This window comes from Streptomyces sp. NRRL F-5122, from assembly GCF_001507435.1.
In the GTDB taxonomy this organism is placed as follows: Bacteria; Actinomycetota; Actinomycetes; order Streptomycetales; family Streptomycetaceae; genus Streptomyces; species Streptomyces lannensis.
Genome location: NZ_LMWH01000254.1, coordinates 230,687 through 288,357, shown reverse-complemented (window position 1 = coordinate 288,357; position 57,671 = coordinate 230,687). Strand labels below are relative to the sequence as shown.

Below are 57,671 nucleotides of genomic sequence, written 5' to 3'. Positions count from 1 at the left end.
GTGCATGGGTCGTGAGCTACACGTGGTGCTCCTGTGACATTTGTCACCGCCAGGGGAACGGAGGCGGTATTGCATGTGCACATCAGGTAAAGAAATGATCCGTTGACCTTTGAATTCCCTTTAACCACGGGGTGTTTGTGTCAAGGATGGGGAAAGTGTGGCGGGGAGGTGCCTCCGCCGTCATGGCAGCGGCCCTACTGGCTTGGGGGGTCGGAACCGGGGGAACCCCCGCTGCGGCCGCCGTGGCCTGTCCCTCGGGGACCGAGTCGGACTTCAACGGCGACGGGATCAGGGACACGGCGATCGCCGACCCGGAGGCGAGCGACGACGGTGTGCCGAAGGCGGGTGCGGTGCACGTCGTCTACGGCGGGGGCAAAGGCACCGTCACCCTCTCGCAGGCACTCGACACCATTCCGGGAGTTCCTGAGCCGGGTGACCAGTACGGCTACTCGTTGGCCGTCTACGACGCCGACCTCGACGGCTGCAGCGACCTGGTGGTCGGCTCGCCCTACGAGGACATCGGCACATGGGCCGACTCCGGGTCCGTGCACGTGATCTACGGCTCCCCGAGCGGGCTCAACGCAGGCGGCAGGGCCGTCAAGGAGTTCTACCAGGGCACCGACAAGCCGCTGGGCGGCGGAGCGGAGGCCGACGACTGGGTCGGCTACTCGGTCGCGGCCGGTAAGACCTCGGGCGGTACGCCGTTCTTGCTGATCGGCAGCCCTGGCGAGTCGATCGGCACCGTCGAGGACGCGGGCGGCTTCTATTACGTGAGCGGCACCGCCCAGACGGTCACCTTCAACCACCAGGACACAGAGACGGGCGGTGCCGTGCCCGGTGTGGTGGAGCAGGACGACCGCTTCGGTTCCACACTCGCCGCGACCTCGACCCATTTCGCGGTCGGAGCGCCCGGCGAGGCGCTCGGCACGACGACCTTCGCGGGCGGCGTCGCCGTCTTCAACCACACGCTCACCTCCGGCTACCCGAAGCCGCTGGCCGGTCTCGGCCAGGACCAGGACGTGATCAGCGGGGCCGAGGAGGTCGGCGACCAGTTCGGCGCCGCGCTCGCCATGGTTCCGTACCGTCCCTCGGGCGCCACCTCCACCACGGAGTCGCTGCTGGCAGTCGGTGTCCCGGGTGAGGACCTGTCGACGACCGTCGACGCGGGCGCCGTCCAGGTGTTCCGTCTCACGGCGAGCGGCACCTTCACCGAGACCACCTGGATCGACCAGAACACCGCGGACGTCGATCAGGAGTCCGAGGCCGGGGACTTCTTCGGCAAGCGGCTCGCCGCCGTGAACACCTCCCCGAACACGACCTCCACGGCCACGACGACAAGGCTCGCCATCGGTGTGCCCGGTGAGGAGTCGTCCGAGGAGCACGCGGACAAGGGAGGCGTCCAGATCGTGCCGCTCGTCGGTGCGCCCGGTGCCTCCGACGCCTGGATCGACCCCGGATACGGCGTTCCGTCCGGACCCGCATCGCGCATGCTCACGGGTCTGTCCCTGGGTGCCACTCCGTCGCTGCTCTACGTGGGCGTGCCCTACGGCCCTGCCGAGGGACGGGCGGTCTACGGGTTCCCATGGGGTGTGACCGCCGGTGGGGCGCCGACCCAGACGTTCAAACCGGGCGAGGGCGGTCTTCCGGCGACGGGTGTCGCCTTCGGTACCACCGTTCGCTGACCACGCATCCACGCCCGCCGGTATGCGCTCGTGCGACGACCAGGTCGGCACGGGCCGCCGGAAGGCGGCGTCCGTCGCCGCCTTCCGGCCGATAGTCCGGCGACGACACGCCCACCGTGTGACACAGGGCACCGCACCGGCCTTCCGGCGACCGGAACTTCGACACACACATGATTCGACTGGGGAGTGGACGCGTGTCCGCAGACAGACACAGACCGATACGGCGCGGCCCGGTGCTGCGCGGTGCCGTGGCGGCCGCCGTCGCCGGTGCCGTGGTGGCAGGTGCCCTGGCGGTCCTTCCGGGCGGCGCTCCGGCGCGGGACCAGGCACCCGTCGCGGCCGACAAGCCCGTGCAGACCGAGCAGGAGGCCTTGGCCGCCGCCAAGGAGAGCGGCAGGAAGACCGAAGTCGTCGGGCTGCGAACCGAGCGCCGGGAGATCTTCGCCGAGCCCGACGGTACGTTCACCGCCCGCGAGTACACCGAGCCCGTCCGCACGGTCCAGGCCGGCAAGTGGGTGGACATCGACGAGACACTGGTGAAGCGGACCGACGGTAGCTGGGGGCCGAAAGCCGCCACCGTCGACCTGTCGTTCTCGGGCGGACAGGCGGGCAAGCCCTTTGTGACGATGCAGCGGGCGGGCCGGGAACTTGCTCTGACCTGGCCGTACGGGAAGCTGCCGGCACCCGAGGTCGACGGTGACACCGCCACCTACGTCGATGCCCTGCCGGGCGTCGACCTGACGGTGCGCGCCGAGGCGGACGGCTTCGGTCATCTGCTGGTCGTCAAGACACCCGAGGCGGCGGCCGACCCGAAGCTGGCCCGGCTCGACCTCGGCCTGACCACCGGCGGTCTGAAGGTCAAGGAGGATGCCTCCGGCGCCATCACCGCCGAGGACGCGGAGGTGGGCGGCACTGTCTTCCAGGCGGGCAAACCCGCCATGTGGGACTCCGCCGCAGTCCAGGAGGCCGCCGCCAGGAAGCAGGGTCCCAAGGCCGTCGCGAAGGCGCTGAAGGCCGCCGCGGCCGGTGCGGACGCGACCAGCACCGCCGGGCCCCGGGCGGAGAAGGCCCCCGCCGCCGCCCTGGAGGGTCCGGGCGGCGGTGGACGCGTTGCGCCGCTCGGCGTCGAGGTGGGCAAGGGCAAGTTGAGCCTCGTCCCCGACCAGAAGCTCCTCAGGAGCGCGGACACCGTCTTCCCCGTCGTCATCGACCCGATCCAGCGCACCACCTCGCGCACCTCCTGGACCGGCGTCATGTCGGGCATGCCGAGCGAGCAGGACTGGAAGTACTCGGGCAGCGCAGGCGTCGGCAAGTGCCCCACCGACTACAGCCCGGTGTCGTGCAACGGCGTCGGCGTGCGCCGCGTGCTGTTCACGATGCCGCTCTCCTTCTACAAGGGGAAGCAGATCCTGGGCGCGACCTTCTCCGCGCGGGTGGAGCACATCTACAGCGCCTCCCCCACGGCCGAGCCCGTCCAGCTGTACCGGATCGGCGGCCAGAACTACGCGCTCAGCTCGTCCAGCAACTGGTCCAACACCTCGGACGACTGGGACGACTACCTGCAGACCGTCGACAAGGCGATCTCCCCGACCTCCTGCTCCAGCCAGGCCAACCTGCACTTCGAGAGCGGTGCCACGGGCGAGCTGACCAGCGAGATCAAGACGGCGGCCGCCGGCGGCTGGAACTCGATGACGCTGGGCCTCCGGGCCGCCGACGAGTCCCGTTTCGCGGAGTGGAAGCGGATCTGCGGCAACGCCTACCTGTCGATCAAGTACAACAATCTGCCGCGGCAGATCAAGGCGTCGGACATGTATACGGACCCGGGTGGCCTGTGCAAGTGGGGCTCGACACGTGAGTACACAGATGTCCCGCCGAAGCTCCAGGCCATCGCGAGCGACCCGGACCACGGCAACGGCCAGACCGACAAGGTCAAGGTCGAGTTCAAGGTGGAGTGGACCGACCCCACCACCAAGGAGGCCAAGTCCTACAGCTATCTGACACCGGACTGGCTCTCACCGACGACCAGCACCAAGTTCACGCACACCGTCAAATCGACGATCCCGCAGAACACCGTCATCTACTGGAGCGCGCGGGCCTATGACGGTGACGGCTACGGTCCCTGGAGCTACGACGGCGATCCCGCACAGCGCTGCGAGTTCATCTACGACAAGACGTTCCCCGGCAAGCCGAACGTGCTGTCCAAGCAGTACCCGTCGGACACCGTCTACCACGACGGGGTGGGCACCTATGGCACCTTCACCTTCGCGCCCAACCCGAACGACTCCATCCCGGACACGGACGTCGTCAAGTACCTGTACGCCTTCGACAGCGACGCCTCCCCGGCGACCTCGGCCACCCCGTCCGCAGCGGGCGGCTCCGTCTCCGTGTCCTGGATGCCGACCCGGGCCGGACGGCACTGGGTCGACGTGATCGCCGTGGACAAGGCCGCGCACCCGAGCAGCAAGGCGCACTACGAGTTCCTGGTGAGCGAGGGCACTCCCGTCGTCGCCCAGTGGAACCTCGCCGACCAGGCCGGTGATGTCGAGGCCCACGACGAGAGCGGTGAATTCTCGGCGACCGCGGGCACGGCTGTCACCTTCGGCGTGGACGGACCCGGCGGCAAGGTCGACAGGGCCGCCCGTTTCGACGGCACCGGTGAGTCGTATCTCGATGCCAGTGAGACCGTCCTCGACACGGCCGGCAGCTTCAGTGTCAGCGCCTGGGTACGCCCCACGGGGCTGGACAAGGACATGACGGTCGTCAGCCAGGACGGCACCGGCGAACCCGGTTTCACTCTCGGCTACGACGCGTCCGCGCAGACGTGGAAGTTCGCCGTCCCGGTCAACGACGTGGACACGCTCGGCGAGTGGAAGGCCGTCTCCACAGGGGTGGCCCCGGTCAAGGACCAGTGGGTGCTGCTGACCGGCGTGTACGACGCGCAGAAGAGCGGCGGTCCTCAGCTCCAGCTCTACGTCAACAAGGATCTGAAGGGCTCTGCCACGCGACGCTCCACCTGGAGGTCGTACGGACCGCTGCAGATCGGCCGCGCCACGGCGAAGAGCGGCTACCGCGACCACTTCGTCGGTGACCTCGCCGAGGTCCGTGTCTTCGACCGCGTCCTGCCGGCGACCCAGGTGGCCGAACTGATCACGATCAAGCCCGAGCGCAAGGGCTACTGGCAGCTCGACGCCGCGACCGGCGCTGCCTCCGCGGAGACCGGTGGGGGCCAGGCGCTGACCCTTGCGGGCAACGCCTCCATCTACCGCCCGGCCGACATCTTCGACAACGCCGCACTGGTCGGCGAGGGCAACCTGCTCCTGGACGGCGACGGGGACTATGCGTCCACCGCCACCGCCCCGGTCACCGGCAACAGCAGCTTCACCGTGACCGCCCGCGCCCAGCTCACCTCGCTGGACCCGGAGAAGTCGCAGACGGTGCTGTCCCTGCCGGGTGCCAACGCCAACCGCGTCCAGGTCCGCTACCAGTCGGCCAACCAGCAGTGGGAGCTGGCCGTGGCCAGGACCGACGCGGCCGCGCCCGAAGTCGTCACCTTCACCGACGACCAGGAACTGCCCGACACCGGAGGCTCCGGTCAGCATCTGGCGGTCGTCTACGACGCCTTCGCCAACTCGATCCGGTTGTACGTCGAGGGCCAGCTGGTCGCAGGCGCCTACGGCACGGACGACACCCTGTGGTCCGCCACCGGCGGTCTGCAGGTCGGCCGTTCGCTGCGCGGGGCGAGCGAGTACTTCGCCGGCGCCATCGACGAGATCCGCGTCTACAGCGGTGCAGCCGACCAGATCGCAGTGCAGCAGATGGCAGCGCTGACGGCCGTACCCGACATGTGACGGGCCGTCATCTCCGAGGTGTGCCGGGCCGGTGGCGGCCCGGCACACCCCTCCGACCCATGGCTTTCTCCTCCGACCAGGGAGTTGTCCCCATGCTCTTCCGTGGCCGCTCACTGAGCCGCCGCCTGCCCAGACAGACGGTCGTCGCGACGGTACTCGGGCTCTCGCTCGCGCTGTCCGCGTCGTCGGTCCAGGCGGTGGCGTTCGACGACGGCATCCGGGGCCGCACCAGCCGCCCCGGTGTCCAGGACGACGGTGATCCCGCCAGGGGAACCGACGCGAAAGCGAAGTCCCGCCCCACCGACCCGGCGCGCAAGGCCGCGGTCAAGGGACTCGACAAGGCGGTGTGGCCCAAGCTGGGCGGCGCCGAAGTGAAGGTCGGCGCCACCGCCGAGGCCGGCGGTCTGCCGGTCAGGGTCGGCAAGGCCAGGACCAAGGCCGCGAAGGCCGCCGACAAGGTCCGCGTCGACGTCCTCGACCCGGCGCGTGCCGCGAAGCTCGGTGCCGGCGTCCTGCTCGGCGTCCAGCGCGCGGACGGTGAGGAGAAGGCCGCCAAGGTTCGCCTTACCGTGGACTACTCCGACTTCGCTGAGGGGTTCGGCGGCTCCTACGCCTCCCGTCTCCGGCTGGTCCAGCTCCCCGCCTGCGCCACCGTCGCCGTACCCGGCAGCAAGGCCTGCCCCGGGCAGCCCAAGGCGCTGCCCACGGTCAACGACGTGAAGACGGGCACCGTGTCCGCCGACGTGACCGCCGCCCCGGCCCCCGCCGAGGGCGTCTCCGGCATGGCGGCCACCGCGACCTCCCTCGTGGCCGTGGCCGCGGGCCCGTCGAGCGCACAGGGCACGTACAAGGCGACCGCGCTGTCTCCGTCGGCCAGTTGGAGCGTCGCCACCTCCTCCGGCGGCTTCAACTGGAACTACCCGCTGCGCACGGTGCCGACCCCGGGCGGCCTGGTGCCCACGGTGGGGCTCGGCTACTCCTCCCAGTCGGCGGACGGCCGCACCTCGGCCACCAACAACCAGGGTTCCTGGATCGGCGAGGGCTTCTCCTACGACCCCGGTTACATCGAGCGCCGCTACAAGCCGTGCGCCGACGACGGCCACACCGGCTCCGCCGAGCAGTGCTGGGCGTTCGACAACGCCACGATCATGCTCAACGGCTCCTCCGGGGAACTGGTCAAGGACGACACCACCGGCGAGTGGCACATGTCGGCCGACGACGGCACCAAGGTCGAGAAGCTGACCGGTGCCACCAACGGCGATGACGGCGGTTCGGGCGACAAGGGCGAGCACTGGAAGGTCACCACGCCCGAGGGCACGGAGTACTACTTCGGTCTGAACCGGCTGCCGGGCTGGGCCGCCGGCAACGAGGAGACCAATTCCGCCTGGACCGCGCCCGTCTTCGGCGACGACTCCGGTGAGCCGTGCTACAACACCACCTTCACCAGCGCCTATTGCCAGCAGGCCTGGCGCTGGAGCCTCGACTACGTCAAGGACACCCACGGCAACGTGATGTCCTACTTCTACGAGCGCGAGACCAACTACTACGCGCTCAACGGCAAGACGGACGTCAACGGCACCGCCTACCACCGCGGCGGCTACCTCGAGCGCGTCGACTACGGCCAGCAGGACGGCAAGGTCTACGCGGCGAAGGCCCCGGCCCGGGTCGTGTTCAACACCGCCGAACGCTGCCTGCCCGATGCGGACTTCGACTGCGCGGAGAGCAAGCGGATCAAGGCGAACGCCTCCCACTGGCCGGACGTACCGGTCGACCAGGAGTGCAAGTCCGGCACCAAGTGCACCTCGCCGGTCGCGACCTTCTTCACCACCAAGCGGCTGACGTCGGTCGTCACGCAGATGCGCAAGGACGCCACGAACTACCAGGACGTGGACGCCTGGACGTTCACGCACCTGTTCACCGACAACGGCGACGACTCCAAGACGCTGTGGCTGTCGAAGATCGAGAACGAGGGCAGGGTCGGCACGGCGGTCAAACTGCCGTCCGTCGATCTCTTCGGCGAGCAGCTCGCCAATCGCGTCGACGCGATCGGCGACAACATCGCGCCGTTCTACCGCTTCCGTCTGTCGATGGTGCTCAGCGAGACCGGCGCCCAGCTGGACGTCAACTACGCATCCACCGACTGTGCCAAGGCCACGCTGCCCAAGCCGGGCGAGTCGACCAAGCGCTGCTACCCGGTGAAGTGGGCCCCGCCGGGCTACACGGACCCGATCACGGACTGGTTCCACAAGTACGTGGTGTCGGCGATCATCGAGACCGACCGCACCGGCGGCAGCGACGCGATGGTCACCCGCTACGACTACCAGGGCGACGCGGCCTGGCGTAAGGCCAAGCCGGACGGCATCACCGACGACAAGTACCTGACCTGGGGCGGCTGGCAGGGTTACGGCAAGGTCAGGGTCACCAGCGGCACCGCCGACAAGCAGACCACCCGTGTCGATTACACGTTCCTGCAGGGCATGGACGGTGACAAGGACTCGGCCGGCAACACCCGCTCGGTCGCGGTCAAGGACTCCACGGGCACCTCGTACACCGACGAGGAGGAGTTCACCGGCCAGCAGCTGGAGGTCGCCACCTACGACGGCGACAAGTTGGTCGGCAAGACGATCAACACGCCGTGGAAGCACTACACCGCCACCCAGACCCGCAGCTGGGGCACCACCCGCGCGGCGATCGTGCGCACCCAGACCGGCCGCGGCTTCAGCCTGAAGTCCGACGGCACCTGGAGCGAGACGAAGTCCACGACGACGTACGACACCTCCAACGGCACCGGCCGGGTGCTGAACGTCGACGACCAGGGCGACGTCTCCACCGTCAAGGACGACACCTGCACCCGTACCACGTATGCGGACAACACGGCGAAGAACATCCTGTCGTTGCCCGCGCGCAGCGAGGTCGTCTCGGTCAGGTGCGCCACCACGCCCGACCGCAAGACGCAGGTCCTGGCGGACGAGCGCACCTCGTACGACAGTGGCGCGTTCGGCGTGGCGCCCACCAAGGGCGACGCGACCAAGACCGAGCGGCTGACCGCGCACGACGGCACCGCCGCGACCTACCAGGTCACGGGCGTCACGACCTACGACACGTACGGCCGCCCGCTGACCCAGAAGGACGCCAAGCAGTACGGCACCTCGGATCAGACGAAGACCGTCTACACCGAGACCAACGGCCTGCTGACGAAGACGACCGTCACCAATGCCCTCGGCCACGTCACCAGTACCGACTACGCCCCGGCCTGGGGCATGTCGACAGGGCAGACGGACCCGAACGGGAAGCGGACGGACCTCGCCTACGACGCGCTGGGCCGGCTGGCCTCCGTATGGCTGGCGGACCGGGCCTCGACGCAGACGCCGAGCATCAAGTACTCCTACAACGTCCGCAAGGACAAGGTCACCTCGATCAAGACCGAGAAGATCGGGAACGACGGCTCCTACGGAGCCGAGTACCAGCTCTACGACAGTATGCTGCGCCCCCGCCAGATCCAGACCGAGGGCCCCGGCGGCACCCACATGGCCGCCGACACCTGGTACGACGGCACGGGCAACGTCAGGAAGACCAACGCCACCTACAACGCGACCGGCGCCGCCTCGGACGAGCTGCAGCTCGTGAGCAACGGTCAGGTCGGCCAGCAGAGCCTGTTCGAGTACGACGGCCTGGGCCGCCCCACCGCCCAGATCTTCGCGGTCAGCGGCGCCGAGCAGTGGCGCACCACCACGGCCTACGACGGCGAGATCACCCGCGTCGACCCGCCGGCCGGTGGCGTGCCCACCACGACGATCACCGACAACCAGGGCAACGTCTCCGAGATCCGACACCACCGCGGCGCCTCGCCGAACGCAGGCGTGCCCTACGACTCGACGAAGTACACGTACAACACGGCCGGTCTGCTGGAGACGGTCACCGACGCCAAGAACAACGTGTGGCGGTACGAGTACGACCAGCTGGGCCGCAAGACGAAGTCGGTGGATCCGGACGCGGGGACCTCGCGCACGGAGTACGACGAGCTGGACCGCCCGGTCGTCTCGTACGACGGACGCGACAAGAAGACCTCGACGGTCTACGACAAGCTCGGCCGCGTCACCACGACCTGGCTGGGTGACGCCAACACCGGCACCAAGCTGACGGAGACGAGGTACGACAAGGCGGGCTGGCTGGGACAGGCGTACGGAACACTCAGCTACATCTCGCCGACGGAGTACTTCGCCACGGCCGTCCAGTCCATGGACGAGTTCTACCGTCCGTTGAAGACGGGGTACCAGGTCCCTGCTTCGCAGGGTGCCCTCGCCGGCACCTACGTCTACACCTCCACATACAACCGGGACGGCACACTCCAGAGTTCCGGCCTGCCCGCCCTCGGTGATCTGCCGGCGGAGGCACTGACCTACACCTACGACGCCCTTCAGCGTCCGATGACGATGACGGGCAGCACCTCGTACGTCACCAGCACCGTCTACTCCAAGAACAGTCTGCTCCAGCAGCTGGAGCTGTCCACGGGCAGCGGCAAGAAGGTGTGGCAGACGTTCGGCTACGAGACGGGCACCGACCGGCTGACCCGCTCGGTGGTGGACGTCTACGGCGCGACCGCCCCGGCCAAGGAGTCGAACTACTCCTACGACCAGGCGGGCAACGTCCTGTCCATTGCGGACACCGCCAACTCGGCCTCGCCGGACGTGCAGTGCTTCGCCTACGACAGCCGGCAGCGACTCCAGGACGCCTGGACCCCCGCGGCCACCGCAACGACCGCGGCCGGCTCCGGCACCCGCGGGTCCACCACGCCTGTGGACGGCTCCGGCCCCACGGCCTGTGACTCCGTGGCAGGTTCGAGCGCGCTCGGCGGTCCGGCCCCGTACTGGAAGTCGTACGAGACCGACGCCATCGGCAACCGCGTCTCGGAGATCAACCACGACACCGGGCTGGACGCGGCGAAGAACATCACCCGCAGCTACGAGCACGGCGGCGCGGGCGCCCTCGGCGACGGACCGCACCAGGTCACCAAGGTCACCGAGAAGACCCCGACCGGGGATCGGCAGTCGACGTACGAGTACGACGACGCGGGCGACACCACCAAGCGCACCCTCGGCGGCAACGCCCAGGTCCTGGCCTGGGACGACTCCGGTGCCTTGACCAAGGTCACCGAGGCGGGTGGTTCGCAGACGAGCTATCTGTACGACGCGTCCGGCAACCGGGTACAGCGCAAAGACCCCTCCGGAACCACCGTCTACCTGCCCGGCACCGAGCTGAAGCTGTCGGCCGACGGCACCAAGACGGAGGCCACCCGGTACTACGAGTACGCCGGACAGACCGTTGCGGTGCGTACCGCCGCGAAGGTTTCGTTCATCGCCGCCGACCATCACGGCACGGGCGAGCTGGCGATCGACTCCGCGACCGGGGCGATCTCCCAGCGGCGCTACGACCCCTTCGGCGTCGAGCGCGGTGAGAAGACCGGCACCTGGCCGGGGGAGAAGGGCTACGTCGGCGGCACGATCGACGCCTCGACCGGGCTGACCCACCTCGGGGCGCGTGAGTACGACGCGGTGATCGGCAAGTTCATATCGGTCGACCCGGTCATCGACTACACGCAGCCGCAGCAGATCAACGGCTACGCCTACGCCAACAACTCCCCGGTCACCCACGCCGACCCCAGCGGCATGATCGTCCCGGAGTGCCGGGAGGGCCTGATCGAGTGCCGCGGTGGCATTCCGGTCACCAACACCGATCCGGAGGTCTCGAAGGCGCAGTCGGACGTCAGCAAGGCGTCCGGCGACGTGGCGGCGGCCCAGCAGCAGCAGGCGTCCGCCAGGCAGCGCATCAAGTCGGCGGGCAAGGCACTGGTCAAGATCGCCCGGGACATCCTCGGTGTGGACGCGGCGCTGGACTGCATCTCCACCGGTGACGTCGGCTCCTGCGGCGAGACGCTGCTCAACATCGCCGGCAGCTTCGCGGGCGGCCTGGCGGGCAAGATCCTCGCCAAGTACGGCGCGCCGTGGAAGTGGGCCAAGGGCATCAAGCTCGCCAAGCGGGTGACCGGCCTGGTCGGAGACCTGATCGGCGGCGTCAAGGGCCTGTGGAAGGCCAACAAGGCAGTGGGCCGGGCGAAACTCGGGCTTTCCAAAGCCGCGGAGAAGTTGGCGGAGGTCAGAAAGAAGGCCGCGGCCGCCGCCAAGAAGAACAAAGCAACGGACGAGGCGGATGCGGACAGTCTGCTGCGCCAGGGCGGCGGCCGCGCCGGTGGCGCCAAGCGACTGCCTATGACGATGGAGTGTGTCTGCCGGGTCGCCGAGAAATACGGAATCGAGATATCCGATCTCAACATCAGGATCGACAAGGCGAAGGCGGGCTTCTACGGCTCCACCGCTCCGAATCACAGGGTGACTCTGACGCGCGATGCCTTCCGGAGTGAGGAACAGCTCGCCCGGACTCTCGTGCATGAGCGCAAGCACGTCGAGGACCTACGCAACGGCGCGCCGTATCCACCGGACTACGACGCCGGTAACATCTGGGAGACCGAGGCCCGCGCATTCGAGAACGACTGGTGGGACAACGTCGGAAAGGCTCTCGAATGAGTGAGTTCTCGGTGTGGCTGGATGAGTACCAGAGGATCTACCAAAGACCTCGGTCCATCGGTTCACGCCCTTGTCCCCACTGCCTCGCCCGGGCGCTGCGGCTGGTGTTCGTCGTCCCTTCGCCGGAAGCGGAGAGCGGAACAGCGGCATTCTGGTGTGCCTCGTGCCTAAGAGGTCTGATTCCGCTGCGCGCGCCTGTGCCCGCCGACGCCGAGCGGTCGGTCGAGGGCACCGAGGCCGTTCCCAATTACACGCTGGTGGTGGATACGGGGGACGCCGACTGACGCAAGGCGGCCGAAGGTTCCGCGGGGCCCGGTTTGACCCCTCAAGCCGGGCCCCGTAACCTTGACCGTCGGCGTGTCCACAGACCCGCCACATCCCCGTAAACCTCTTCCTTCCGGGCACGGGCCGTGACCGGAAGAGGCCGTCCGTTCTGCCGGGCGGCTGGACTGCGGGGGTGCCGTTCCCGAGCGAGAGAGTGAGATCCGCGTGTACGCCATCGTGCGCAGCGGTGGTCGCCAGCACAAGGTTGCTGTCGGCGACATCGTTGAGGTTGACAAGATTTCCACTGCCAAGGTTGGCGACGCGGTCGAGCTCTCGACCCTGCTCGTTGTCGACGGCGACGCTGTGACCAGCGACCCGTGGGTGCTGGCCGGCATCAAGGTCCAGGCCGAGGTCGTGGACCACCACAAGGGCCAGAAGATCGACATTCTGCGCTACAAGAACAAGACCGGCTACCGCCGTCGCCAGGGCCACCGCCAGCAGTACACGGCGATCAAGGTCACTGAGATCCCCACGGCTGCGAAGTAAGGGACTGAGGAGAAATGGCACACAAGAAGGGCGCATCGTCCACCCGGAACGGTCGCGACTCCAATGCCCAGCGGCTCGGCGTGAAGCGCTTCGGCGGTCAGGTCGTCAACGCGGGTGAGATCCTGGTCCGCCAGCGCGGCACCCACTTCCACCCGGGCTCCGGCGTCGGCCGTGGCAGCGACGACACGCTGTTCGCGCTGCAGGCCGGTGCGGTGGAGTTCGGTACCCACCGTGGCCGCAAGGTCGTGAACATCGTCTCGGTCGCCTGAATCATCTGATTCACGGCTTTTCGACCGAACTTTTCGCGAGGCGGACCTCACTTCCCGGTCGGGAAGGCGGGTCCGCCTTTCGCGTGTTGACTCAACACATATCCGAATTTTCTGGAGGCACTGCACCATGACCACCTTCGTGGACCGCGTCGAACTCCACGTCGCCGCGGGTAACGGAGGCCACGGCTGCGCCTCCGTGCACCGCGAGAAGTTCAAACCGCTGGGCGGCCCCGACGGCGGCAACGGCGGCCGCGGCGGCGACGTGATCCTCACCGTCGACCAGTCGGTCACCACGCTTCTCGACTACCACCACTCCCCGCACCGCAAGGCCACCAACGGCAAGCCCGGCGAGGGCGGCTTCCGGGCCGGCAAGGAAGGCCAGGACCTGGTCCTGCCGGTGCCGGACGGCACGGTCGTGCTCGACAAGGCGGGCAACGTGCTCGCCGACCTGGTCGGGCACGGGACGTCGTACATCGCCGCCCAGGGCGGCCGCGGTGGCCTCGGCAACGCGGCGCTGGCCTCGGCCCGCCGCAAGGCGCCCGGCTTCGCGCTGCTCGGCGAGCCCGGCGACCTGCAGGACGTCGTCCTCGAGCTGAAGACGGTCGCGGACGTGGCCCTCGTCGGCTACCCGAGCGCGGGCAAGTCCTCGCTGATCTCCGTGCTCTCCGCGGCCAAGCCGAAGATCGCCGACTACCCGTTCACCACCCTCGTCCCGAACCTGGGCGTGGTCACCGCGGGCTCGACCGTGTACACCATCGCCGACGTGCCGGGACTGATCCCGGGCGCCAGCCAGGGCAAGGGCCTGGGCCTCGAATTCCTGCGGCACGTCGAGCGGTGCAGCGTGCTCGTGCACGTACTGGACACGGCCACGCTGGAGTCCGACCGCGACCCGGTCTCCGACCTCGACGTCATCGAGGAGGAGCTGAAGCAGTACGGCGGCCTCGGCGACCGTCCGCGGATCGTCGTCCTGAACAAGATCGACGTACCGGACGGCAAGGATCTGGCCGATATGGTGCGGCCCGATCTGGAGGCCCGCGGATACCGCGTCTTCGAGGTGTCGGCGGTGGCACACCTCGGGCTGAAGGAGATCTCGTACGCCCTCGGCGACCTGGTCGCGAGGGCGCGGGCCGCCAAGCCGAAGGAGGAGGCGACCCGGATCGTCATCCGGCCGAAGGCCGTCGACGAAGCGGGCTTCACGGTGACGCGCGAGGAAGACGGTCTGTTCCGCGTGCGTGGCGAGAAGCCCGAGGGCTGGGTGCGCCAGACCGACTTCAACAACGACGAGGCCGTCGGCTACCTCGCCGACCGGCTCAACCGCCTCGGTGTCGAGGACAAGCTGATGAAGGCGGGCGCGAGGTCCGGCGACGGCGTCGCCATCGGGCCCGAGGACAACGCGGTCGTCTTCGACTGGGAGCCCTCGGTGACGGCGGGCGCGGAGATGCTCGGCCGGCGCGGCGAGGACCACCGGCTCGAGGCGCTGCGTCCCGCCGCTCAGCGCCGCCGGGAGAATCAGGCCGAACGGGACGAAGCCCAGCGGGACTTCGACGACTTCGAACCGTTCTGAGCGATCCACAGCGACGTCGTAGCGATGTAGCGACGTCGTAGGGCCCGACGCCCGGGGACGGGACGACCGTCCCCGGGCGTCGGCTCGCACATTCCACCCCGTCATCGGCCGGACGGCCGCACACCCACGCACGGGGCGCATCGGCCTCCGTTCGCCCTCTTCGCTTCTGGTCATGCATTTGTCATGCCCGCGCTCCATTTCGTTCAGTGTCGGGGCTGCCACGGTGTGTGAGCATCGCCATGTCGAAGAGACTCGCGACGCAAGGGGAGTTCGGGGATGGAACGAGCAGTCTCCAGCGATCGACGCCGCTTTCTCACCACGGGTGCCGCGGTGCTCGGGGCCACGGCCGCCGCCCAACTGGGGCTGCCGCATGTGGCGCGGGCCATCGAACCGCCCCTGCCCGACCATGTGTTCAGACTCGGAGTGGCCTCCGGCGATCCGCTCCCGGACGGCATCGTGCTGTGGACCCGGCTCGCCCCCGATCCGCTGCACGGCGGCGGCATGCCCGACCGCCCGGTGACCGTGGAGTGGGAGGTCGCCGAAGACGAGCGGTTCCGGCGGACGGTGCGGCGCGGTGCCACCAGGGCCCTGCCGGCGCTCGGTCACAGCGTCCATGTCGACGTGCGCGGGCTGCGCCCGGGTCGCGCCTACTGGTACCGCTTCCGCACCGGCGGCCGGCTCTCGCCCCTCGGGCGCACCCGTACGGCTCCCGATCCGCAGGGCTCAGGAGGGCGTCTGCGACTCGCGCTGGCCTCCTGCCAGAACTGGCAGCAGGGCTACTTCACCCCGTACGCGGACATGCGCGCCCAGGACCCGGACGTCGTGCTGTTCGTCGGCGACTACATCTACGAGTCCCTGCCCGCCGCCGGCGCCGTGCGCCGCCACGAGGGCAGCGACGAGCCGTACACACTCGTCCAGTACCGCAACCGCTACGCCCAGTACCGCACCGACCCGCATCTGGCCGCGATGCACGCCGCCGCGCCCTGGGTGGTCACCTTCGACGACCACGAGGTCGACAACGACTACGCGGGCCAGGTTCCGCAGGACCCCGCCAAGCAGTCCCACGCCGCGTTCGTGGCCCGGCTGACCGCCGCCTACCAGGCGTACTACGAGCACATGCCGGTGCGTGCGAGCGCGATCCCGAAGGGACCGCACATCCAGATGTACCGGCGGCTGGAGTTCGGGCGCCTTGCGCGGCTGAACGTGCTGGACACCCGGCAGTTCCGCAGCGACCAGGCGACAAGCCAGTCGGGCGCCAAGAGCGCCTCGGCGACCATGCTCGGCGCCCGGCAGAAGCAGTGGCTGCTGGACGGACTGCACCGCTCTCCGGCCCGCTGGAACCTGATCGCCTCGCAGATCATGATGGCCGAGACCGACCTCCAGGTGGGCCGGGGCAAGCTCTGGTACTACGACGCCTGGGACGGCTACCAGGCCGAACGCAACGCCTTCATGAAGGAGTTCACGAAGGTCCGCAACCCGGTCGTGCTCTCCGGCGACCGCCATCTGACGATGGTGAGCGACCTCAAGCGGGACTTCGCCGACCCGCGCTCCGCCGTGGTCGGCGCCGAGTTCGTCGGCACCTCCATCTCCAGCGGCGGCGACCAGGACCTGGCGGCCTTCCGCCGCGACTGGGACCCGCGCAAGGCGGACAATCCGCACTGGAAGCTGATCGACGCCCATCGCGGCTACCACCTCTTCGACATCCGCTCCGACGGCATCGACGCCCAGGTCAGGGTCCCGGAGACGGTACTGCGCCCGGAGGCTGTCTCCAGGACCTTCGCCCGGCTGCGGGTCGAGGCGGGCAGGCCGGGTGTGCGGTTGGTGTGAGGCGCGGGGCCCGGTGGCTCGCGTCCCGGGCTGCGGCCGGTGTGAGGCGGAGGTCCGTGGTGCGCGGCCGGATGGCCCGTGTCCCGGACCGGCGGGCCGAGGCAGGGGGAGCCCGGGACTCATCCATGTCCCAGGCTCCTCTCACACCTGCTTCAGAAGCGTCTCTTACCTTCCGTTGGCCATGGAGACGGACTGTACGACCAGGAACCCGCTGTTGCTTCCGGCCGGCACCCGACTGCCGCACATCGGCCCGCACAAGACCGGAACCACGTCCGTGCAGGCGGCGCTCTTCGCGGCCAGGGACACGATGGCCGCCCGCGGTGTGGACTTCCCCGCCCGCACCCGGCACTCCATGGAAGCGGCGCTCGCCGCGTGTGCCCGGCCCGCGATGATGGGCGGCACCGTGGCCACCGAGGGCCACTGGCGGCGGCTCGTGGAGCAGGTGCAGGCGACGGGGACACGTACCTCTGTGGTCAGCAGCGAGTTCTTCGCCGACGCGGAGGGCCACGACACCGTCGCCCGGATCGTCCGCGAGCTGGGTGGCCCCGGGGCCTTGGCCGGGGAAACCGAGCCGGGGACCCCGGGGAGGCTGCACGTCCTGGTCACACTGCGCCCGCCGGCGAAGATCCTGCCGTCGCAGTGGCAGCAGTACGTGCAGAACGGGCTGCGCATGGGGTAAGAGGACTGGCTCGACCACATGCTGCGCAAGCCGCCGTACGAGAAGCCCACGCCCAGCTTCTGGCGGCGTCACCGCCACGACCGGCTCGTCGAGCGCTGGGCCGGGGTCGTCGGCCCGGAGCGGGTCTCCGTCGTCGTGGTCGACGACCGCGACCGCGGCGGCCTCCTGCGTACCTTCGAGTCCCTCCTGGCCCTCCCCGCCGGCCTTCTCAAGGAGGTGCCGGAGGCGGCGAACCGGTCTCTCGCATCAGCCGAGACCGAAATGCTGCGTCGAGTGAATATCGAGTTCCGCGGTCATGGGCTGCCGGACGAGCTGTATTCCGCACTCGTGCGCAACGGCGCCGTCCTGCGGATGAAGAGCAGCCGCGCACCGGGGCCGGACGACCACCGGATCCACACACCCCGGTGGGCGCTGGAGGAGGCCGCCGCCGTGGGTGCGGAGGCCGGCGCGCGGATCGGCCCTCGGGGTGCGGGTCGTCGGAGACCTGTCGCTGCCGGCTGAGGCCCCGTCAGGGGCGGACGGGCAACCGGGGCCGCCCGCGCCGAGGATCGCGCCCGAAGTGGTGGCGCGGGCCCTGTACGGGGCGCCGGCCGCGACCGCGGCGCTCCAGGGCGCAGCCACGGTGCGGTCCGTGCAACGGACCTCGTCCCGCGAGTTGCTCAGGGTGCTCGGCCACCGAGCGCTACGGCGGATGCGCCGACGGTGAGTGCGCCGCGCACCCGGTCTTCGTGTTCGGAAGACGCCGCAGGGGAAAGTGCAACGAAAACGCGTGAGAAACGTGTGGAGTTACTCACAGCAAATCTGGACAATCCAGGCAGGCACTTCGGAGATCGACGAGGGTAGAAGGTGAATAGCAGGTTGCGCCTACATATGCAGCAGAGGGCGCTCACCTTGCACTTCGCTTACTGAAAGTGGGACCATCCGAAGGTTCCCTGAAGCCCGAGGTAGGTCACTTGTGTCTGAGCGCATAGCCAAGCCCCGTACCACCGCAGTGATCCTGGCTGGTGGCACCGGTCAGCGCGTGGGTCTGTCGATTCCGAAGCAGCTGCTGAAGATCGCCGGCAAGGCGGTGATCGAGCACACGCTGACCACCTTCGAGAAGGCCGACTCCATCGACGACGTCATCGTGCTGATGGCGCCGGGCTATGTGCCGGATCTCGAGAAGATCGTCGCCAAGGCGGGCTTCACCAAGGTGACGCAGATCATCGAGGGCGGCTCCACGCGGAACGAGACCACCGAGCGCGCCATCGCCGTGCTCGGTGAGGGGCTGGCCGAGGGCGAGGACCGCAACGTCCTGTTCCACGACGCCGTCCGCCCCCTGCTGTCGCGGCGCGTGATCGACGACTGCGTCGCGGCCCTGGAGCGCTACCAGGCCGTCGACGTCGCCATCCCGTCGGCGGACACCATCATCGTGACCCGCACGCACGGCGAGGACGGCGAATTCATCACCGAGATCCCGGACCGCTCCCGGCTGCGCCGCGGCCAGACCCCGCAGGCGTTCAAGCTGTCCACGATCCGCCGCGCCTACGAGGTCGCCGCGGGCGACCCCAACTTCCAGGCCACCGACGACTGCACCGTCGTTCTCAGGTATCTGCCGGACGTGCCGATCCACGTGGTCGCGGGCGACGAGTACAACATGAAGGTCACGCAGCCGGTCGACGTGTTCATCGCCGACAAGCTGTTCCAGCTCGCCTCCACCGCCGCGCCCGAGCAGAACGGCGAGGAGGCCTACCGGGAACTCCTCAGCGGCAGGACCGTCGTCGTCTTCGGCGGCTCGTACGGCATCGGCAAGGACATCGCCGAGCTGGCCGAGTCCTATGGCGCCAAGGTGTATGCGCTCGGCCGCTCCACCACCGGAACGCACGTGGAGAACCCGGAGGAGGTCGACGACGCGCTGTCCAAGGCCTACGCCGAGACCGGACGCATCGACTACGTCGTCAACACCGCCGGCGTGTTGCGCATCGGCAAGCTCGCCGAGACCGACAACGCGACCATCGAGGAAGCGCTGAAGGTCAACTACCTGGCCCCGGTGCAGATCGCCCGCTCCTCCTACAAGTACCTCGCCGAGACCCAGGGGCAGTTGCTGCTGTACACCTCCAGCAGCTACACCCGCGGCCGCGCCGAGTACAGCCTGTACTCCTCGACCAAGGCGGCCATGGTGAACCTCACCCAGGCGCTGTCCGACGAATGGGCCGGCGACGGCATCCGCGTCAACTGCATCAACCCGGAGCGCACCGCCACCCCGATGCGCACCAAGGCCTTCGGGCAGGAGCCCGACGGCTCGCTGCTGTCCTCCGAGGCGGTGGCGCGGACCTCGCTCGATGTCCTCGTCTCCGAACTGACCGGCCATGTCATCGACGTACGCCAGCAGGATCCGACGGCGGACGCGGGCAGGGCATCCGGTTTCGAAGCGGCTCTGGCCGGCGTCCTGGACCGCCAGGACGGCGTGGCGTAGTCGAAATTTCCTTGGTTTCCGGAATTCAGGCCTCTGTGATTGCGCGACGAATGCGCGGACGCAGGGGCCTGAATCCATAAAATCCAGATCGGCTGCAGGAACTTTCCGATTCCTTTTCGAAGACCTACCGAAGTTTTTCTCCGTACCACCACCGGCACTCTCCCTCCAAGAGCAGGTTCCCCCGTGATTTCCACCGCTATACGCGTTGCCCGGGTGGGCAGTGCGGCCGAGCTTGCCGCGGCGGCCCTCATGATGCTGGGCTTCCCCGTGCTGATGCTGGCCGCGCTCCTCCCGAGCGTCGGTGCCTTCGCGGCCGCGGCCGCAGTGACGTACCTCGCGGACCACTTTCTGCATCGGCGCGGCAGCTATCTGATCAACCGCCTCGGCAAGGTGCGGGCCGGTCTGTCCATACGGTTCCTGATCAGACAGCTGCTGCTGGTCCTGCTCATGGCCCGGCTCTCGCTCTCCAGCGACGTGGTCTTCTACGCGGCGATCGGCTGCTTCCTCGCCTTCTACGGCTTCCAGGCCCCGCACGGCGCCCTGGTCACCCTGATCCGCAACCGCCGCAGGATGCCGATCGCCACCCGCAACGTCGACCTCGTCTCGCGGATCCGCATCCCGGACGCCCCGCCGCGTCTGCTGCTCGACCGCGCCGCCGAGAAGATGCTCCACCTCGACCTCGCCGCCGTTGTCGGCCTGCTGGTCACCGCCGCCACCGACCGGGTCGTCTACGGCCTCACCGGCGTGGCCGTCACCCTGGTGCTGGCCTTCCTCTACGTCGCCGCGCTCGTCCCGTACATCCGCGGCCGGAGGATCCCGCCGAAGGCGGACGCGGTACTCAAGGCGGTCAGTGCCTGGTTGCGCGAGTACCGCCCGGAGACGGTGCTGTACTTCTCGGGCTCCAAGGACTCGGCCTACCAGGTCAACATGTGGCTGGACACGATGGAGCGGCTGGAGACCCGTCCGCTGATCATCCTCCGCGAGCGCGCCATCCTGGAGAACCTCCAGCCCACCACGGTCCCCGTCATCTGCGTGCCCGGAGGGGTGCACCTGATGAACCTGGACCTGTCCACGGTGCGCGTCACGCTGTACGCGGCGAACGTCGGCAAGAACATCCACATGCTGCGCGTCCCGACGATGAAGCACGTCTTCATCGGCCACGGCGACAGCGACAAGCTCGCCAGCGTCAACCCGTTCAGCAAGGTCTACGACGAGGTGTGGACGGCCGGCCGTGCGGGCCGTGACCGCTACGCCCTGGCCGACGTCGGCGTCCGCGACGACGACATCGTCGAGGTCGGCCGCCCGCAGCTCGCGCCCATCCAGCCCTGGCAGGGCGTGCCCGAGGGGCGCATCCCGACCGTCCTGTACGCCCCCACCTGGGAGGGCTGGGACGACAACCCGGGCAACACCTCGCTCCTGCTGGCCGGCGAGAACATCGTGAAGAAGCTGCTCGCCGCCGACCGGCCGGTCCGTGTCCTCTACAAGCCCCACCCCTTCACCGGGACCCGCAGCGCCAAGGCGGGCGCCGCGCACCGGCGGATCACCGCCCTGGTCGAGAAGGCCGCCACCGAGCGCGCCGCCGACCCGCGCTTCACCGCGGACGCCGCGGCCCAGACCCGCGCCAAGGCCGAGCTGGTCCGCATCACGGCCCGGCTCGGCGAGCTGAGCGGTCCGGTCGACGACAGCGGCGACGAAGCCGAGGCGACCCGCGACGGTCTGGTCGACGTGGCCAAGCACGAGGAGATCGCCCGGCTGCGGGCCGAGTGGAACGACGCCTACTGGCGCTCCTTCGGCTCCTGGCAGCACCGCGTCATCACGGGCTCCGAGCCGCGTCTGTACGACTGCTTCAACGTCTCCGACGCGATGGTCTCCGACATCTCCAGCGTGGTCTCCGACTTCATCGCGAGCGGCAAGCCGTACGCCGTCACCGACTCCGCGGAGCTGGGCGTCGAGGAGTTCAAGCGGCAGAACACGGCGGTACGCGCGGCCGTGATCCTGTCGAACTCCGCGCGTGAACTGGACGAGCTGCTGACGGCCGTCCGGGATCCCGCGGCAGACCCGCTGACCGCCGAACGCGGAGAGCTCAGGCGCTATCTGCTGGGCCCGGACGAGCCGACGTCGATCGAGCAGTTCAACGCCGCCGTGAGCGACCTGGCACAGAAGGCGGAGGCCCGCAACCACCGTCTGGAGACCGCCGGTCGGGGGACCGTCGCCGAGCGGGCGGGCGCGGTGCCCGGCCAGCGCCCCACACCCGCCGATGAGTCGACCGACGTGGTCAAGGGCTGACACGCGCCACGGCCCGAGGGCCCGGGCGCCGAGGGAGCACTCCTCGGCGCCCGGGCCCTTTCCTTGCTCTTACCGTGACGGCCTACCGTGGTTTTCTGTCTGTTCGCCATGTGACGTGTGCCACGAATCATTGGGGTGGGGGCAACCTTCGCCCGCCGTCGGCTCTCTTATGGGTAAGTGTTGATGACATGCGGGGAAAGTTCCCGTGACAAGGGGGAAGCGTGACCGTTGCGCAGCCTGATGTATCTGTGATCATCGGGGCGTACGAGGCTATGCCGTACCTGGTCGAGTGCCTGGAGTCGGTGCAGGCGCAGACGCTCGACCCGGCGCGGATCGAGGTCATCGCCGTCGACGACGGCTCGACGGACGGGACGGGCGACCGCCTGGAGGAGTTCGCCAAGCAGGCTCCCATGGCGGTCACCGTCATCCACCAGGAGAACTCCGGTGGCCCCAGCGGCCCGCGCAACGTGGGTCTGGAGAGGGCCCGTGGACGGTATGTGTTCTTCCTCGACGCGGACGACCGGCTCGGGGCCGAGGCGCTGGAGCGCATGGTCGCCATGGCCGACGAGCAGCGGACCGATGTCGTGCTCGGCAAGGTCGTGGGCGTCAACCGCAACGCCCCCAAGTCGATGTGGGGCAGGACGCTGCCGCGGACCGACGTCTTCTCCTCGAAGATCAAGTTCACGCTGAGCGCCCAGAAGCTCTTCCGCCGGGAGCTGCTCGCACGGCACGGGATGCGCTTCGACGAGTCGCTGAGGACCGGCGAGGACGCCCTGTTCACGATGGAGGCGTATCTGCGCGCGGACGGCGTCTCCGTGATCGCCGACTACACCTGCTACTACCTGGTCGGCCGGAGCGACGGCAAGCACGTCACCAAGACCGGCAGCTACACCCTGCGCTTCGACTCGGCCCGTGCCCTCATGAAGCTCATCGCCGAGCTCGTGCCCGAGGGCCCGCGCCGCGACTCCCTGATGGTCCGCCCCTTCCTGATCACCCTCCTGCCGCAGTTCGGGCCCGTCTTCCTGAACAACGACGAGGAGGTGCGCGCCCACAAGCTGGAGCTCGCCAAGCCGATGATGGACGCGTACTGGCACGAGGGCATCGCCGAGCGGATGAAGGTCAACGAGCGGCTCCGGCTGCACCTGGTGGCGCGGGGCCGCGCGGACCTGCTGTCCGACGTGCTGGAGTTCGTCAAGGCGAACAAGGCGCCCACGGTCTTCATGGACCCGGCCGGTGGCAAGGCCTACGTCGGCTACCCGCACTTCCGCGACGGCGCCGCGGGCCTCCCGGACGAGTGGTTCGTGCCGACGACCCGCGAGACGCTCACCATCGAAAAGTTCAAGCCGCTGGCGACGCCGGTCCACTTCGAGCGGCTGCGCAAGGCGGCCCGGCGGATGCTGAAGGTGCGGCGGGCGGCCTGAGACCCGCTGCCGGGGGCCCGCCCGCAAGGGCGCACCCCCGGCAGCCGTTGTGGAACGGCCGTGCGGGACCGCTCACTTGCCCCCGGACTGCAACGCCTTGCGGAGCGGCCGCCCCACCGCCCGGCGCGCCCGGCGGTAGACCGACGGCGGCGGCACCGCCGCGGCGGCCTTGGCGTTCGCGTTCGCCCGCGCCACGTCGCGCCTCAACTTCGCGTTGTCCTGACTCAGTTCGATGATGCGGCTCTGCAGCCAGCCGAACCGCGATGTGAGCGAGGCGACGTCGCTGTCGTTCCAGGGGCGCAGGCCGGCCGGGAAGGACAGCGACCGCATCCGCTCGTCGAAGGCGGCACCGCCGTCGCCGTGGGTGAAGGTGTTCGCCAGGCCGTTGCTGTCCAGGAACGCCGTGAAACGTTCGAAGCGCTCCTGGTGACCGCCGAGCAGCGCGCTGAAGTCGGCCTCCTCGTAGAGCCGGGCCGGGTCGAGGTCCTCGGGCAGGTTGTCGATCCTGCGGTGCGGGATGTCGAAGTACCGGCACAGTTCCAGCGTCCGCGAGTCCGCGCACAGCACCGTCGCGGGAGTGCCCGCCAGCAGGGCGGCGATGTTGCCGTGGATGCGGGAGCCGAAGGAGAAGTCGAAGTCGCGCAGGTCGTCGATCCAGGTGACGGGATCGATGTAGACCCGGACCTTGTCCTCGCGGTACATGGGGTGGTCCGGGTGGGTCGGCATCCCGGTGACACGGCCGTTCGCGTCCGACAGGTCCCGCCAGTGCAACTGCCGCGCGTCGCTCAGGTTCTGGCCGATGAAGCGCAGATGCGGATAGCGCGCATGGGCCCGGGTGATGATCCGGTCGAGCCCCTGCCTCTGCACCGCGCTGTGCGAGCCGTTGATGGCGATCCGGGACTCGGGCGTCAGGGCGGGCACCCGCTTGTCCACGGTGAGTTCCTTGCCGTACAGGAACATCGAGGGGCAGCCGATGATCTCGACGTCCCTGAACCCCATGTCCTTCAGGTACTTCTCCGTGAACTCGCCGCGCACGCCGATGGACGCGCTGCGGTCGAGCACCGCCGAGACGAACTCGCGGACGGTGGGCTCCATCGGCTTCAGCCGCGCCGGGTCGTAGCTGAGCCCGGTCTGCGCACCTATGCCCAGCACCACCACGGGGATCCGCAGCTTTCCGATGAGTCGCGTCAGACGCTGCAGCCCGGTCTCGAAGGAGGGCCGGAACGCATTGGCGAGCGGTACGACGAAGGCGTCGTACTCCTCGTTGATCCTCGCCGCCATGGCGGCATCTGCCCGCATTCCGTTCGAGACCACCTTGGTGTGCGGTGTCTCGAGGATCTTGTGGGCGGCGTCGCTGAAGATCAGATTGCCCGCGTTGGTGGCGATGACATCGCGATGGAGGGCTTCCTCCACGGGGACGACGTCGTAGGGGCTCTTCCCCGACCTCAGAAGCACACGCCGTGCGTGGTGAACGTTAGGTGACACGGTGTTCAAATTATGTTTGCATCATCTTTAATTTCTATAGGCAACCAGTGCAACCTTTTTGCCGTGTGCGAGACGTGAGCAAGTGATCACACTGTGCTCGTCCGGGTGCTGGAACGATGCGCGCCACCTCTGCTCGTTCGCGTAGATTGCCGGGCGGGGGACGGACCGACGCGCGAGGGGAAGCACAGCAGGTGGCTGGGGCAAGGCAGGCCGTGGCAGAGGCTCATCGGATCGTTGTCAAGGTGGGCTCCTCCTCGCTGACCACGGCGGCGGGCGGGCTGGACGCCGATCGTGTCGACGCACTCGTCGACGTGCTCGCCAAGCACCGCAGTGGAGGCGAGAAGGAGATCGTCCTGGTCTCCTCGGGTGCGATCGCCGCCGGTCTCGCCCCCCTCGGACTGCGCCGCCGCCCCCGGGACCTGGCCCGGCAGCAGGCCGCGGCCAGTGTCGGCCAGGGTCTGCTGGTGGCCCGTTACACCGCCTCCTGCGCCCGCCACGGCGTCCGTGTCGGCCAGGTGCTGCTCACCTCCGACGACACCAGTCGCCGCGCCCATCACCGCAACGCAGCCCGCACCCTCGACAAGCTCCTGTCGATGGGCGCGCTCCCGGTCGTCAACGAGAACGACACGGTCGCCACGGACGAGATCCGCTTCGGCGACAACGACCGCCTCGCCGCGCTCGTCGCCCACCTGGTCCACGCCGATCTGCTGGTCCTGCTGTCGGACGTGGACGGCGTGTACGACGGGGACCCCAGCAGGCCCGGCACCTCGCGGATAGCGGAGGTGCGAGGGCCCGAGGACCTCGCCCATGTGGAGATCGGCAGCGCGGGCAAGGCCGGCGTCGGCACCGGCGGCATGGTCACCAAGATCGAGGCGGCCCGGATCGCGGCGGCGGCGGGCATCCCCGTGGTGCTCACCTCCGCCGTCCACGCCGCCGACGCCCTTGCGGGCCGGGACACCGGCACCTATTTCCACCCCACGGGCAAGCGCTCCGCGGACCGGCTGCTGTGGCTGCAGCACGCCTCCACCCCGCAGGGCGCGCTCACGCTCGACGACGGCGCCGTGCGCGCGGTGGTCGAGCGCCGCACGTCGCTGCTGCCCGCCGGCATCGCCTCGGTCGAGGGCGACTTCACCGCTGGCGACCCCGTCGAACTGCGCGACAGCGCGGGTGTGGCGGTGGCGCGCGGGCTCGTCAACTTCGACGCCAAGGAGATCCCCCGGCTGATCGGCCGCTCGACCCGGGAACTGGCGCGCGAACTGGGCCCCGCCTACGAACGCGAGGTCGTGCACCGGGACGACCTGGTCATCCTGCACCCGTAACCGGCCCAAAGGTCCGCTCTTTACGGGTTCCCGGTGGGGGACGTTCCGTAAAACCGCCCCATGAAGCCCTGGGGCCTGCTCCACTTTGTCTCGGGGACATGTTCTGCACGAGCACTGCGTAAGGAGGCCGTCGTGAGACGAGTGCGCCCTGGGGCGGCGGCGTTCCGCGGTCGCGGCACCTCCGGTGTCCCTCGTGACGGCGGTACGGTCCGCACGCCCGGGGAGGAGCGCGCACTGACCGGCGTCACGGAAGCCCCGGAACGGGACACGCACGAGACACCCGGCGACGTCCCCCGGCTGTGGCATGTCACGCTCAGCGTGTCGGGAGACCGGGCCCCCGAGACGGAGGTGCGGCGCGCCCTCGAGCAGCTCGCCCACGACCACCCCTTCCTGATGACCAGCCGCTACGCAGGAGATCACGCGGAGATCCGGTACTGGGAGGAGGCCCGCGACCTGCACGACGCCGCCGCGGTCGCGCTGCGGCTGTGGGGCGAGCACCGCCACACGGCCGGGCTGCCGCCCTGGGAGATCGTCGGCCTCGAGGTCGTCGACCGCGAGACCTATCACCAGCGGGTGGCCGAGGGATACGGGCCGCCCCCGGCGACACCGGTCGGAGTTCACCCGTTTTGAGGGTGTCTCGGTGAGTGGAACAAGCCGTGGACGGTACCGTCCGGAGCACTACCCTTCCCTCATGACCACGCTCTCGCCGTACGACTCGATGTCCCCGGTCGCCCAGGCCGCCTATCGCGCCAAGGCCGCCGCCGACGACCTCGCGCCGATGCCGCGGGTCGAGAAGGACGACGCGCTGCTGGCCGTCGCGGACGCGCTGGAGGTCCGCGCGAGCGAGATCGTCGACGCGAACGCCAAGGACATCGACCGGGCCCGTGAGGCGGGCACCAGCGAGGCGATCATCGACCGGCTCACGCTCACGCCGGAGCGGATCCGGGCCATCGCCTCCGACGTCAGGGACGTCGCCGCCCTCCCTGATCCGGTCGGCGAGGTCGTCCGCGGCTCCACCCTGCCCAACGGTATCGACCTGCGCCAGGTCCGCGTCCCGCTCGGCGTGGTGGGGATCATCTACGAGGCCCGGCCGAATGTGACGGTCGACGCCGCCGCGCTGTGCCTGAAGTCCGGGAACGCCGTGCTGCTGCGCGGCTCGTCCTCCGCGCACGAGTCGAACACCGCCCTCGTCCGGGTCCTGCGCGACGCCGTGGGCGGCTCCGGGCTGCCCGCCGACGCCGTGCAGCTCGTGCCCGGCGAGAGCCGGGAGTCCGTGCGCGAGCTGATGCGCGCCCGCGGCCTGGTCGACGTGCTCATCCCGCGCGGCGGTGCCTCGCTGATCCGCACGGTGGTGGAGGAGTCCACGGTCCCCGTGATCGAGACCGGCACCGGAAACTGCCATGTCTACGTCGACGCGCAGGCCGACATCGACATGGCGGTCGACATCCTGATCAACTCCAAGGCCCACCGCGTGAGCGTGTGCAACGCCGCCGAGACGCTGCTCGTCCACCAGGACATCGCCCCCGAGTTCCTGCCGCGGGCCCTGGACGCCCTCGCCGCGGCCGGGGTCACCGTGCACGGCGACGAGCGCGTGATGGCCTGCGCCAAGGGCTCGAAGGCCACGGTGGTGGAGGCCACGCCCGAGGACTGGGACACCGAGTACCTCTCCTACGACATCGCCGCCGCGGTCGTGGACTCCCTGGACCGGGCCGTGCAGCACATCCGGCTGTGGAGTTCCGGGCACACCGAGGCGATCGTCACCACCTCTCAGCAGGCGGCCCGTCGCTTCACCCAATTGGTCGATTCGACGACGGTCGCCGTGAACGCCTCGACGCGCTTCACGGACGGCGGCCAGTTCGGCTTCGGCGCGGAGATCGGCATCTCCACGCAGAAGCTGCACGCCAGGGGCCCCATGGGCCTGCCCGAACTGACGAGCACCAAGTACATCGTGACCGGCGACGGGCACATCCGCCGCTGAGCGGCCGCTCAGACAAGCACGGCCGGTTGTCCCTGGCAAGCGGCTTTGAAGCCGTCTCGCCGGGCGGATGAATTTCCTTACCGTCTGCCCAAATTGACCCCCCAGGTCTACTCTGGAGCCGTGCCGGAGGACGTGGGGGGCACGCCGTCTGGTGACGGCCGGGAGCCCGACGACGACCGCGACCGCGGAGGTATGGACGAAGAGTTCGCCTCCGTGGTCTTCGACGAGGCCTTCGTACGTGCAGCCGTGGTCCACGAGCCGACGGCGGTCGAGAGACTCCTCGCCGCCGCCCAAGCCCGCGCGGATGCCCAGGAGGCCGAGGCGCGCCGGGCGCACGCCCGGGGCGCACGCGGAGACGACGACCGCTACGAGGACGGGTTCGACCCCGACGACGGCGGAGAGTTCGGTCCCGGCCGCGATCTGGACGACCTCGACGACCCGGAGATCCTCGAGGGCCGCTACGGCGCTCCGGGCGCCTATGCCAGGGGCGCCCGCTGGCACCGCCCGGTCGCCTGGATGCTGGCCCTCGTGATGGGCATAGGGATGGTCGCACTGGCGTTCACGGCGGTGTACCGGGGCGCGTCCTCGGGCCGCCAGGAGCAGGTCCCGCCCCCCGCCACCACCGGTCTGGAACAGGGCCGGAAGACCGGTGCCGGCACGGTTCCCTCGGCCTCCGCGGACTATTCGCCACCGGCGTTCTCTGCGGTGCCCAGAACGCCCTGAGGGCTGCGACGGGCTTGTTCGACATCCGTTCGAAAGCCTGGTGAGAACCTGTCAGAACTTGTCGCGTAGCAGGGCGTTTACCTGAGCTCCCGGAGACCTACTCTGAAGATATGGGCGGGCCTGGAGACCCACCGGAGGGGACACCCGAGGGCGCTCCCGGTGGTGGTGAGGACGAGTACCGATCCGTCGTGTTCGACGAGTCGTTCGTCAGGGCTGCCCGGCTCCAGGAGTTCTCGGCGCGCGAACGCATGGGGGATCACGCCCCCGCCGTGCGCCGGCGCCCCCCGCTGCACCGGGGGCTGACCCGGCAGGCGCTCATCCTGGTCCTGCTGATAGCCGTCGCGTTCGGCACCGCGATCTACATGGGAGTGCGCCACCCGTATCCGGCGCCGGAGACGCAGCCGGTCGAGCCGCTGCGCATGACGGTGATACCCCTCGCCCCGCAGTCCGCCGTACCCGGCTCCACCGACCCCGAGGCGCTGTACACGCACAGCCCCGCCGCCGAGTTCCGCGTCGGCGCCAAGGGCGTCACGTTCCCCGCCACCCGGCGCACCGCCCACTTCTCCGACAGCCAGGTCGTCGCCGCGCTGACCACCGCGAAGGACTACCTCGTCGAGTCCTCGCTGGATCCGGCCGTGCTCACCGGCGGCGCCGTGCGCTCGGTCCGCGTACTGCTCGACCCCCAGCAGCTCGACCAGTTCGATCAGAGCTTCAGCCACCCGGCCGCCGACGGACGGCACGCTCCCACCGGCTGGCTGGTGCGCTTCGACCCGTCCCGGGTCCAGCTGGCCGACCGCAGCATCCGTGTCCAGGGCACGCTCCAGGCGACGGAGGCCGACTCCGACACGCTGGAGGTCACCTCCGACCACACCATGGTGTACGCGCTCAAGCCGACCGGCGCGGACGCCAAGGCCGAGGCCTCGCTGTTCACCGTGCGGCGCGAGCTGACCTTCCGCTTCGACCGCGAGGACCTGCGCATGAACCAGGCCCAGCTGGTCGCCTCGTACGTCCAGGCAGGCCCGCTCGCCTGCGCCGACGACTCCGCCGACCATCTGCATCCCCTGCTCGCCGGCCAGACGGCGAAGGCGGGCGGCCCGGCGGGCACCGACCCCTACGCCACGGGCAGTGCGACGGCTCTGTGCGGCACCCTGTCGACGAGCGCACAGCCGAAGGTCTAGGTGTGCCGTCCCGGGAGGCCCGGGGTTTCGGCGCCGTCCTGAGAAGCCGCCTCCGGGATGTTGAAGACGGGCGGCGCCCGCCCTGGAAGGTCCACCGGCCGGTTGTAGGGTCCCCTCGGGCCCGGAGGGGTGGAGGACGGCCCCGGAAGCGGGCCGCGGCCCGGCGACGGCGGCCAGGCGGTTCCCTTCGGCCCGGCCGGCCGGGGGCCGGGGGAGCCGCTGTTGCGGGGCTCCTTCGCGGCGATGCCCACAGGGCAGTAGGTGCCGCTGTCCCGAAGCCGGGCCAGGGGCCTGCTCCGCCGGGAGGTCCCACCGCCGCCCGGACGCTTCGGGCCGGTCCGGAGACCGCCATGCCGGGAAGAGCGCCCCGCCAAGGAGGCCGCCCCCTCGCCTCGCAGTGGCGCCCCGGCCCCGAGCCCGGCCAGGGGCTATGTCCGGGCGCCGGGCCGCCCGGGGGCGGGACCGGTCGTCGATCAGGCGTTGGCGTCGGGGTCCTCGTCGTCCCGCTGGGCGTCGCGCGGCTCGCGGCGCGGGTCGTCCTTGGACGCACCGCCGCCGAAGCCCGAGAAGCCGCGCCGGACCCGGCCGCCGAGGTCGCCCGCTCCGCCCGCGATATCGCCGACCAGCTTCATCAGCGGGTCCTTGGACTCCTTGACCTCGTTGGCGTAGCTGGCCGCCGACTCCCGGAAGGAGTCCGACACCGAGGTGTGCTTGTCCTCGGTGCGTCGCGGATAGTGGCCGTCCATGATCCGTTGGTAGTCGCGGGACGCGGCCCACTTCTTGAGCTCGGCCGCGCGGACCGTGGTGAAGGGGTGGCTCCGCGGCAGCACATTGAGGATCTTCAGCACCGAGTCGCGCAGATCGCCCCCGGCCTCGTACTCCTCCGCCTGTTCCAGGAACGCGTCCACGTTCATCTCGTGCAGATGGTTCCCGCCGGCTATCTTCATCAGCCCCCGCATCGAGGACTGCAGATCCTGCCCGACCAGCAGCCCGGCCCGGTCGGCCGACAGCTCCGACTTGCGGAACCACTCCCGCAGCGCGGTCACGATGGCCATGATCGCGAGGTTGCCCAGCGGGATCCAGGCGACACGGAGCGCCAGGTTGGTCAGGAACAGCAGGACGGTCCGGTAGACCGAGTGCCCGGACAGCGCGTGCCCGACCTCGTGGCCGACGACCGCCCGCATCTCCTCCTCGTCGAGCAGTTCCACGAGCCCGGTCGTCACGACGATGATCGGCTCGTCCAGACCGATGCACATCGCGTTCGGCTGCGGGTCCTGGGTGACGTACATCGGGGGGACCTGCTCCAGGTCCAGGATGTAACAGGCATCCCGCAGCATGTCGTTGAGATGGGCGAACTGCGCGTCCGAGACCCGTACGGAGTCGGACAGGAACAGCAGTCGCAGACTGCGTTCGGGCAGCAGACCGCTGAGCGCCTTGAAGACCGTGTCGAAGCCGCTGAGCTTGCGCAGGGCCACCAGGGCCGAACGGTCCGCGGGGTGTTCGTACGCGCGCGAGGAGATCCCCTCGAAGCGCCTGCGCCGCCTGCTCGGCACGCGCTCGTGCCCGTTCTGCTGGTGGCTTTCGTCGGACATGTGTTCCCCCATGTGTCTCATGGCCACTGTGCGATGGATCATCGGGCCCCCACCGGAGTGGGCACGCGCGATGCCCGATGTGCCCCCGAAGCGGAGTCCAGCCTAGGCGGAGATACGGTGGCAGGGCAGCACACCGTAAGGAGCGATCCCATGGAGCACACTTCCGCCGCCTGGTTCACCGAGGCCGCGACCGCCGCCGCCCGGCAGGGTCCGGGCGACCTGCTCCGCGTCGTGCTGATCGTGATGGTCGTCGGCTGCGTCCTGACCGCCTGGTTCCTGCTGCGGGGATACAAGCGCAGGTGACCGGCACGGTCGTGCCGGCCCGCACGGACGGTACGCACTGAACGGCGGAGTCGGCGTGATCGGTGCGCAGCCGCACGCTTACGATGAGCCGACGTCTTTGTCCCGCCCACACCGGATAGGTCCTGCCGAAGATGAGCTTCCACAGCACCGCTGCACAGTTGGCCACGCTCGCCGAGGGTGAAGGCGAACGCCACGCGAGCATCAGCCCGTTCATGACGGGCGGAGGCGCCCTCGTCATCCTCCTCCTGCTGCTGTGGATCACCACGCGCTTCAACCGGGACCGCTGAGTCCGCAGAAGTGCCTGGTCCCGGCCGTTCCGGGGGGCCTGTGGGCCGGTGTCCGGCGGCCGGGCCGGTAGTGTCTGCAGGCATGGGAGAGCAGCACATGCCCACCGGTCCGGCGAAGGGCCCGGGACCCGGCCCCGGAAACGGGCCGTCCAACCCGGGCAAACGCCGTCTCGGCGTCATGGGCGGAACGTTTGACCCGATTCACCACGGGCACCTCGTCGCGGCCAGCGAGGTGGCCGCGCAGTTCCATCTCGACGAGGTGGTGTTCGTACCGACCGGGCAGCCCTGGCAGAAGACGGATCGCAAGGTGGCCCCGGCCGAGGACCGCTATCTGATGACGGTCATCGCGACCGCGGAGAACCCCCAGTTCTCGGTCAGCCGTATCGACATCGACCGCGGCGGCCCCACCTACACCACGGACACCCTGCGCGACCTGAAGGCGCTCAACCCCGACACCGATCTGTTCTTCATCACCGGGGCCGACGCGCTGGGCCAGATCCTCACCTGGCGCTATACGGACGAGTTGTTCTCCCTCGCGCACTTCATCGGCGTCACCCGTCCCGGTCACACCCTGACCGACCCGGGTCTTCCGGAGGGCGGTGTCTCGCTGATCGAGGTTCCCGCTCTGGCCATCTCGTCCACAGACTGTCGTGCGAGAGTCGCCATGGGCGAACCCGTCTGGTACCTGGTGCCGGACGGTGTGGTGCGCTACATCGACAAGCGGCAGCTGTACCGCGGCGAGTGAGCCGAGAGGGGCACCGGTGAACGACCGATACGACGGATACGCGGGGGGCGACCGGTACGAACTCGTCGGTTACGACGAGTTCGGTCAGCCTGTGTACCGGCAGGTGCCCGCGCAGCAGACCCCGCAGGGCTACGACCCCTACGGTACGCAGCAGCACCAGCAGCACCAGCAGCACCAGCAGCACCAGCAGCACCAGCAGCACCAGCAGCCCCAGGGCTACGGCTACGACCCGTACGCGACCGGCACGCAGCAGGCCCACGACACCGGCCGGCAGCCGCCCGTCCCCCCGTACGACCCCTACGCCTCCTACGGCAATGCTCCCGGCACCGGCCACGACCCGTACGGCCGGACGGCAACGAGCGGACAGCAGCCGCGCGTTGCCGAGCAGACCGCCTACATCCCGCAGCAGACGGGCCCCGCCGGGAACGGTCCGGGGCGCCCGCCCGGCACCCCCGACCGCGGCCCCGGCGGCGCCCCCGGGCACACGGAAGTCCCCGCGCAGAGGGAACCGCGCGGTGACGGCGACTACGCCACCGACCAGTTCGCCTTCGTCGAGGAGCCCGACGGCGACTCCGAAGACGTCATCGACTGGCTGCAGTTCACCGAGAACCGCACCGAGCGCCGTGAGGAGGCCAGGCGTCGCGCGCGCGGCCGGGTCGTCGCCCTCGTCGTGGTCCTCGCCCTGGTGGCCGTCGGCGGTGTCGGATACCTCTGGTACGCGGGCAAGCTGCCCGGCACCTCCTCCGGCGGTGGCAAGTCCGGTACGGCGACGGCCGCGGGCGCCCAGAACCGCGATGTGATCGCCGTCCATCTGCACAACACCAAGGGCGGCGGCACCTCGACCGCGCTGCTCGTCGACAACACCACCACCAAGCAGGGCGCCACCGTCCTGCTGCCCAACTCCCTTGCCCTGACCTCCGACGACGGCACCACGACCACCCTCGCCAAGTCGGTAGCCGACGACGGCTCCTCCGGCACCGGCGACGCCATCGACTCCGTCCTCGGCACCAAGGTCGAGGGCACCTGGCGGCTCGACACCCCGTACCTGAACAACCTCGTCGAGCTCGTGGGCAACGTCGAGGTCACCACGAACGCCGACGTGCCCGACCCCGACGCCAAGAAGAAGGGCGCCCCCCTCGTGCACAAGGGGGAGGACCAGACTCTCAGCGGCAAGATGGCCGTCGCCTACGCCACCTACCGCGCCTCCGGCGAGTCCCAGGACGCCCAGCTGGAGCGGTTCGGCCAGGTCATGGTGGGCGTGCTGCGCAAGTTGTCCTCGGACCCGCAGGCGGCCACCGTCACCGTGCAGACGCTCGCCCAGATCCTCGACCCCTCCCTGACCGACAAGGACCTCGGCAGCTTCCTCGCCAAACTGGCCGACCACGCCAAGCAGGGGGCGTACAAGACCGAGCTGCTGCCGGTCCAGTCCGACGGCACCATCAGTGAGAAGGCCACCGACACCGTGGTGAAGAGCCTCCTCGGCGGCACCGTGAAGAGTCCGGAGGCGGGCGACGCCGTCCGGGTCGGGATCAAGAACGCCACCGGTGCCAAGAAGACCGCCGAGCAGGCCCGGGTCACACTGGTCAACGGCGGCTACACCTTCATCGACGCCGGCAGCGGCACCGCTCAGAGCACGTCCCAGGTCCTGTACGCCGACGACAGCGACAAGGAGAACGCGGTCGAGGTGGCCAAGACGCTGGGCCTGCCCACCGGCTCCGTGCAGAAGGGCAAGATCGCGAACAGCGCCGATGTCTCGGTCGTGCTGGGCGAGGACTACAAGCCGTCGTCGTGACGTGGACCACACCCCGGGGTGCCGGGGGGGTGGTCCGTTAATCACATGGGGTTCCGTCCGCGGTCCGTGAGACCCTTGGGGTATCACTGACCGCCTAAGGAAAGCCTCGTAGTGACCGCAACGGACCGCTCTCTCGAGCTCATCACCGCCGCCGCCCAGGCGGCCGCCGACAAGCTCGCGCACGACATCATCGCCTACGACGTCAGCGACGTGCTGTCGATCACGGACGCCTTCCTGCTGGCGTCCGCGCCCAACGACCGCCAGGTCAAGTCGATCGTCGACGAGATCGAGGAGCGACTGAACAAGGAACTCGGCGCCAAGCCGGTGCGTCGCGAGGGCGACCGCGAGGCTCGCTGGGTGCTGCTCGACTACGTCGACATCGTGGTGCACGTCCAGCACAGCGAGGAGCGGGTCTTCTACGCACTGGAGCGGCTCTGGAAGGACTGCCCCGAGCTGGAGCTGCCCGCCGACGCCAAGGCCACCCGCGGCAAGGCGGCGGAGCACGCCCGGCTGAAGGCCGCCGAGGACGCCGCCGAACTGAATGCCGAGCTGGGTGGGGAACTGCGGTGACGGCCTCCGGCGCCGACACCTCGAGGAGGGGGCGGGGGCGCCGTCTCGTCCTGTGGCGGCATGGCCAGACGTCCTGGAACGTGGAACGCCGCTTCCAGGGCTCCACGGACGTCGAGCTGACCGAGACCGGCGTCGGCCAGGCCCGCCGCTCGGCCCGCCTGCTCGCCTCCTTGAAGCCCGACGCCATCGTCGCCTCCGACCTCAAGCGCGCCGCCTCGACGGCCGCGGAGCTGGCCGCGCTGACGGGTCTGGAGGTCACTCACGACGAGTCCCTGCGCGAGACGTACGCGGGTGTCTGGCAGGGGCTGACCCACGAGGAGATCATCGCCCGGCACGGGGAGGAGTACGCCGCCTGGAAGCGCGGTGAGCCCGTCCGCCGCGGCGGAGGCGAACTGGAGACCGAGGTCGCCGACCGGGCGGCCCCGGTGGTGCTGCGCCACGCCGAGAAGCTCCCGGAGAACGGCACCCTCGTGGTGGTCAGTCACGGTGGCACGATCCGCACCACCATCGGACGGCTGCTCGGCCTCGAGTCCCGCCACTGGGAGAGCCTCGGTGGTCTCTCCAACTGCTCCTGGTCCGTCCTCGGCGAGGGCGTGCGCGGGTGGCGTCTCCTGGAGCACAACGCGGGCACGCTTCCCGAACCGGTCCTCGGCGACGACGACTGACACCTCCTCACCGGGTGTCGGGGCACGGATTTCACTTTCCGGCAGGCCGCAGGCTAAAGTTCTTCTTGTTCGCCCGCCGAGCGGGAAGAACGCGCGGGGCTATAGCTCAGTTGGTAGAGCGCCTGCATGGCATGCAGGAGGTCAGGAGTTCAATTCTCCTTAGCTCCACGGATCGACACTTCGAAGGTGTCAGAGATCGGTGATCAGAATCCCGTCCCTCAAGGGGCGGGATTTTCTGTGTCCGGGGCCATTTCGTCCGTACTCGGCCTGACCCGGCGTCATGTCACCGAGGAAGCACGGGTGACGGCGTCTCCCGCCTCACGAGGCGTGGGGAGGACCGGCCGGCGCGGTCCCGGCTTCCTGCCCGGCGGTGCGGGCCGCCCGCTGCACGGCGGTGAGGGGCGGCGGTGCGCGGCGGTGAGGGGCGGCGGTGCGCGGCCGTACGAGGCCCTCGCGCGGGCAGGAGCGGGTCCCGTGCCGTTCCGGGCCCCACAACCGTGCTCGCGCCGCCGTACGCCCGGAGAAGGCCGCTCGGCGCCGACCGTCACCCCCAGCGGTCACCCGGCTCGGCCGGCCGATCGGCTCCGCGGTCTTCGGCCATTCTTCTGCGGCGAGCTTGAGTCACCCGGGCCCCTGGGGCGTATACCTCTTCGGACGCGCTCCCCATGTGCATGTACGCGCCGGCCCGCGACGGCCACGTCGGGTGCCGTGTCCGGACTGGTACGAAGGCGTCGCTGACCGTATCGGCTCGGCCGTGGCAGAATCAGACGGCCGGAAGGGGGCGCGGCCCGACGGGAGGGAGAGCGATGCCTGCGAGCATCCGCGAGGAGATCCACGATCTCCTCGCAGTGGCGGTGCCACGTCGGAAGGCCACCCTCCTCGACTGCCCTTCCTGTGGCTCGTCCCATGTGGCCCAGGTCCTCGGCGACAACGGCGGTATCTCCTACGTGTGCACGGCCTGCGGCCACAGCTGGAGCTGATCGATGGGTGCACACAGGCGAAAGTGCGACTGGTGCGGGAGCGGTACGCCGATCGTCCGGGACATGGAACCGGTCAACCCCGACTACCAGTACTGGTGCGAGGAATGCGCACGGGCGCTGATCATAAAAGGCGACCCGATCGAGACCTATCGGGAACTGGAAGGCGAGCCGATCTACGGCCGTCTCCTGGACGACCACTGCACGCTCAAACGCTTCTACTCCTTCGCCACGGCCTGACCCCCGACCGGGCCGCGGACATGGGCGGAAGCCGGCCCTGGACCTCGATTCCCCGTGCACGGGAGGGTCCCCGCGCACGACGGAAACGATTTGGTGTTCCACCCGGGGGACCGTGTAATGTTGGCGTCGCCGCCGGGGAAACCGGGCGACACGGTCTACAAGCGGCTCGGCCGCGTGGCCACGAGGGGCTATAGCTCAGTTGGTAGAGCGCCTGCATGGCATGCAGGAGGTCAGGAGTTCAATTCTCCTTAGCTCCACAGGACTTGAAGGCGGTCCATCCCATCGGATGGACCGCCTTCGGCATGTCCGGAGCCATGGGAACGCCGACGACGACGCACGGGCCACCCCGGGCGGGGCGGCCCGTGATCCGTCCGCTCAGCGGCCGAGAGCGCGGCGTCCTCGGCCCTGCGACAGCACCGGCAGGTTGTTGCGCGCCGGCGCACCGGAACGGGTGTCCTCCTCGATCCGCAGCGCGAGCGCGGGGCACCGGCGTACGGCCCGCAGTGCCTTCGCCTCCGCGTACCTCGGCACCTGGGCCTGGGCGACGGTGGGGAAACCGTCGGCGCCCAGTTCGAAGACCTCCGGGAGGATGTCCGCGCACAGGCCGTGGCCGCGGCACAGCGTCCAGTCGACGAAGATCTTCTGCCGGCTGGCACCGGCCTCGGGCTCGGCCTGGCCGCCGCCCGGGATGCCCGTCGGGGCCCGGCCGCCCTCGAAGAGCGGCAGCACGCCCTCCACGGGTCTGCCGCAGCCGTTGCCGAGGACGTGTGCCGCCAGGTCGTCCGTGAAGGCCTTGATGGTCGATTCCAGGAACATCGCCGAGCCGTCCGGGTGCGAGCACGCACCGCGCTTCTTCACGGCCTTGGCGACCTGCTTCAGGGCCTCGAGGGCGGCGGGGCCGCCGCCGTTGAGGATGTCCTCCATCCCGCGGGCCGCGGCGGGCAGGCCGAGGTAGCAGGGACCGCACTGGCCCGCGCTCTCCTCGGCCAGCCACTTGGCCACCTGCAGGGACTCGCCCAGCGGGCAGGTCTCCTGGCTGATGGGCAGGATCGCGCCGGCGCCGAGCGAGCCGCCGACGGCGTCGAGGTTGTTGCGCGAGACGATCGCCTCGTCGACCGTCGCCGCGTCGATCCACTTGCCGTGGTAGCCGCCGGTCAGCACGCCCTGCGGGAGCGGCGGGGCGCCCGCCAGCTGGAGCACGTACCGCAGCGGCACACCCGTGGGGACCTCGATCACCATCGGACGGCTGACCGCGCCGGAGACGGTGAGCATGACCGTACCGGGCTCGTCGTACAGACCGGTGTTGCAGTAGCGCTCGGCGCCGATGCGGGCGGCGATCGCCAGCTGGGCGAACGTTTCGGCGTTCGACAGCAGGGTGGGCGCGCCGCCCACGCCGCTCTGCGATGCGCTCGTCTTGCGGCCCGGCGGGATCGCGGGACCGCCGTCGATGGATCGGACCAGCGACGCGGCGGCACCGGTGACCATGCGCACCGGGTTGCGTTGCACGCGCGCGCGTATGGGCGCGCCACGCCGGTCGCTCAGGCCGCGCTCGGCCAGCGCCTGCTCCATCGACCGCTCCGTGGAGGCCCGGGTCACGCCGATCACGAGTGTCCGCGCGCCGAGGGCCTCGGCGACCAGCAGGGCGCCGTCCAGGATGAGGTGCGGGGCACGGTTGATCAGCACCGTGTCCTTGCGGCAGGCCGGCTCGTCCTCACTGCCGTTGACGACGACCACCGGCCGGATGCCACGGCGGATCGCCGACTCGGCGACCGACCGCAGCTTCTTGTGGAAGGGGAAGCCCGCCCCGCCCCGCCCCTTCAGGGAGATCTGTTCGGCCAGCTGCGCGAGCTGTTCGCCGCCCATCGGTTCGAGGGGGCCGTGCACCTTGAGGTGCATGGGGAGGTCGAGTCTCTCGACAAGGTCGAAGCCCGACGTGAGCTGCGGAAGTCCGACCACACGGACTTCTGGGACGTCGGGCAGGGCCTCGTTCACTAAAAGCCTCCGGAAGGCGCGTTCCAGGGTTCGCCGGCACCCGGTGTGCCGTAGGCGCCGGGGGCCGTGTCAGTCGCGGGACCGCTGTTGTACGTGTTGTTCGAGTTGTACGTGCCGTAGGGGCTGTTCGTCTCACTCGTGTCGTACATCTCACCCCCGCCGTACCCGTCGTATCCGGAACTGCCATAGGTCGGGATGTTGTATCCGGTGTCCTGGAGCGGGTCGTATGCGGAGGGGGGCGCCTCGCCGACGGGCGGCGGGGAGGGGACGGGCCAGCTGCCGGAGGTGCTGCCCGGACCGTCGACCCGCGGCATCGCCCCCGTCTGCTGCATGGTCACGGGGTTCATGCGCTGCGTCGCGTCGGGTGTCATCGGTCCCTGGGCGCGGGGCGTGGCCGAGACGGCCCGGTAGGCGGCGGCGAAGCCGTTGCCGGACTCGGGGGTCATGGTGCGGGCCGGAGGGGTGTCGTACAGGGACGTGGAGGGCTGGGAGGGGATCAGTCCCTCGGTGGCGGCGCCACGGTCCGCCGACCGGGGTCCGAAGCCCGCCATGGCGGCCGCGGCCTCCGCGTTGCGGGCCCGACTGGCGTCCAGATCGTCGCGTCCGAACCGATCGCCGGATCCGACGATCGCGAAGATCCGGTCCGCCACCTTCCGCTTGAACGGGCGCGGCGCGGCGCGCAGGGCGAGCGCCGCCATGACCCCGAGCAGGCAGAGCTCGTAGGAGATCGTGAAGAACGGCTTGGCGGCCCGGCCCGCGTACAGGCCGTGGACCAGCGCGGCGCACCAGGACGGGTAGGCGAGCATGTGCATCGCCCGCCAGCGCGCCGCGACCGGCGCGGGGGAGGCGAAGTTGCCGCGAAGGGCCCCGGTGACACCGACGAAGATCATGAGCAGGGCGGCCAGGGAACCGAGGCCGATGAGTCCCGCCGAGCCGCTCACGCCGAGGCTGAACGGGACCAGCGCGGCGATCAGAACCGTGTGGTCGAGCGCGAGCTTGACCGTGACGTGCACCAGGAGGAAGGCGATCGAGGCGACCGCCGTCGTCCGGTGGACGGCCTGCGCCACGATCCGCTGGCGGATGTTGAGGAAGATCCGGTCCTGGGCGACGAGACCCCAGATCACCGAGCAGCTGAGGGAGACGAGCGAGAGGACGCCCGCTCCGAAGTTGAGGAAGTCCCGGACTGCGTTTCCGCCCGCGAGCACGACGACCGGTATAAGCAGCAGTACGACAGCCGACACCACGCCGTAGGCCGAGCGGCCGGGCTTGGGAATCGAGCTGTTACTACGGGGAGGGTTCATGGGGGCAACTCCGAACAGTTTCGGGAAGGCGGTCCCGCTGCCGCACTCTAAGGGGCTCCAAACCGAGCAGTACGAGGTTTGAGTTATTGCGTTGTTATCAAAGGGCAACGGGTTGGTAGTGATGTCCGACTAGCTGCCGTTACGCGAAGTAACATTTGAACCTTGTTCAGCTTTTCGAGGCCTTCACAACTCGACCGTCGGTGTCTGAGTACGTTTGCGCCCCCTCTTGGGTTCACTCGGACCGCCTCCTGGTCTGCCGACCGGAAGCCCGTCGCGGCGCCGTCGGGCGCTGCGGTACTCTGACGCCATGCGTGCCGTACGCCTTCTGCTTAGCGAGCCGCGCTGATCAGTCCCGACCACCCGGGCGAATCGGATGGTGGGAATCGGCGCGGCGTCCCCTCCTGTGCGAGGGGCTTTTTCATTTCCGCAGGCAGAGACGATCGATGGAGCTTTGAGGATCATGAGCGAGACGAACCCCGCTGCCGCCGCTGTCTCGGCGGAGGCCGCGCCGCACCGCTACACGGCCGCCATGGCGGCCGAGATCGAGGCACGCTGGCAGGACTTCTGGGACGCCGACGGCACCTACGCGGCGCCGAACCCCAAGGGTGACCTGGCCGGCGACCCGGCGCAGGTCGCCCGGCCCAAGAAGTTCATCATGGACATGTTCCCGTATCCCTCCGGTGCGGGTCTGCACGTCGGCCACCCCCTGGGCTACATCGCCACCGATGTCTTCGCCCGGTTCCAGCGCATGACCGGCCACAACGTCCTGCACACCCTGGGCTTCGACGCCTTCGGCCTGCCAGCCGAGCAGTACGCGGTGCAGACCGGCACGCACCCGCGCGTGTCCACCGAGGCCAACATGGAGAACATGAAGGTCCAGCTGCGCCGGCTGGGCCTGGGCCACGACAAGCGCCGGTCGTTCGCCACGATCGACCCGGACTACTACAAGTGGACCCAGTGGATCTTCCTGCAGATCTTCGAGTCCTGGTACGACGAGGAGTCGCGGAAGGCCCGCCCGATCTCCGAACTGATCGCCCAGTTCGAGTCCGGCGAGCGCGGGGTCCCGGGCACCACGCGCGCGTGGAACGAGCTGAGCGCCGCCGAGCGGGCCGACGTCCTGGGCGAGTACCGCCTGGCGTACGCCTCCGACTCGCCGGTGAACTGGTGCCCCGGCCTGGGCACCGTCCTGGCGAACGAGGAGGTCACCGCGGACGGCCGCTCCGAGCGCGGGAACTTCCCCGTCTTCAAGGCCAAGCTGCGCCAGTGGAACATGCGCATCACCGCGTACGCGGACCGGCTGCTGGAGGACCTGGAGGAGCTGGACTGGCCCGAGGCCATCAAGCTGCAGCAGCGCAACTGGATCGGCCGCTCCGAGGGTGCCCGCGTCGGCTTCCCGATCGACGGTGAGGCCGTCACCATCTTCACCACGCGTCAGGACACGCTGTTCGGCGCCACCTACATGGTGCTGGCCCCCGAGCACCCCCTGGTCGAGAAGTTCACCCCCGGCGCCTGGCCCGAGGGCACCCACGAGGTGTGGACCGGCGGCCACGCCACGCCCGCCGAGGCCGTCGCCGCCTACCGTGCCCAGGCCGCCTCCAAGTCCGATGTCGAACGGCAGGCCGAGGCCAAGGACAAGACCGGCGTCTTCACGGGCGCGTACGCGATCAACCCCGTCACCGGGGACAAGATCCCGGTCTTCATCGCCGACTACGTACTGATGGGCTACGGCACCGGCGCGATCATGGCCGTCCCGGCCCACGACAGCCGGGACTTCGCCTTCGCGCGCGCCTTCGAGCTGCCGATCCGCTGTGTCGTCGAGCCGACCGACGGCCGCGACACCGACCCCTCCACGTGGGACGACGCCTTCGTCTCCTACGACGCGACGATCGTCAACTCCTCCGGTGAGACCGTCACGCTGGACGGCCTGAACGTCGTCGAGGCCAAGGCGCGCATCACCGAGTGGCTGGCGCGCAAGGGCATCGGAGAGGGCACCGTCAACTTCCGCCTGAGGGACTGGCTGTTCAGCCGTCAGCGCTACTGGGGCGAGCCCTTCCCGATCGTCTACGACGAGGACGGCATCGCGCACGCGCTGCCCGAGTCGATGCTGCCGCTGGAACTGCCCGAGGTCGAGGACTACTCGCCGCGCACCTTCGACCCGGACGACGCCGACACCCAGCCCGAGACCCCGCTGTCGCGCAACGCCGAGTGGGTCCACGTGACGCTGGACCTGGGCGACGGGCCGAAGAAGTACCGCCGCGAGACCAACACGATGCCCAACTGGGCCGGTTCGTGCTGGTACGAGCTGCGCTACCTGGACCCGCACAACGACCGCGAGCTGGTCGACCCGGAGATCGAGCGTTACTGGATGGGGCCGCGCGAGGGCGTGCCGCACGGCGGCGTCGACCTGTACGTCGGCGGTGCCGAGCACGCGGTGCTGCACCTGCTGTACGCGCGCTTCTGGTCGAAGGTCCTGTACGACCTGGGGCACGTCTCGTCCGCCGAGCCGTTCCACAAGCTGTTCAACCAGGGCATGATCCAGGCCTACGTCTACCGCGACAGCCGCGGTATCGCGGTGCCGGCCGCCGAGGTGGAGGAGCGCGACGGCGCCTACTACTACCAGGGCGAGAAGGTCAGCCGGCTGCTGGGCAAGATGGGCAAGTCCCTGAAGAACGCGGTCACGCCGGACGAGATCTGCGCCGAGTACGGGGCAGACACGCTGCGCCTGTACGAGATGGCGATGGGCCCGCTGGACGTGTCGCGCCCGTGGGACACGCGCGCGGTGGTGGGCCAGTTCCGGCTGCTGCAGCGGCTGTGGCGCAACGTGGTCGACGAGACGACCGGCGAGGTCACCGTCGTCGACAACGAGCCCGACGAGGACACCCTGCGCGCCCTGCACAAGGCGATCGACGGTGTGCGTCAGGACCTGGAAGGCCTGCGGTTCAACACCGCCATCGCCAAGATCACCGAACTGAACAACCATCTGACCAAGACCGGCGCAGCCGTACCGCACTCCGTCGCCGAGTCGCTGGTGCTGCTGATCGCCCCGCTGGCCCCGCACATCGCCGAGGAGCTGTGGCGCAGGCTGGGCCACACCGACTCGGTCGTCCACCGGGACTTCCCGGTCGCCGACCCGGCCTACGTCGTGGACGAGACCGTGACCTGCGTGGTCCAGATCAAGGGCAAGGTCAGGGCGCGGCTGGAGGTTCCCCCCTCGATCTCCGAGGAGGAACTGGAGAAGGTGGCGCTGGCCGACGAGAAGGTCGTCGCCGCACTGGACGGCGCCGGGATCCGCAAGGTGATCGTGCGCGCGCCGAAGCTGGTCAACATCGTCACGGTCTGAGGTCCGTCGTCCGGATCGCGCCGGCTGGGAGAGACCGCGCCTCTCGGTCGCCCCGCGGCGCCGACATGATCCGAACGACGGGCCCCGGCGGCCCGCACCCGTCGGCCGGCCCGGGCGGCGGGGTCGGGGTGGTCCCCTACGGGCGGGTTCTGGGTTCCGCCGGAACCCCGAACCCGCCCGTTACGTTTACCGTGGAAGTGGTGCAACAGCCGCCACCGCCGGTCGGAGGAGGAGCGTCGTGGAAGCCGTGTTGACCGTCATCGTCCTCCTTTTCGTGCTGTGCGTCGTACTCGGGGCGTATGCGACGGTGAAGGCGATCGGAGCGGCCAAGCGCGGTGTGGACCGCACCATCGCCCAGGCCCGCCGCACGGTCGAGGAGACCACCCTGCGGGCCAGGACCCTCGCCCAGCCGGGCCCGGCGGGCGAGATCGCCGCGCTCCGTCTGACGCTGCGCACCTCGATGCGGGCCACGCAGGAAGCGCTGCACGCGGGTGCCGTCGAGGACGAGTCCCTGAAGGAGTCGCTGGGCCTCTTCAACCGCCTCAGCGCGCACGGCTACGAGCTGGATGCCGAGCTCAAGCGCCTGGAGATCGAGCCCGACCGTGGGACGGTCGCCTCCCGGCTGCCCGAACTGCGCGAGCGCACCGAACGGATCACACACTCCGCGGACTCGCTGCGCTGGGCGGCGCACGACCGGGCACGCCGGTTCGCGGACGACGACCTGGACACCCTCAGCGCGCAGATCGACGTGGAGGCGGGCGCGTTGCGCCACTGGACCACGGAGGAGCCGACCGCCCCCTCCTGGCCGGAGGCACCGGCGGCCGACGGCCGGACCGGGCCCGAGACCCCCCGCTCCCGTGCGTCGCGGGACCAGCCGACCCGGCCCGCCATCGGGCCCCGGGGACAGCGCCCGGCATACTCGTGGCAGAAGAAGCCCCGCCCCGAGAGCACCCCCTGATCCCGCCACGGCGAACCCGGCTCGGAGGGGCCGGGCTGCCACACCCACGTTCCGGCAGGTAACCTCCAGCTCATGTCCCGCCATGTCGCGATCGTCACCGATTCAACGGCCTACCTGCCGCCGCGGACGATGGAGCGCCACGGCATCACCGCGGTGCCGTTGACCGTGGTCCTCGGCTACCAGGCGTTCGAAGAGGGCACGGAGATCTCGGCGCGGTCCCTGGCCCAGGCTCTGCAGAAACGACGGTCCGTCACCACATCGCGGCCGAGCCCACAACTCTTCGCCGAGACCTACCGCAAGGTCGCCGAGTCGGGTGCGACCGACATCGTGTCGCTGCATCTGTCCTCCGAGTTCTCGGGCACCTACGACGCCGCGGTGCTCGCGAGCCGCGAGGCCCCCGTGCCGGTGCGCGTGGTCGACACGGGGATGGTGGCGATGGCCCTCGGCTTCTGCGCGGTGGCCGCGGCGGAGGCCGCGGAGGCGGGCGGCACGGTGGACGAGGCGGTCACGGCGGCGGAGAAGCGGGCCGCCGGCACCTCGGCCTACTTCTACGTCGACACGCTCGACTATCTGCGGCGGGGCGGCCGGATCGGGGCCGCGCAGGCGCTGCTGGGTTCGGCGCTCGCCGTGAAGCCGCTGCTCCGGCTGAACGACGGCCGCATCGAGCTGCTGGAGAAGGTGCGCACGGCGTCCAGGGCGATCGCCCGGCTCGAGGAGATCGTGTCCGAACGCGCGGGCAACGCGCAGGTCGACATCGCGGTCCACCATCTCGCCGCTCCCGAACGGGCGTCGGCGCTCGCGGACCGTCTGCGGGTACGGGTGCCGGGGCTGGCCGCCCTGCATGTGAGCGAGGTCGGCGCGGTGATCGGGGCGCACACGGGCCCCGGGCTGCTGGGAGCCGTGGTGTCACCGGTGTCGGGATGACATCGCCGTCGCCCCGCGGGTGCCGGATGCACCGGGCCGTGTGCCCTGTGGGCGGGTGGCGGGACAAGCGTCCGCGTCGCGGACGCGGTGTCCGTTACTCGCGCGGGTGACCGGGTTGTCCACAACCGGGCAGTAGTCCCCGGGAATCAACCAAGATCATCGCGAGGTCGGCCAGGTGCCCGATGCTCGGCGCATGGCTCTTCGATCACGTTCACGCACAGCGACGCCCACGAGCGGGCCCGGCCGTGGCCGGGGTTCCGACGGCCGTACGCGCCACCGCCTGCGCCATGCACAGGGGCCCGTCCGACGGCATCACCGGACCCGGGCCGCCGACGCGCTGCGGCTGCGTGCGGGGGCACTCTTCACAGAAGGGAACGGAGCGCGGCAGGAGTTGGGGCACGGCCCGCCGCGAGCGGACGGGGGCGCGGGGGAGCCCTGTGCGCGTACGACGGCGGGTAGTGGGATCGGCCCTCCGAATGCACGGGCCATGGGGCGGCCCGCGGCTGACCGCTCCGCGGGAGCCGTCCCTGCCCCCACGATCCGCGGTGCCGATGTCCCCGGGAGCGCGGTGGCGGACGGTGGTTGGCGGGAGCGGGTCGGTCTTGCCGTGCGCGAGCGGATGCCGCTGTGGCTGCAGTCGAGGTGCGGGCTGGAGAAGAGGAGCGTGGCCGCCCTGAGCGTGCTGCTCGCCGCGGCGGTGGTCTTCGCGGCACAGCACTTCTGGAGCGGCCGCACGCAGCAGGTGCGGGCACCGGAGGTGGTGCGGGCGGCGGCGTCCTACGGGGAGCCCGGCGCCCGGGGCGCGAACCGGTTCGCGGAGCCCGGCACTTCGGACGGGTCCCCGTCCTCGGACGCGGCCGGGGTGCCGACGGGCGTGGCGGTCGTCGTGGACGTCGGCGGCAAGGTGCGAAGGCCGGGGCTGCAGAGGCTGCCTGCTGGATCACGCGTCGCGGACGCCCTGCGCGCGGCCGGCGGAGTGCGCCCGGGCACCGACACCGGCGGACTCAACCGTGCCCGCCTCCTGGTGGACGGCGAGCAGATCGTGGTCGGCGCCCCCGCGCCCGTGCCCGGCGTGGGTGCGGGAGCAGGAGCGGCGGGTTCGGGCACCGGCGCATCCGCGGCCGGCGCGGCACCCGGCACCCCGGTGTCCCTCACCACGGCGACCGTCGACCAGCTCGACGCGCTGCCCGGGGTGGGCCCCGTCCTCGCACAGCACATCGTCGACTACCGCGCCCGGCACGGGGGATTCCGCTCGGTGGACGAACTCCGCGAGGTCAACGGCATCGGCGAGCGTCGCTTCGCCGACCTGCGGAACCTCGTACGACCATGAGCGCGCCGCAGACGGGCCCCGAGCGCGTGGCTGCACGGCCCCGTTCCGACCGCCCGGCCGCGCGGGTCCCCGCCCGCAGCCGGCTGGGGGACCCGCACCCTCGGCAGGAGGGCCCTTCGGACCTGCGCATGGTGGCGCCCGCGCTCGCTGCCTGGGCCGCGGCTGCCTGGGCCCTGGACGCGCCGACCGCGTGGGTCATCGGTGTTGTGGGCGCCTGCCTGGTGACGGCGGGTGGGCTGTGGGCGGCGCGGCGACCGGTGGCGCGGGGGGCCGACCTGATGCGGACCGCCCGCCTGGTGCGGGGCCCGTGGTCGGCGGTGTCCGTGGCGGCCGTGCTGCTCTGTGTCGCCTCGTCCGCGGCCTGCGCCGGGCTTCAGGGTGCGGACCTGCGAAGGGGACCCGTCCCCGCCCTCGCGCGTCAGTACGCCGAGGTGACCGCGGAGCTCGAGGTCTCCTCCGATCCGCGGCTGACCCGCTCCAGGATCAGCGGCGATCACGCGATGCCGCCGGCCGTGCTGATCGATGCCCGGGTCAGCCGTGTGACACAGGCGGACGGGACCACGACCGCGACGCGGGCGCCGGTGCGGGTGATCGTCGACACGCACACCCGCGTCGCATCCGCGAAGAGTCCGGGCGACGCCGCGAAGGGACCCGGGCGGTCACGGTGGCTCTCCCTGCTGCCCTCCACGCGGTTGCGGGTGACCGCACGCCTAGTGCCCCCGGTGTCCGGGGGCGACCCCGTCGCCGCGGTGCTGCGGGTGCGGGGTGGTGCGCCGCCCGACGTGGTGGGCGGGCCGTCCGGGACACAGCGCTGGGCGGGCCGGTTGCGTGCCGGACTGCGCGAGGCCACCGAAGGGCTCGGCCCTGACTCGCGGGCGCTGCTGCCGGGCCTGGTCGTCGGGGACACCTCCCGGGTGACACCCGAGTTGGACGACGCCTTCAAGAAGACGGACCTCGCGCATCTGCTGGCTGTCAGCGGAGGCAACTTCACCATCCTGCTGGCCCTGTTCATCGGCCCGATCGGACTGGCACAGCGCGTCGAGCGCCGGGGGTTCGCGGCCCGGCTCGGTATTTCGCTGCGCGGGACGGCACTGCTGTGCGGTGCGCTCACGCTCGGATTCGTGGTCGTGTGCCGGCCGGATCCGAGCGTGCTGCGCGCCGCGGCATGCGGAGCGATCGCCCTGCTGGCCCTCGCGACCGGGCGCCGCAGATCCCTGATCCCCGCGCTCGCCACGGCGGTGCTGCTGCTGGTGCTCTACGATCCCTGGCTCGCCCGCGGCTACGGCTTTGTGCTCTCCGTGCTGGCCACCGGCGCCCTGCTCACCGTGGCCCCGCGCTGGAGCGCGGCGTTGCGAAGGCGCCGCGTTCCGCCGCGGGCCGCGGAGGCACTGGCCGCCGCGGCGGCGGCCCAGGCGTTGTGCGCGCCGGTCGTCGCGATGTTGTCGGCACGGGTGAGTCTGGTCGCGGTCCCGTGCAATCTGCTCGCCGAGCTCGCCGTCGCTCCGGCCACCGTGCTGGGGTTCGCCGCGCTGGCCGCCGCGCCGGTGGCGATGCCGCTCGCCGAGGGGCTGGCCCGGTGCGCCGGTTGGCCGGCCGGGTGGATCGCCGGCATCGCACGGACCGGGGCGTCGCTGCCCGGCAGCGGGGTGGACTGGCCGGACACCTGGGCGGGGGCGCTGCTGCTGGCGGCCGTGACGCTCGTGGTCGTGCTCGTCGGCCGGCGGCTGACGAGACACCCGTTGCTCATCTGCGCCTGCGCCGTGGGCCTGCTGCTCGTGGTGGTGCAGCCTCCTCCCCTGACCCGGGTGATCACTGGATGGCCGCCGCCGGGCTGGCGGTTCGCCATGTGCGACGTCGGACAAGGGGACGCGACCGTGCTCGCGACGGGCGGCGGCACGGCGGTGGTCGTGGACGCGGGCCCCGATCCGGTGCTGGTCGACCGGTGCTTGACGGCGCTCGGCGTCGCGCGCATTCCGCTTCTTGTGCTCACCCACTTCCACGCGGACCATGTGGCGGGGCTGCCGGGAGTGCTGCGGGGGCGCTCGGTGGGGGCGATCGAGACGACCGGGTTCGAAGAGCCGGTGGAGCAGGCCGTGTTCGTCCGCGCTCAGGCGGCGGCCCGGCACATTCCGCTGACGCGCGCCGTGGCCGGTGAACACCGCCGCACCGGAACGCTCGACTGGCGGGTGCTGTGGCCGCCCGCGGACCCGGCCCCCTCCCCGGACGGACCGAACGACGCCAGCGTCGCGCTGTCCGTGCGGTCCGCGGGACTGAGCCTGCTGTTGCTGGGCGACCTCGAACCCGCGGCCCAGCAGGCATTGGCGAGGTCCCCGGAGGGTGCCGGACTGGGGCCCGTGGACGTTCTCAAGGTCGCCCACCACGGCTCGGCGTACCAGGATCCCGATCTCATACGCAGGGTGGCGCCGCGGATCGCGCTGATCTCGTGCGGGAAGGACAATCCGTACGGTCATCCGGCTCCCCGAACGGTCGCGGCGCTGCGGGGCGAGGGCGCGCTCGTGCTGCGCACGGACGAGGACGGGGCGATCGCCGTGGTCGGTGCGGGCGAGGGGTTGAGCGTGGCGAGAGACTGAGGTCATGAATTCCGCACAGATCGATGCCTACCTCCGCAGGATCGGGGTGCAGCATCCCGCCTGGCCCACCGTCGACGTGTTGCGCGAGCTGCATCTGCGCCATCTTCAGACCGTGCCGTTCGAGAACCTGTCGATCCACCTCGGCGAGGGAATCGTGCTGGACCAGAAGCAGCTGGTCGACAAGGTCGTGGGCAGGCGCAGGGGCGGCATCTGCTACGAACTCAACGGTGCGTTCGGGGCGTTGCTCAAGGCGCTGGGCTTCGACGTCACGCTGCTCTCCGCCCGGGTGTACGGGGAAGAGAGGCGGCTCGGGGTGCCGTACGACCATCTGGTGCTGCGTGTGCGGACGGTGGACGGGGGCGACTGGCTGGCGGACGTCGGCTTCGGGGCGCACAGCCACTATCCGCTGGAGATCGGGGAGCGGGGTGAGCAGCCTGATCCGGCCGGTGACTTCCGGGTGGTCGAGTCGGGGGCGGACGAGGCGGGCGTGCGGGGCGGCGGCGGGGAGCGGGCCGACGATCTCGACGTTTTGTGGGACGACAAGCCGCAGTACCGGCTGGAGCTGCGGCCGCGGTCGCTCGGGGACTTCGCCGTCGGAGCCTGGTGGAACAGCACGTCGCCCGGCTCGCACTTCTTGCGGTCGCTGGTGTGCTCGAGGGTCACGGAGGACGCGGGACGGATCACGCTCAGCGGCAGCCGTCTGACGGTGACGACACCGCAAGGGGAGAAGGAGGTGACGGACCTGGCGAGCGACGCGGAGGTGCTCGGGGCCTACCGGGAGCGGTTCGGGATCGAGTTGGACCGGGTGCCCACGGTCCGCAGCGCGTCATCCGAACCGGGGTGACCTGCACCTCCCGAGGTGGGCCCGGCGCCGAGCGGAACGGACGTGGCGGAGGATGGCTTCGTGAGCGATGTGAGACATGTGCTGGTGCTGCCCGACCGCGATGCAGCGGAAGAGGTGGTGGAGGCGCTCGGGGAACGGTTCGGTCTTGCCGAGGAACCGCGGATCGTCCGTGACGCGCTGGCCGGTGAGGACGACGCGGAGGACGCGCAGTGGCTGGTGGTGCTGCGGGACGAGGAAGGACGTCTGGATCCGGACGAGCTGCACACGTTCGCGGGGGAGTGGGACGGCTGGCGGGAGGAGCCCTGAGCCCGCCGTGCCGCGCCCCGCGCACGGCTGGGGCTGACGGGCGCCCGGGCCGTGTTGTCGGTGCCGCGTGCGATGCTGTCCGTGATGGCCAAGAAGACGAATGACGACGTGCTCGCCCCGGTCACCCTCGCCGTGGGCCAGGAGGACCTCCTGCTGGACCGGGCCGTGCAGGAGGTGGTGGCCGCCGCCCGGGCCGCCGACGCCGACACGGACGTACGGGATCTGTCCTCCGACCAGTTGCAGCCCGGTACGCTCGCGGAGCTGACCAGTCCGTCGCTGTTCGCCGAGCGCAAGGTCGTGGTCGTGCGCAACGCTCAGGACCTGTCGGCCGACACGATCAAGGAGCTGAAGGGATATTTCGGCTCTCCGGCCGAGGAGATCACGCTTGTGCTGCTGCACGCGGGCGGCGCCAAGGGCAAGGGACTGCTCGACGCCGCGCGCAAGGCGGGGGCGCGGGAGGTGGCGTGCCCCAAGATGACGAAGCCGGCCGACCGGCTGGCGTTCGTGCGCGGGGAGTTCCGGGCGCAGGGTCGCGCGGCGACCCCGGAGGCGTGCCAGTCCCTCGTCGACGCGATCGGCAGCGATCTGCGGGAGCTGGCCTCGGCGGTCTCGCAGCTCACCGCGGACGTCGAGGGGACCATCGACGAGGCGGTGGTCGGGCGGTACTACACGGGGCGGGCCGAGGCGTCCAGCTTCACCGTCGCGGACCGGGCGGTCGAGGGGCGGGCGGCGGAGGCGCTGGAGGCCCTCAGATGGTCGTTGGCCACGGGGGTCGCGCCGGTCCTGATCACGAGCGCCCTCGCACAGGGGGTGCGGGCCATCGGCAAGCTGTCGTCGGCGCGCGGCGGACGCCCGGCGGACCTCGCCCGGGAGCTGGGCATGCCGCCGTGGAAGATCGACCGGGTGCGGCAGCAGATGCGGGGATGGACGCCGGACGCAGTGGCGATCGCCCTGCGGGCGGTCGCCGAGGCCGACGAAGGAGTCAAGGGCGGCGGGGACGATCCCGAGTACGCCCTGGAGAAGGCGGTCGTCACCATCGCGCGGGCGGCGCGGTCGAGGGGGCGGGCGTGAGCGGGGAGCCCCGGAGCCGGGCACAAACCGGGCGGGCGTGAGCCGAGAGCCCCGCCGCCGCCCTGGGGAAGGGCGAGGGCGGGGCTCTCGGATCTCAAGCTGGTGGGTTCGTACCCGCGTGGCGAACGCAGGCCGCGTACGAACCCGGAGTGCCAGGGGGGAGCGGATGAGAGAGGGCCCGCTCGGTTCCCTCCGGCGTCAAATCAAGTGTCAGCCCTTGAGGGACGCGACCTTCGAAGCAAGCGCCGACTTCTTGTTGGCGGCCTGGTTCTTGTGGATGACGCCCTTCGAGACGGCCTTGTCGAGCTGACGCGCGGCGGCGCGCTGGTACTCGGTGGCCTTCTCGGCGTCGCCCGCGGCAGTGGCCTCGCGAGCCTTGCGGATCGCGGTCTTGAGCGAGGACTTGACGGCCTTGTTGCGCAGGCGCGCCTTCTCGTTCGTCTTGTTCCGCTTGATCTGGGACTTGATGTTCGCCACGAATGAGCCTTTACAGGTTCAGGCACGTGGGGCTGACCGCCTCACGTGCCGGTGATTTCTTTGAAGAGGTACCTCGCGCTGAGAGGGCATGAGGCACAGCCACCCAGGCTACCAGCCGGGCTCAGGGCCGCCCAAACCGGTCGCCCGCACCGCCGGACGGCCCCCGGATCCGGCCTCCCGTTCCGGTCCGACATGGCCCAAACCGGTCGCAGTGTCCCGCGCATGGGACGATGGAGGCTACGTATCGTTCCGACCCGAGACCGCAGACGCTGCGGACGCCTCAAGAATCAGGACCCTGCGTGCCCGCGACTCCTACCCATGCGCCCGAGCCGAGCCGTACCGACCCGGCTCGGATCCGCAATTTCTGCATCATCGCGCACATCGACCACGGCAAGTCCACGCTCGCCGACCGGATGCTCCAGCTCACCGGTGTCGTCGAGCAGCGGCAGATGCGCGCTCAGTACCTCGACCGCATGGACATCGAGCGCGAGCGTGGCATCACGATCAAGTCCCAGGCGGTGCGTCTGCCGTGGGCCCCGACCCACGACCCTGGCAGCACGCACATCCTCAACATGATCGACACCCCTGGGCACGTCGACTTCACCTACGAGGTCTCGCGGTCGCTCGCCGCCTGCGAGGGCACGATCCTCCTCGTCGACGCCGCCCAGGGCATCGAGGCCCAGACCCTCGCCAACCTCTATCTGGCGATGGAAAACGACCTCACGATCATCCCCGTGCTCAACAAGATCGACCTGCCGGCCGCGCAGCCGGAGAAGTTCTCCGAGGAGCTCGCCAACCTCGTCGGCTGCGAGCCCGACGACGTCCTGAAGGTGTCCGCCAAGACGGGCCTGGGCGTCGAGGCGCTGCTGGACAAGGTCGTCGAGCAGATCCCGGCGCCGGTGGGTGTCGTGGACGCGCCGGCCCGCGCGATGATCTTCGACTCGGTCTACGACTCCTACCGCGGCGTGGTCACGTATGTGCGTGTCGTCGACGGACAGCTCAACAAGCGCGAGCGCATCAAGATGATGTCCACCGGCGCGACCCACGAGCTGCTGGAGATCGGCGTCAGCTCGCCCGAGATGCTTCCGTCCGACGGCCTCGGCGTCGGCGAGGTGGGCTACCTCATCACCGGTGTGAAGGACGTCCGCCAGTCCAAGGTCGGTGACACGATCACCAGCCAGGCCAAGGGCGCCACGGAGCCCCTCGGCGGCTACAAGGACCCGAAGCCGATGGTCTTCTCGGGTCTGTATCCGCTCGACGGCTCCGACTACCCGGACCTGCGCGAGGCACTCGACAAGCTCCAGCTCAACGACGCCGCGCTCGTCTACGAGCCCGAGACCTCCGCCGCCCTGGGCTTCGGTTTCCGTGTCGGCTTCCTCGGACTGCTCCACCTCGACGTGGTCCGCGAGCGCCTGGAGCGCGAGTTCGGGCTCGATCTGATCGCCACCGCGCCCAACGTGGTCTACCGCGTGATCATGGAGGACGGCGAGGAGCACACGGTCACCAACCCGAGCGAGTTCCCCGAGGGCAAGCTGGCCGAGGTGTACGAGCCGGTCGTACGGGCCACGATCCTCGCGCCCACCGAGTTCATCGGCGCGATCATGGAGCTCTGCCAGACCCGCCGCGGCACCCTGCTCGGCATGGACTACCTGTCCGAGGACCGGGTCGAGATCCGCTACACACTGCCCCTCGCGGAGATCGTCTTCGACTTCTTCGATCAGCTGAAGTCCAAGACCCGCGGCTACGCCTCCCTCGACTACGAGCCCACCGGCGAGCAGGACAGCTCCCTGGTGAAGGTCGACATCCTGCTGCACGGCGACAAGGTGGACGCCTTCTCGGCGATCACCCACAAGGACCAGGCGTACGCATACGGTGTCCGGCTGGTCGCCAAACTGAAGGAACTCATCCCGCGGCAGAACTTCGAGGTGCCGGTGCAGGCCGCCGTCGGCTCCCGGGTGATCGCCCGCGAGACCATCCGCGCCATCCGCAAGGACGTCCTCGCCAAGTGCTACGGCGGTGACATCTCCCGCAAGAGGAAGCTGCTGGAGAAGCAGAAGGAGGGCAAGAAGCGGATGAAGATGGTGGGTTCCGTGGAGGTTCCCCAGGAAGCCTTCATCGCCGTGCTGTCCAGCGATGACAGCGCGGGGTCGGCCAAGGGCAAGAAGTAACCGGGGAGTCCCGGAAAATCGGCCGAACAGGGGCCCGTCGTACGAAAGTGCGGCGGGCCCCTTCGCGTGCTCCCCGTTGCTCTCTGTAGGAAGTGACAGGCCACCGCCTCTTACGTACCGGGCGGTCGGGCTCTACTCTGATCTCTGCTCGGTAGTTACTCGTGAGTTAAACAACTGCGCCGGAGTGACAGCAGGCGCAGACCAGCCAGTCGCATCGAGCCAGTCGCAATGAGCCAGCCAGCATGAGTCAGCCGCATCGTCGCGGGCCCCGGAGGATGTCGTGAGCGACACACAGACCTTGATCGAGAACCGTCCGCCGTCCGTGGCGGCCCTCTTTCTGGAGCGCGTGGCGGCCACGCCCGACGCCGAGGCCTACCGGTACCCCGTACCGCTCGCCTCCGGCGAGGGCCCAGACGAATGGAAGTCGCTGAGCTGGGCCGAGGCGGCCGAGCAGGTCTTCTCGATCGCGGCCGGACTGATCGAGCTGGGCGTGCAGCCGGAGCAGCGGGTGGCGCTCGCCTCCTCGACGCGGGTCGAGTGGATCCTCGCCGACCTGGGCATCCTCTGCGCCGGAGCGGCCACCACCACGGTCTACCCGCAGACCAACGCCGATGAATCGTCGTTCATCCTCTCCGACTCCGAGAGCAGGGTGCTCATCGCGGAGAACGCGGAGCAGCTGGCGAAGGTCCAGGAGAAGCGTGCGGAGCTGCCCGCGCTCACCCATGTCGTGGTGATCGACCCCAAGGGGGTCGAGACGGGCGGCTGGGTGCTCTCCCTGGCCGAGCTGGAGTCGCGCGGCGCCGCCTACCTCGAGCAGCACCCCGAGCTCATCAAGGAGCGGGTGGGCGCGATCACCAAGGACCAGCTCGCCACCCTGATCTACACCTCCGGCACCACCGGCCGCCCCAAGGGCGTGCGACTGCCGCACGACAACTGGGCGTACATGGCCAAGGCGATCGCGGCGACCGGGCTGGTGGGCGCCGACGACGTGCAGTACCTGTGGCTGCCGCTCGCACACGTCTTCGGCAAGGTGCTCACCTCCGGCCAGATCGAGGTCGGCCACGTCACGGCCGTCGACGGCCGCGTGGACAAGATCATCGAGAATCTGCCGGTCGTGCAGCCGACCTATATGGCGGCCGTTCCGCGCATCTTCGAGAAGGTCTACAACGGGGTCGCGGCCAAGGCGCGGGCGGGCGGCGCGGCGAAGTACAAGATCTTCCTGTGGGCGGCCGAGGTCGCCCGGGAGTACGCCAAGGTCTCCCAGGACACCTTCCGCCGTACCGGTACGCATGCCGTGCCCTTCGGTCTCGCCGCCAAGCACAAGGTCGCGGACGCGCTGGTCTTCGCCAAGATCCGGGAGGCGTTCGGCGGCAACCTGCGCGCCTGCGTCTCCGGCTCCGCCGCCCTCGCCCCCGAGATCGGCTACTTCTTCGCCGGCGCCGGCATCCACATCCTGGAGGGCTACGGCCTCACCGAGTCCTCCGCCGCCTCCTTCGTGAACCCGGGCGAGGCGTACCGCACGGGTACCGTCGGCAAGCCGCTGCCCGGCACCGAGGTGCGCATCGCGGACGACGGCGAGATCCTGATGCGCGGCCCCGGCATCATGGAGGGCTACCACGGGCTGCCGGAGAAGACCGCCGAGGTGCTGGAGGCGGACGGCTGGTTCCACACCGGTGACATCGGCGAGCTGTCGCCCGACGGCTATCTGCGGATCACCGACCGCAAGAAGGACCTCATCAAGACGTCCGGTGGCAAGTACATCGCGCCCGCCGAGGTCGAGGGCCAGTTCAAGGCGGTGTGCCCGTACGTCTCCAACATCCTCGTGCACGGCGCCGACCGGAACTACTGCACGGCGCTCATCGCCCTCGACGAGGTGTCCATCCTGGAGTGGGCGAAGGAGAACGGGCTGGGGGGCAGGTCGTACGCCGAGATCGTGGCCGCGCCGGCCACGGTCGAGATGGTCGACGGCTACGTCAAGCAGCTCAACGAGGGGCTCCAGAAGTGGCAGACCGTCAAGAAGTTCCGTCTGCTGCCGCGGGACCTCGACGTGGAGCACGGTGAGATCACGCCGAGCCTGAAGCTGAAGCGGCCCGTCGTCGAGCGGGAGTACAAGCACCTGATCGACGAGATGTACGCCGGCACGCGCGAGGCCTAGGACGAAGGCCGGGGGTACGGGCTAGAACATTCGGCCCCCGGTCACCAGTTGCCGCAACTCCCGGACCAGCGTGCGCAGTTCGACAAGGTCCGGGGGAACGTCCCCGGTCAGCACCCCCTCCAGCGCCGCCAGCCGGCCGCCCAGCTCCGTGCAGTGCGTCTGCTCCTCGGTCAGCATCCGCTCCAGCTGCCGGTTCTTGCGGTGCAGTTCCAGGAACACGGAGACCTTCGCGCGCAGCACCCATGGGTCGAAGGGCTCGGTGAGGTAGTCGGCGGCACCCGGTCGCGTAGCCGCGGAAGGCGTAGCCCGCGTCGGCGTCGGAGCCGGTCAAGAACATGATCGGGACGTCCTTGGTCTGGTCGAGCCGCTTGATGTGCGCCGCGGTCTCGAATCCGTCCAGGCCGGGCATCCGTATGTCCAGCAGGACGAGGGCGAAGCGCCGCCGCAGCAGCGCCTTCATCGCCTCCTCGCCCGAACGTGCGGGCACCATCGGCTCGTTGAGGTTCCGCAGGACGGCCTCGAGCGCCGTCGGATTGTCCTCCATGTCGTCGACGAGGAGGAGGATGCTCGCGCTGTCCTCGGACCCTTCCTCAAAGGGCATGTGACGGTGTCCCTCACTCGGTGCACGGAGGGACGGCGGACCGCTCGGGGCGCTCGCTCCATCGGCCCCGGCACTCCGCTCCGGCCCCGTGTCGTGGTCGTTCGCGCCCAGGCCGCGGGACTCAGCCCCGTCCGGGTCCAGGAGGGCGCAGACGACGGTCAGAAGCCGGTCGACGTCGACGGGTTTGGGCACGTAGTCGTTGGCGCCGCGTGCGATGGACTTCTCGCGGTCGCCGGGCATCGGGTCACCTCGTCGGCGAACGCCGAGAGCTGGTCCACCATCGTGTTCACGGTGAGCTTCAGCTCCAGCAGCTCACCCGTCGCCTCGACCGTCACCG

41 protein-coding genes, 2 tRNA genes and 2 pseudogenes (1 of these 45 cut by a window edge) are annotated in these 57,671 nt (G+C 70.0%); 38 read left to right on the top strand and 7 right to left on the bottom strand.

Going from position 1 to position 57,671, the window contains the following annotated elements; translation table 11 throughout:
- Window positions 1-182 precede the first annotated feature (182 nt).
- From ADL25_RS33095 to ADL25_RS33045, 13 genes are all read left to right on the top strand, one after another.
- Complete coding sequence (locus ADL25_RS33095; RefSeq protein ID WP_234381125.1) at window positions 183-1,682, top strand: FG-GAP repeat domain-containing protein; 1,500 nt, start codon at window positions 183-185, stop codon at window positions 1,680-1,682.
- Between the two features lie 194 nt (window positions 1,683-1,876).
- Window positions 1,877-5,530, top strand: coding sequence for a LamG domain-containing protein (locus ADL25_RS33090; protein ID WP_159045054.1), 3,654 nt, complete (start codon window positions 1,877-1,879; stop codon window positions 5,528-5,530).
- A 92-nt stretch (window positions 5,531-5,622) separates the two neighbouring features.
- Window positions 5,623-12,111, top strand: a complete 6,489-nt coding sequence (locus ADL25_RS33085) for an RHS repeat domain-containing protein (RefSeq protein WP_079050718.1) — start codon at window positions 5,623-5,625, stop codon at window positions 12,109-12,111.
- Window positions 12,108-12,395, top strand: a complete 288-nt coding sequence (locus ADL25_RS49275; protein WP_115975308.1) for a hypothetical protein — start codon at window positions 12,108-12,110, stop codon at window positions 12,393-12,395. Before ADL25_RS33085 ends, ADL25_RS49275 begins: the two co-directional genes overlap by 4 nt.
- Window positions 12,396-12,600: 205 nt before the next feature.
- Entirely contained in the window at window positions 12,601-12,921 is a 321-nt protein-coding gene (rplU, locus tag ADL25_RS33080) for a 50S ribosomal protein L21 (RefSeq protein WP_059131566.1), read from the top strand.
- Window positions 12,922-12,935: 14 nt separating this feature from the next.
- Window positions 12,936-13,190: a 50S ribosomal protein L27 gene (gene rpmA, locus ADL25_RS33075; protein ID WP_059131565.1), complete on the top strand. Its 255-nt coding sequence runs from the start codon at window positions 12,936-12,938 to the stop codon at window positions 13,188-13,190.
- Between the two features lie 127 nt (window positions 13,191-13,317).
- Complete coding sequence (gene obgE, locus ADL25_RS33070; RefSeq protein WP_059131564.1) at window positions 13,318-14,754, top strand: GTPase ObgE; 1,437 nt, start codon at window positions 13,318-13,320, stop codon at window positions 14,752-14,754.
- A gap of 276 nt (window positions 14,755-15,030) precedes the next feature.
- The gene (locus tag ADL25_RS33065) at window positions 15,031-16,581 is read left to right on the top strand and encodes an alkaline phosphatase D family protein (protein ID WP_059131563.1); all 1,551 of its coding nucleotides are present in this window, start codon (window positions 15,031-15,033) and stop codon (window positions 16,579-16,581) included.
- 181 nt (window positions 16,582-16,762) lie between these two features.
- Window positions 16,763-17,260: a hypothetical protein gene (locus ADL25_RS51950; RefSeq protein ID WP_324614076.1), complete on the top strand. Its 498-nt coding sequence runs from the start codon at window positions 16,763-16,765 to the stop codon at window positions 17,258-17,260.
- Between the two features lie 18 nt (window positions 17,261-17,278).
- A complete protein-coding gene (locus ADL25_RS51945) occupies window positions 17,279-17,761 on the top strand; it encodes a hypothetical protein (RefSeq protein WP_323874413.1) in 483 nt (160 codons plus the stop codon).
- A 454-nt stretch (window positions 17,762-18,215) separates the two neighbouring features.
- Window positions 18,216-19,715 (top strand): bifunctional cytidylyltransferase/SDR family oxidoreductase, encoded by a 1,500-nt coding sequence (locus ADL25_RS33055; protein WP_059131562.1) that lies wholly within the window; start codon window positions 18,216-18,218, stop codon window positions 19,713-19,715.
- Window positions 19,716-19,928: 213 nt separating this feature from the next.
- On the top strand, window positions 19,929-22,001 hold the full coding sequence (locus ADL25_RS33050) for a hypothetical protein (RefSeq protein WP_059131561.1): 2,073 nt from the start codon (window positions 19,929-19,931) through the stop codon (window positions 21,999-22,001).
- 221 nt (window positions 22,002-22,222) lie between these two features.
- Complete coding sequence (locus tag ADL25_RS33045) at window positions 22,223-23,422, top strand: glycosyltransferase family 2 protein (RefSeq protein ID WP_059131560.1); 1,200 nt, start codon at window positions 22,223-22,225, stop codon at window positions 23,420-23,422.
- A gap of 72 nt (window positions 23,423-23,494) precedes the next feature.
- Here ADL25_RS33045 and ADL25_RS33040 read toward each other — a convergent pair whose 3' ends face one another.
- Entirely contained in the window at window positions 23,495-24,877 is a 1,383-nt protein-coding gene (locus tag ADL25_RS33040) for a polysaccharide pyruvyl transferase family protein (protein WP_234381124.1), read from the bottom strand.
- Between the two features lie 242 nt (window positions 24,878-25,119).
- Between ADL25_RS33040 and proB the strand changes: the two genes are divergently transcribed.
- The 5 genes from proB (at window position 25,120) to ADL25_RS33015 (ending at window position 30,105) form a co-directional block, all read left to right on the top strand.
- The gene (gene proB / locus ADL25_RS33035) at window positions 25,120-26,226 is read left to right on the top strand and encodes a glutamate 5-kinase (protein WP_059131559.1); all 1,107 of its coding nucleotides are present in this window, start codon (window positions 25,120-25,122) and stop codon (window positions 26,224-26,226) included.
- A gap of 132 nt (window positions 26,227-26,358) precedes the next feature.
- Window positions 26,359-26,856: a hypothetical protein gene (locus tag ADL25_RS33030; protein ID WP_181923044.1), complete on the top strand. Its 498-nt coding sequence runs from the start codon at window positions 26,359-26,361 to the stop codon at window positions 26,854-26,856.
- Between the two features lie 61 nt (window positions 26,857-26,917).
- Window positions 26,918-28,204, top strand: coding sequence for a glutamate-5-semialdehyde dehydrogenase (locus tag ADL25_RS33025; protein WP_059131557.1), 1,287 nt, complete (start codon window positions 26,918-26,920; stop codon window positions 28,202-28,204).
- Window positions 28,205-28,297: 93 nt separating this feature from the next.
- On the top strand, window positions 28,298-28,927 hold the full coding sequence (locus tag ADL25_RS33020) for a hypothetical protein (protein WP_059131556.1): 630 nt from the start codon (window positions 28,298-28,300) through the stop codon (window positions 28,925-28,927).
- A gap of 110 nt (window positions 28,928-29,037) precedes the next feature.
- Window positions 29,038-30,105 carry a hypothetical protein gene (locus ADL25_RS33015; RefSeq protein ID WP_059131555.1) on the top strand — a complete coding sequence of 356 codons (1,068 nt, stop codon included), beginning with the start codon at window positions 29,038-29,040 and terminating at the stop codon, window positions 30,103-30,105.
- A 473-nt stretch (window positions 30,106-30,578) separates the two neighbouring features.
- On the opposite strand, the gene ADL25_RS33010 is transcribed toward ADL25_RS33015, so the two are convergent.
- Window positions 30,579-31,697 (bottom strand): M48 family metallopeptidase, encoded by a 1,119-nt coding sequence (locus tag ADL25_RS33010; protein ID WP_059131652.1) that lies wholly within the window; start codon window positions 31,695-31,697, stop codon window positions 30,579-30,581.
- Window positions 31,698-31,847: 150 nt separating this feature from the next.
- Here ADL25_RS33010 and ADL25_RS49970 point away from each other — a divergent pair, with 150 nt between their 5' ends.
- From ADL25_RS49970 to ADL25_RS32975, 10 genes are all read left to right on the top strand, one after another.
- The gene (locus ADL25_RS49970; protein WP_181923043.1) at window positions 31,848-32,000 is read left to right on the top strand and encodes a hypothetical protein; all 153 of its coding nucleotides are present in this window, start codon (window positions 31,848-31,850) and stop codon (window positions 31,998-32,000) included.
- A 131-nt stretch (window positions 32,001-32,131) separates the two neighbouring features.
- Entirely contained in the window at window positions 32,132-32,287 is a 156-nt protein-coding gene (locus ADL25_RS49965) for a hypothetical protein (protein ID WP_181923042.1), read from the top strand.
- Between the two features lie 82 nt (window positions 32,288-32,369).
- The gene (gene nadD / locus ADL25_RS33005; RefSeq protein ID WP_059131554.1) at window positions 32,370-33,032 is read left to right on the top strand and encodes a nicotinate-nucleotide adenylyltransferase; all 663 of its coding nucleotides are present in this window, start codon (window positions 32,370-32,372) and stop codon (window positions 33,030-33,032) included.
- A 16-nt stretch (window positions 33,033-33,048) separates the two neighbouring features.
- Window positions 33,049-34,824 carry an LCP family protein gene (locus ADL25_RS33000; protein WP_059131553.1) on the top strand — a complete coding sequence of 592 codons (1,776 nt, stop codon included), beginning with the start codon at window positions 33,049-33,051 and terminating at the stop codon, window positions 34,822-34,824.
- Between the two features lie 111 nt (window positions 34,825-34,935).
- Window positions 34,936-35,394 (top strand): ribosome silencing factor, encoded by a 459-nt coding sequence (gene rsfS, locus ADL25_RS32995; RefSeq protein ID WP_059131552.1) that lies wholly within the window; start codon window positions 34,936-34,938, stop codon window positions 35,392-35,394.
- Window positions 35,391-36,059, top strand: coding sequence for a histidine phosphatase family protein (locus ADL25_RS32990; protein ID WP_059131551.1), 669 nt, complete (start codon window positions 35,391-35,393; stop codon window positions 36,057-36,059). Before rsfS ends, ADL25_RS32990 begins: the two co-directional genes overlap by 4 nt.
- A 95-nt stretch (window positions 36,060-36,154) precedes the next feature.
- Window positions 36,155-36,227 (top strand) — tRNA-Ala (locus ADL25_RS32985).
- A gap of 638 nt (window positions 36,228-36,865) precedes the next feature.
- Complete coding sequence (locus ADL25_RS49960) at window positions 36,866-37,039, top strand: hypothetical protein (protein WP_181923041.1); 174 nt, start codon at window positions 36,866-36,868, stop codon at window positions 37,037-37,039.
- Between the two features lie 3 nt (window positions 37,040-37,042).
- Window positions 37,043-37,276: a hypothetical protein gene (locus ADL25_RS32980; protein WP_059131550.1), complete on the top strand. Its 234-nt coding sequence runs from the start codon at window positions 37,043-37,045 to the stop codon at window positions 37,274-37,276.
- A 184-nt stretch (window positions 37,277-37,460) separates the two neighbouring features.
- Window positions 37,461-37,533: transfer RNA gene (locus ADL25_RS32975), tRNA-Ala, on the top strand.
- A 118-nt stretch (window positions 37,534-37,651) separates the two neighbouring features.
- Here ADL25_RS32975 and ADL25_RS32970 read toward each other — a convergent pair.
- Complete coding sequence (locus ADL25_RS32970) at window positions 37,652-39,268, bottom strand: NADH-quinone oxidoreductase subunit NuoF family protein (RefSeq protein ID WP_059131549.1); 1,617 nt, start codon at window positions 39,266-39,268, stop codon at window positions 37,652-37,654.
- The gene (locus tag ADL25_RS32965) at window positions 39,268-40,569 is read right to left on the bottom strand and encodes a ferric reductase-like transmembrane domain-containing protein (RefSeq protein ID WP_181923040.1); all 1,302 of its coding nucleotides are present in this window, start codon (window positions 40,567-40,569) and stop codon (window positions 39,268-39,270) included. The genes ADL25_RS32970 and ADL25_RS32965 overlap by 1 nt, the downstream gene beginning before the upstream one ends.
- A gap of 460 nt (window positions 40,570-41,029) precedes the next feature.
- Between ADL25_RS32965 and leuS the strand changes: the two genes are divergently transcribed.
- The 8 genes from leuS (at window position 41,030) to holA (ending at window position 51,933) form a co-directional block, all read left to right on the top strand.
- On the top strand, window positions 41,030-43,909 hold the full coding sequence (gene leuS / locus ADL25_RS32960) for a leucine--tRNA ligase (protein WP_059131547.1): 2,880 nt from the start codon (window positions 41,030-41,032) through the stop codon (window positions 43,907-43,909).
- Window positions 43,910-44,147: 238 nt separating this feature from the next.
- The gene (locus ADL25_RS32955; protein WP_181923039.1) at window positions 44,148-44,867 is read left to right on the top strand and encodes a hypothetical protein; all 720 of its coding nucleotides are present in this window, start codon (window positions 44,148-44,150) and stop codon (window positions 44,865-44,867) included.
- A gap of 72 nt (window positions 44,868-44,939) precedes the next feature.
- Window positions 44,940-45,791, top strand: a complete 852-nt coding sequence (locus ADL25_RS32950) for a DegV family protein (RefSeq protein ID WP_059131546.1) — start codon at window positions 44,940-44,942, stop codon at window positions 45,789-45,791.
- 193 nt (window positions 45,792-45,984) lie between these two features.
- The gene (locus ADL25_RS32945; RefSeq protein WP_059131545.1) at window positions 45,985-47,121 is read left to right on the top strand and encodes a ComEA family DNA-binding protein; all 1,137 of its coding nucleotides are present in this window, start codon (window positions 45,985-45,987) and stop codon (window positions 47,119-47,121) included.
- Window positions 47,118-49,712 (top strand): ComEC/Rec2 family competence protein, encoded by a 2,595-nt coding sequence (locus tag ADL25_RS32940; protein WP_079050716.1) that lies wholly within the window; start codon window positions 47,118-47,120, stop codon window positions 49,710-49,712. Before ADL25_RS32945 ends, ADL25_RS32940 begins: the two co-directional genes overlap by 4 nt.
- A 4-nt stretch (window positions 49,713-49,716) precedes the next feature.
- Window positions 49,717-50,556, top strand: coding sequence for an arylamine N-acetyltransferase family protein (locus ADL25_RS32935; protein ID WP_059131544.1), 840 nt, complete (start codon window positions 49,717-49,719; stop codon window positions 50,554-50,556).
- 60 nt (window positions 50,557-50,616) lie between these two features.
- Window positions 50,617-50,862 carry a hypothetical protein gene (locus ADL25_RS32930; RefSeq protein ID WP_059131649.1) on the top strand — a complete coding sequence of 82 codons (246 nt, stop codon included), beginning with the start codon at window positions 50,617-50,619 and terminating at the stop codon, window positions 50,860-50,862.
- Window positions 50,863-50,946: 84 nt separating this feature from the next.
- Window positions 50,947-51,933: a DNA polymerase III subunit delta gene (gene holA / locus ADL25_RS32925; protein ID WP_079050726.1), complete on the top strand. Its 987-nt coding sequence runs from the start codon at window positions 50,947-50,949 to the stop codon at window positions 51,931-51,933.
- A gap of 210 nt (window positions 51,934-52,143) precedes the next feature.
- Here holA and rpsT read toward each other — a convergent pair whose 3' ends face one another.
- A complete protein-coding gene (gene rpsT / locus ADL25_RS32920; protein WP_059131542.1) occupies window positions 52,144-52,410 on the bottom strand; it encodes a 30S ribosomal protein S20 in 267 nt (88 codons plus the stop codon).
- Window positions 52,411-52,709: 299 nt separating this feature from the next.
- Here rpsT and lepA point away from each other — a divergent pair, with 299 nt between their 5' ends.
- Window positions 52,710-54,578 carry a translation elongation factor 4 gene (gene lepA, locus ADL25_RS32915; protein ID WP_059131541.1) on the top strand — a complete coding sequence of 623 codons (1,869 nt, stop codon included), beginning with the start codon at window positions 52,710-52,712 and terminating at the stop codon, window positions 54,576-54,578.
- 280 nt (window positions 54,579-54,858) lie between these two features.
- Window positions 54,859-56,733, top strand: a complete 1,875-nt coding sequence (locus tag ADL25_RS32910; RefSeq protein ID WP_059131540.1) for an AMP-dependent synthetase/ligase — start codon at window positions 54,859-54,861, stop codon at window positions 56,731-56,733.
- A 21-nt stretch (window positions 56,734-56,754) separates the two neighbouring features.
- Here ADL25_RS32910 and ADL25_RS32905 read toward each other — a convergent pair.
- Both ADL25_RS32905 and ADL25_RS32900 read right to left on the bottom strand, forming a co-directional pair.
- Window positions 56,755-57,334: pseudogene (locus tag ADL25_RS32905) on the bottom strand (response regulator).
- A 239-nt stretch (window positions 57,335-57,573) separates the two neighbouring features.
- Window positions 57,574-57,671, bottom strand: a pseudogene (locus tag ADL25_RS32900) (HAMP domain-containing protein); its annotated part runs 676 nt beyond the window's last position; the annotation flags it as partial.

Excerpts from the sequence above, each read along its gene's own strand:
- ADL25_RS33095 (WP_234381125.1), top strand. The coding sequence starts at position 183 with ATGGCAGCGGCCCTACTGGCTTGGGGGGTCGGAACCGGGGGAACCCCC.
- ADL25_RS33085 (WP_079050718.1), top strand. The coding sequence starts at position 5,623 with ATGCTCTTCCGTGGCCGCTCACTGAGCCGCCGCCTGCCCAGACAGACG.
- ADL25_RS49275 (WP_115975308.1), top strand. The coding sequence starts at position 12,108 with ATGAGTGAGTTCTCGGTGTGGCTGGATGAGTACCAGAGGATCTACCAA.
- rpmA (WP_059131565.1), top strand. The coding sequence starts at position 12,936 with ATGGCACACAAGAAGGGCGCATCGTCCACCCGGAACGGTCGCGACTCC.
- obgE (WP_059131564.1), top strand. The coding sequence starts at position 13,318 with ATGACCACCTTCGTGGACCGCGTCGAACTCCACGTCGCCGCGGGTAAC.
- ADL25_RS33065 (WP_059131563.1), top strand. The coding sequence starts at position 15,031 with ATGGAACGAGCAGTCTCCAGCGATCGACGCCGCTTTCTCACCACGGGT.
- ADL25_RS51950 (WP_324614076.1), top strand. The coding sequence starts at position 16,763 with ATGGAGACGGACTGTACGACCAGGAACCCGCTGTTGCTTCCGGCCGGC.
- ADL25_RS51945 (WP_323874413.1), top strand. The coding sequence starts at position 17,279 with ATGCTGCGCAAGCCGCCGTACGAGAAGCCCACGCCCAGCTTCTGGCGG.
- ADL25_RS33025 (WP_059131557.1), top strand. The coding sequence starts at position 26,918 with ATGACCACGCTCTCGCCGTACGACTCGATGTCCCCGGTCGCCCAGGCC.
- ADL25_RS33015 (WP_059131555.1), top strand. The coding sequence starts at position 29,038 with ATGGGCGGGCCTGGAGACCCACCGGAGGGGACACCCGAGGGCGCTCCC.
- ADL25_RS33010 (WP_059131652.1), bottom strand. The coding sequence starts at position 31,697 with ATGTCCGACGAAAGCCACCAGCAGAACGGGCACGAGCGCGTGCCGAGC.
- ADL25_RS49970 (WP_181923043.1), top strand. The coding sequence starts at position 31,848 with ATGGAGCACACTTCCGCCGCCTGGTTCACCGAGGCCGCGACCGCCGCC.
- ADL25_RS49965 (WP_181923042.1), top strand. The coding sequence starts at position 32,132 with ATGAGCTTCCACAGCACCGCTGCACAGTTGGCCACGCTCGCCGAGGGT.
- nadD (WP_059131554.1), top strand. The coding sequence starts at position 32,370 with ATGGGAGAGCAGCACATGCCCACCGGTCCGGCGAAGGGCCCGGGACCC.
- ADL25_RS49960 (WP_181923041.1), top strand. The coding sequence starts at position 36,866 with ATGCCTGCGAGCATCCGCGAGGAGATCCACGATCTCCTCGCAGTGGCG.
- ADL25_RS32980 (WP_059131550.1), top strand. The coding sequence starts at position 37,043 with ATGGGTGCACACAGGCGAAAGTGCGACTGGTGCGGGAGCGGTACGCCG.
- ADL25_RS32965 (WP_181923040.1), bottom strand. The coding sequence starts at position 40,569 with ATGAACCCTCCCCGTAGTAACAGCTCGATTCCCAAGCCCGGCCGCTCG.
- leuS (WP_059131547.1), top strand. The coding sequence starts at position 41,030 with ATGAGCGAGACGAACCCCGCTGCCGCCGCTGTCTCGGCGGAGGCCGCG.
- ADL25_RS32950 (WP_059131546.1), top strand. The coding sequence starts at position 44,940 with ATGTCCCGCCATGTCGCGATCGTCACCGATTCAACGGCCTACCTGCCG.
- ADL25_RS32945 (WP_059131545.1), top strand. The coding sequence starts at position 45,985 with ATGGCTCTTCGATCACGTTCACGCACAGCGACGCCCACGAGCGGGCCC.
- ADL25_RS32940 (WP_079050716.1), top strand. The coding sequence starts at position 47,118 with ATGAGCGCGCCGCAGACGGGCCCCGAGCGCGTGGCTGCACGGCCCCGT.
- ADL25_RS32935 (WP_059131544.1), top strand. The coding sequence starts at position 49,717 with ATGAATTCCGCACAGATCGATGCCTACCTCCGCAGGATCGGGGTGCAG.
- holA (WP_079050726.1), top strand. The coding sequence starts at position 50,947 with ATGGCCAAGAAGACGAATGACGACGTGCTCGCCCCGGTCACCCTCGCC.